The organism is Mesorhizobium sp. BHscii (genome assembly GCF_053848065.1).
This window is the reverse complement of sequence record NZ_JBSPKW010000021.1, coordinates 1-55,596: the sequence shown is the minus strand read 5'-3', so window position 1 is coordinate 55,596 and position 55,596 is coordinate 1. Positions and strand designations below refer to the sequence as shown.

Genomic DNA, 55,596 nt, shown 5'->3' with positions numbered 1-55,596 from the left:
GGAAGACCGCCCGGCGCCAGGCACTCCGCCCTCTGGCTGGGCGCTGGTCGGGGTTAGTCATGTCGGCATCTGCGGCACCGACTATCATATCTTCGAGGGCAAGCATCCGTTCCTCGCTTATCCCCGCATCATGGGCCACGAGGTTTCCGGCACTGTGATCGAGGCCGGCGAAGGCGTCGATCTGGCCGTTGGCGAACCGGTGATCATCAATCCCTATCTCGCTTGCGGCAAATGCATCGCCTGCCGGCAAGGCAAGCCTAATTGCTGCGTCAGGATCGAGGTGCTCGGCGTCCACCGCGACGGCGCCATGTGCGAACGGATCCTGGTGCCGGCGCAGAATCTCTACCCGGCCAACGGCCTGTCGCTGGCCGAGGCCGCCGCCGTCGAATTCCTGGCGATCGGGGCGCATGCCGTTCGGCGCTCGCTGGCGCAGCCCGGCGCGCGCACGCTGGTCATCGGCGCCGGGCCGATCGGGCTCGGCACGGCGCTGTTTGCCCGCATCGCCGGTCTCGACGTGACGCTGCTCGACATGAGTGCCGAGAGGCTGGGTTTCGCCGCAAGCGAACTCGACTTTGCCACCCTCGACGGCTCGAAGGGATCGGCAACCGATCTGGCGCGGGAGGCGACTGACGGCGAAGGCTTTGACGTGGTTTTCGACGCCACTGGCAACACCCAGTCAGTCCAGTCGGCTTTTGCCCATGTCGCGCATGGTGGGACGCTGGTCCTGGTCAGCGTCGTCAAGGACGACATCGTCTTTTCCGACCCCGAGTTCCACAAGCGCGAGATGACGCTGATCGGCAGCCGCAACGCGCTGCGCGCCGACTTCGACCATGTCGCCGCCTCGATCCGCGACGGCGCGGTGCCGCTGGCAAAGCTCGTCACCCATCGCACGACGCTTGGCGACACACCGCGCGACCTCGCCCGCTGGGCGCATGAGAAATCGGGCCTGATCAAGGCGGTCATTCAGGTCGGATGAGACCGGGATAGACGCGCACCTACCTACCGCGCCGACAATTTGAGCTCGACGCGCTCAGCCGGAAAGCGCGTTTCGGCGAACTGGATCGGCTGGCCGTCCGGCGTGACATTGACCGCGACCGTGACCAGCACGATGGCGCCGGACTGCAGATCGAGATCGGCGAGATCGGCGGCATCTGCGTGGCGCGCCGACAGCACTGTCGATTGCCTGAGATAGTCACTGATGCCGAAACGCTGGAGCGAGGCGGTCACCGATCCAGTTTCCGCGATAGCGGTCTCGATGCCTGCGAAGCGCTTCGCATCGAACCAGCCGGTGGCACGCGAGACCGGCTGTCCGTCGGCTTCGCCGCGCGTCTCAAGGCGTATGACATTCGAACCGTTGGCAAGACCCAAGCCATCTGCGACGCGCCGGCTGGCCGGCTCGACCGCCGATTCGAGCAGCACGCTGCGGCGCTCCGTCGCCTGCCCTTGCAAGCCCTCCGAAAAACGGGTGCGGGCGCCGATCGGATAGGACAGCCGCTTGCGCGAAAGCACGAAAGTGCCGCGCCCCTGTTCGGCCCTCAGCACGCCATCCTGCACCAGTGCTGCGATGGCGCTGCGCACCGTATGGCGGTTCACGCCATAACGCTCCGCCAGTGCAATCTCCGGTGGCAGCGCGGCATTCTCGGCAAAGTCGCCGATGGCGATCGAATGCAGGATCTGGTCGGCGATCTGCCGCCACAGCGAGACGCCGCTGCGCCGCTCTATGCTGCTGGCAATCTGCTGCCCGATCATCTCTTGCCCCGATCTTTTTCGCCCTGTCATCCATCCGTCATGGACACGCTTTAGAGAATAGGTATAATTTGTATAATTGTCTACATCATTATACAAATTCGGAACGAGAGGAATGGCTGCCATGCGAGGACAGGAAGCGCGCGATCAGGCTGAGCGCAAGGCCGTCATGGCGACGCTGGCGCAATCGACCGGCGACGATATCGTCCGCCTTTGGAACGCAGCCGGCCTGCCTTCGGAAGCAGAACTCCTGCGCGGTCCCGAAACCGGCCTGGTCACCGTGCGTGGCCGCATCGGCGGCGGCGGCGCACCATTCAATATCGGCGAGGCGACGGTCACCCGCGCCACCGTCCGGCTCGCATCCGGACAGCTCGGCCACTGCTACGCGCTCGGCCGTGACAAACAGAAAGCAAAACTGGCGGCGATCGCCGACGCGCTCTGGCAGCATCCTGCCCTGCGCCGCGAGGTCGAGACCAAACTCATTGCGCCGCTGCAGGCCGCACTGGCCGGCACACGTGAACGGCGGCGCGCCGAGACGGCGGCAACCAAGGTCGATTTCTTCACCATGGTACGCGGAGAGGACTGATGGACATCGCAACGCAAGCGATCGAGGGCGGCTTTGCCGATCCGGTGTTCGACGCCCAGACGGTGTTCCGCGCCGTGATGGATGCGATGGCGCGGCCGGGCACCCTGCGGCCCCTGCCGATCTTCGCCCGCCCACCGGCGCCACTGTCGGCCACCGCGGGCGCCATCGCGCTGGCGCTGTGCGACAACGACACGCCGCTCTGGCTCGACCCCGTTTTGCAGGCCCCAGCAGCGGTGAAATCATGGCTCGGCTTCCACACCGGCGCGCCGCTGGCCAATACGCCGGCCGACGCGCATTTCGCGCTGATCGCCACGCCGGCCGAGATGATGTCGCTCGATGGCTTTTCGCAAGGCACCCAGGACTATCCCGACCGCTCCACAACGCTGATCCTGCAGGTGAGCGATATCGTTTCAGGCGCCCCTCTGCTGCTCGAAGGTCCCGGCATCGAAATGACTGCAACCATCGCGCCGGCGCAGATGCCGCGCCATTTCGTCGAGCAATGGAAGCAGAACAACCAGCGCTTTCCGCGTGGCGTCGACATCATCCTTGCCACCCCCGACGGCGTTGCCTGCCTGCCGCGCACGACGCGCATCAAGACGATGGAGGCGTGATATGTATGTCGCGGTAAAAGGCGGCGAAGCGGCCATTGCCAACGCCCACTCCCTGCTCGCCGACCGCCGGCGCGGCGACCGTTCCGTGCCGGCGCTGCGCCTCGACCAGATCGTCGAGCAGCTGGCGCTCGGCGTCGACCGGGTGATGAGCGAGGGTTCGCTCTACGACCGCGAGCTGGCGGCCCTCGCCATCGTTCAGGCGCGCGGCGACATGATCGAGGCGATCTTCCTGGTTCGCGCCTATCGCACCACGCTGCCACGCTTCGGCTATACCAAGGCGATCGACACCGGCGCGATGCTGGTCGAGCGGCGCGTTTCGGCGACCTACAAGGATCTTCCTGGCGGCCAGCTGCTCGGCCCGACTTTCGACTACACTCACCGGCTGCTCGATCCCGAGCTCGCCGCGGGCGGCGATGTCGCCGAGCCGCTGCAGCGTGCCAGCGAGGCGGAAGCCATGCCGTGTGTCTCCGCGATCCTCGCCCGCGAAGGCCTGATCGAGCCTGACGGCGACATGCCGCAGGATCATGTCCCCGGCGACATCACCCGCGAGCCGCTGGAATTCCCGATGGCTCGCGACATCCGCCTGCAGGCGCTGTCACGCGGCGACGAGGGTTTTCTGCTGGCGCTCGGCTATTCCACCCAGCGCGGCTATGCCCGCAACCATCCCTTCGTCGGCGAGGTTCGCATCGGTGAGGTCGAGCTGGAACTCGATGTGCCGGAGCTGCCCTTCGCGGTACCGCTCGGCTCCGTGCGCGTCACCGAGTGCCAGATGGTCAACCAGTTCAAGGGCTCGGCCAAGGCGCCGCCGCAATTCACCCGCGGCTACGGCCTCGTCTTCGGTCAGAGCGAGCGCAAGGCGATGGCCATGGCACTGTGCGACCGGGCGTTACGCGCTTCGGAATTCGGCGAAGACGTCGTCGCCGCTGCCCAGGACGAGGAGTTCGTCATCTCGCATTCCGACAATGTCCAGGCGACCGGCTTCGTCGAGCATCTGAAGCTGCCGCACTATGTCGACTTCCAGGCCGAGCTCGACCTCGTGCGCCGCATGCGCGCCGAGCATGACGCCCGCGAAAACGCAGGCAAAGTCGAAGAGAAGAGGCAGGCTGCGGAATGACTTCAGTTAGCTCCACCACCATGATCTCGTGGGAATGGCCGCTACACCCCTCCGGATCCGCCGTAGCCGCTACTGCCGCCAACGGTTTCGCCATTCGCGCCTTCCTTCGGCGCAGGAAGAACCATTCTTCGAAGGACAAAGGCAACCACGCCGACAAACACCAGCAACAGGATTCCGATGTGCATCCATCCGGTTGGAGTCATCTGAGCCTGGCCCTTCTTCCGTGTCTTGGAAGTCAATTCGGTAGCACACAGCGGAAGCGATCGCCATGACCGACATCGCCACTTACAACTTCGCCTATCTCGACGAGCAGACCAAGCGGATGATCCGCCGCGCGATCCTCAAGGGCATAGCCGTTCCCGGCTATCAGGTGCCGTTCGCCTCGCGCGAAATGCCGATGCCTTATGGCTGGGGCACCGGCGGCGTCCAGGTCACGGCTTCGATCATCGGGCCGGAAGACGTGCTCAAGGTCATCGACCAGGGCGCCGACGACACCACCAACGCGGTTTCAATTCGTGCCTTCTTCAAGAAGGTCGCCAATGTCGCCGTCACCACCGAGACGGCCAAGGCGACCATCATACAGACCCGCCACCGCATTCCCGAACATCCACTGAGCGCGGGCCAGGTGCTGGTCTATCAGGTGCCAATTCCCGAACCGTTGCGCTTCCTCGAACCGCGCGAAACGGAAACGCGCAAGATGCATGCGCTGGAGGAATACGGCCTCATGCATGTGAAGCTCTACGAGGACATCGCCAGGCACGGCCGCATTGCCACTACCTATGCCTACCCGGTCAAGGTCGAGGGCCGCTATGTGATGGATCCCTCGCCAACGCCGAAATTCGACAACCCAAAGATGCACCGTTCGCCGGCTCTGCAACTGTTCGGCGCCGGCCGCGAAAAGCGCATCTATGCGCTGCCGCCCTTCACCGATGTGGTCAGCCTCGATTTCGAGGACCATCCGTTCGAGGTGCAGACCTTCGACCAGCCCTGCGCGCTGTGCGCGGCCGAGAACGTCTATCTCGACGAGGTCATCCTCGACGACCATGGCGGCCACATGTTCGTCTGCTCCGACACCGACCATTGCGAGAAACGGCGCGAAGGAGGCCATCGCGGCCGTCTTGCGCCCGAAACGATGGAGCCGGCGCAATGACCGACGAACCACTGCTGCGCGTTTCCGCGCTATCCAAATTCTACGGCTCGCGTGTCGGCTGCGAAAACGTCACATTCGACCTTTGGCCGGGCGAGGTGCTGGCGGTGGTCGGCGAATCCGGTTCCGGCAAGACGACGCTGCTCAACTGCCTCTCGACCAGATTGCTGCCGAGTTCCGGCACCGCCAGCTACCGCATGCGCGACGGTCAGTTCCGCGAACTCTACCGCATGAGCGAGGCCGAGCGCCGCTTCCTGATGCGCACCGACTGGGGCTTTGTCCACCAGAACCCCGCCGACGGGCTGCGCATGACGGTGTCCGCCGGCGCCAATGTCGGGGAGCGGCTGATGGCGGTCGGCGACCGCCACTATGGGAAAATCCGCGCCACTGCGGTCGACTGGCTGTCACGCGTCGAGATCGACGAGGACCGCATCGACGACGAGCCGCGCGCCTTCTCCGGCGGCATGCGCCAGCGCCTGCAGATCGCCCGCAATCTCGTCACCGGGCCGCGGCTGGTGTTCATGGACGAGCCGACCGGCGGCCTCGACGTTTCCGTGCAGGCGCGTCTGCTCGACCTGTTGCGCGGGCTGGTCACCGATCTCGGCCTTGCGGCAATCGTCGTCACCCACGACCTCGCAGTGGCACGTCTGCTGTCGCAACGCATGATGGTGATGAAGGACGGCCGCGTCGTCGAAAGCGGCCTCACCGACCGCGTGCTCGACGATCCGCGCGCGCCCTACACCCAGCTCCTTGTTTCTTCCATATTGCAGGTGTGATCATGGCAACCCCGCTTGTCGTTTCCGATGTCGCCAAGAGCTTCACCATGCATCTGCGCGACGGCATCAAACTGCCTGTCGTTACCGGCGTGTCGTTCTCGATCAGATCAGGCGAGTGCGCCGTGCTCGGCGGCCCTTCCGGCGCCGGCAAGAGCTCGATCCTGAAGATGCTCTACGGCAACTATGCGGTCGACGAAGGCCAGATCATCGTCCAGCACGGGGACGGGCTCATCGATCTCGCGACGGCGAGCCCGCGCACCGTGCTTGCCGTGCGCCGGCTCACGATCGGCTATGTCAGCCAGTTCCTGCGCACAGTGCCGCGCGTCTCCGCCCTCGATGTCGTCGCCGAACCGCTGGTCGAGCGCGGCGAGGACCGTGAAGTTGCGCGCGGCAAGGCGCGCGCCTTGCTGGGGCAGCTCAACCTGCCGGAAAAACTCTGGGCACTGCCGCCGGCGACCTTTTCCGGCGGCGAACAGCAGCGCGTCAACATCGCGCGCGGCTTCATCACCGAGCACCCGATCCTGCTGCTCGACGAGCCGACCGCTTCGCTCGATGCCAGGAACCTCGAAGTCGTGATTACGCTGATCGCGGCCAAGAAGGCGGCCGGCGTCGCCCTGCTTGGCATCTTCCATGACCGCGACGTGCGCGAGGCGGTAGCCGACCGCGTCATCGACGTGACCGCTTTTGCCGCCGGGAAAATCGCCGCATGACGCGAAAATTGTCGGAAACGCCGCTGGTCCACGAGACAGCGGAAGTCGAGAATTCGACGCTTGGCCGCTGGACCGAAATCGCCGAACGATGCCGGGTTTCGGAGAGCACGATCGGCGACTATTCCTACATGATGCAGGACTGCGGCGTCTGGTGCGCGACGATCGGCAAGTTCGCCAACATCGCCGCCAATGTGCGCATCAACGCCACCAACCACCCGACGTGGCGGCCGACGCTGCACCATTTCACCTATCGCGCCTCGGATTATTGGGACGACGCCGAGCACGAGAGCGAATTCTTCGCCCAGCGCCGCGCCAGACGCGTCACCATCGGCCACGACACCTGGCTTGGCCACGGCTCGACCGTCCTGCCCGGCGTCACCGTGGGCGACGGTGCGGCGGTCGGCGCCGGTGCGGTGGTGTCGAAGGACGTTGCGCCCTACACCATCGTCGGCGGCGTGCCGGCGAAACCAATCCGCGAACGCTTCGACCGCCACACGGCGGAACGTTATCAGGCACTCGCCTGGTGGGATTGGGACCATGCCCGCCTGCGCGCCGCGCTCTACGATTTCCGCGCCCTTTCGGCGGAAGCGTTTCTGGAAAAATACGGCAGCTGAAGGGGGTGAATGGTGAATAGAAAGGCCTTCACCAGCCTCTTCTGGCTGCCACCGTCACCATTCACCATTCACGGCGCGCCGCCCAAGCCTGTGGGCGGTAACAAAACTGACATCAATCCGACACCGCAGGTTCATGGCCTTGCGCTAGCGATGGTTAACAGACCTTCGAAACGCGACTGGACTGGAACTTGCCTATGTCAGCAACCTCAGCCACGCTCGAAATCCGCGGCGTCACCCGCCGGTTTGGCAAGAACACCGCCGTCAGCAATGTCGATATCTCGATCCCGCACGGTCAGATGGTCGGCATCATCGGCCGCTCCGGCGCCGGCAAGTCGACCCTTTTGCGCATGATCAACCGCCTCATCGATCCGAGCCAAGGGTCGATTTTCTTTGAAGGTGCCGAAGTCTCCAGCCTGCGCGGCTCGCTGCTCAGGCGCTGGCAGCGCGATTGCGCCATGATCTTTCAGCAATTCAACCTGGTGCCGCGTCTCGACGTGCTGACCAATGTGCTGCTCGGCCGGCTCAATCACCGCTCGACGATTGTCAATCTGCTCGGTGTCTTCTCTCGCGAGGAACGGGCCGAGGCGATAGCGGCGCTCGAGCGTCTCGACATTGCCCGCGCGGCGCTGCAGCCGGCCGGCACCTTGTCCGGCGGCCAGCAGCAGCGCGTCGCGATCGCCCGCGCCATGATGCAGCAGCCGAAAGTTATCCTCGCCGACGAGCCGATCGCCTCGCTCGACCCGCTCAATGCCAAGGTGGTGATGGATTCGCTGCAGGACATCAATCTGCGCGAAGGCATCACCGTCGTCACCAATCTGCACACGCTGGATACTGCGCGCACCTATTGCAACCGCATCATCGGCATGGCTGCCGGCAAGGTCGTGTTCGACGGCCCACCCGAAGATCTCAACCGTGAGGCGGTGCGCATGGTCTACGGTGCCGACAGCAATGGCTGTGAAATCTCCGAGGCCATCACCTCGACCAGCGTTACCATCAAGCAAAAAATCGCCGCATCCGCAGGACCGCTCGAGCCCGCATTTCCTGGCTACTAGTTCGATGATCCCGACAAGTGGATACCGGTATCCAGAAAGGATCATGGACAAACAAAAGAGCGCCTGGATCGCCAGCCCGCGTCAAGGGCGCTGTCAAAATTCGAACGCTGCCGGCGCGATGCCGGAATCAACAGGAGAGACGCGAAATGTTTAGAAAGATACTTTTCGGTGCCGTTTCCATCCTCGCCATGGCCATGGGCGCGGTCCAGGCACAGGACCTGAAGGAATTCCGCGTCGGCATTCTGGGCGGCGAGAACGAAGCCGATCGCCTGCGCAACTATCAGTGCTTTGCCGACCACATCAAGGAAGTACTGGGCGTCGAGAAAGTTTCGCTGTTCCCGGCCGCCGACTACGACGGCGTCATCCAGGGCCTGCTCGGCGGCACGCTTGACTATGCCGAGCTCGGCGCTTCCGCCTATGCCAAGATCTATCTCGAAAACAAGGACGCGGTTCAACCGATCCTGACGACGATCCAGACCGACGGTTCGACCGGCTACCATTCGGTCATGGTCGCCCGTGCCGATTCCGGCATCAAGACACTCGCCGACATGAAGGGCAAGAAACTCGGTTTCGCCGATCCCGATTCGACTTCTGGTTATCTGATCCCAGTCACGTCACTGCCCAAGGACATCGGCATGGATGTGAAGAGCTACTTCGCTTCGACTGGTTTCGGTGGCGGCCATGAACAGCTTGTCCTTGAAGTCCTGAAGGGCACCTTCGATGCCGGCACCACCTGGGCCTCCGGCGTCGGCGATTTCAAGGACGGCTACAGCTCGGGCAACCTCCGCAAGATGGTCGACAAGGGCGTGCTCAAGATGGACGACCTCGTCGAATTGTGGCAGTCGCCGATGATCCCGAACGGCCCGTTGGTCTTGCGTACGTCCATCGACGCCGGCGCCAAGCAGAAGATCACCGATTTCCTGACCAAGCTTCCGGAAACCGATCCGGCCTGTTTCTCCGCGATACAAGGCGGCGACTTCAAGGGCTATTCGCCGGTCACCCCGGAATTCTATCAGGCAATCATCGATGCCCGTAAGGCGAAGATCGGCTCGTAAGTAAACTGCCACAACGCCGCCGGGGCCATGTGCCGCCGGCGGCGTTGCCGCATCAGGGGCCGGGGATCTATCGATGAGTGCGACCGATGTTTACCGCGCGCCTGCGCTTTCACCGGAGGCAGCCACAGTCGAGCGGCACTGGCGCGACCTCGCCGCTCGCCGGCGCCTTTACACGGTCGGTGGCCTGGCTTTCCTGTTTCTTGCACTCTCTGGCTCGCTCTGGTTCGCCAACGAAACCAACGCCGGAAAGTTCTTCGACCGCCTTCCCTACATCGCCGACTTTTTCACCGAATTGAAGCCGCGCGACTGGTTCGACCCGGTGCGCGCGCTGTTCGACCTGCCTTCCCCCTATGACGATGGCAGCCTCAAGTTCGACTACCCCGAAGGTCGGGTCTACCTGACCCAAGGCATCTACATTCCCGAGTATTTCCACCGGATGATCGAGACGCTGAACATTGCCCTGTTTTCGACGCTGGTGGGCTCCACATTCGGTTTCCTGCTCTGCTTCCTGGCTGCAGGCAACATCACGGCCAGCCGCTGGCTCCGCTTCACCACGCGCCGCTTCCTTGAAATCGTCCGCGCCTTTCCGGAAATCGTCATCGCCGGCTTCTTTCTGGCGGTCTTCTCGCTCGGACCGATTCCGGCGATCCTCGCGGTCAGCATCCACACCGTCGGCGCGCTCGGAAAAATGTTCTTCGAAGTGGTCGAAAATGCCGACATGAAGCCTGAAGAAGGCTTGCGGGCTGTTGGCGCCAACTGGATCGAACGGGTGTGGTTCGGCATCGTGCCTCAGGTCCTGCCCAATTTCATGAGCTACTTCCTGCTCCGCTTCGAGATCAATGTGCGCGCTTCGACCATTCTCGGTGCCGTCGGCGCCGGCGGCATCGGCGAATCCCTGCGTCTTTCGATCGGCCGAGGCCATGAGGCCAAGACCATTGCCATCGTCTTTCTGCTGTTCTGCACGATAGTCGCTGTCGACCACTTTTCGGCATGGCTGAGGCATCGTCTTGTCGGCCGGCAAGCGTTCGCATACGGGCGCGGAGAGTAACACCATGGACGCCGACGCCATCGACGACATCGCCGCTCGCCACCCGGACGCCTTCCGGCGCTCCCTATGGAAGCGCTACGCCGTCCCGATCGGCATCCTTCTCTGCATTCTCTACACCTTCTATTGCGCGTGGTTCTTCTCGATCGCCACCGTGCTCGAAAAGGCGAACTGGAATCTTGCCGGCGCTTATCTCGCCGACTGGGTGTCTTACGAAATCCGGCCCGACATCGAGTTCAAAGATAGCTATCTGACGATCGACTACTCCCGCTTTTCCAAACTGGGATCCAATCCAGATCCCGACTGGGTGGTCAAGCAGATGGCCGTCATCGAGCGGCAGGTCGAGGCAGCACCGGCACCGGCGATCGCGACCAACAAGTCATCGCAGGATTCGTTTATGGCGCCCGGCGCGCCGACCGCCGAGAACCAGGCCGCCCCGTTGGGCCAATCCGCTCCGGCTGCACCTGAAACGGTGCGCGAAAACGCCGTTGTGGCGGCGACTGTCACCCTTGGCAATGGCCGGATCGCCATCACGCCAAACCTCGTCACCGTGACGCGCGGCGCCGAAAGCGTCATCTTCGATATTGCCAAGGACAGCTCTGTCACGCCACGCACACCGCTGCCCGACTGGATCGAGCAACGCGGGCCAGGCTCGACAGCCTACGTCTCGTTCGACTTTCTCGGTCGCGCCGAAGTGCAAAATGACGAAGTCGTCGCTTGGAGACGTTTCTTCGGCTGGGCCAATTTCATCTTTGACACGAACTCGCCATTCTGGGGAAAGCCGTTCGGCGAGTTCGCTTCACTGATCGTCTCCGGGGCCCGCATCGATCCGTCACGGTCAAACGCAGTGCTCGCCTGGGACAACATCCTCAACAACGCCGAGTGGCAGCATGGAGACGTCTGGCTGAAACTCTTGCAAACCATCGTCATGGCTTTTGTCGGCACGGTGCTGGCCTCGATCGTCGCCTTTCCGCTCGCCTTCCTGGCTGCACGCAACGTCACGCCGAGCCGGATCGCCAACCAGGTGACAAAACGCTTCTTCGATTTCCTGCGGTCAGTCGACATGCTGATCTGGGCGCTGTTCTTCACCCGCGGCTTCGGTCCGGGACCGCTGGCCGGCATGTCGGCCATCTTCTTCACCGACACCGGAACCCTCGGCAAACTCTACTCCGAGGCGCTGGAAAACATCGACGACAAGCAGCGCGAGGGCATCCGCTCGGTTGGCGCCACGCCGGCAATGGTGCAGCGCTACGGCGTGCTGCCCCAGGTTCTGCCGGTATTCCTTAGCCAATCGCTCTATTTCTGGGAATCGAACACCCGGTCAGCGACGATCATAGGGGCTGTCGGCGCCGGCGGCATCGGTCTGAAATTGTGGGAGGCCATGCGCACCAATACCAATTGGGCCAATGTTTTCTATATGGTTGTGCTGATCCTTGTTGTCGTCTTTATCTTCGACAACATTTCCAGTTTTCTTCGCCGCAAACTGATGGGGACAGTCGGAAACGGCAATGACGAGCGGCGCGAGCGCGCGCCCGCCGGCCTGCCGCCGGCGGCTCAGATCGCCTGAGAGGAAGCTCGGCTGCGTCCTAAGCACCAGCCTTTTTCCAGCCACTCCTGATATGCTTGTAGCCGTCGCGGTAGACGACTTCCGGGCTTTCCGAAAAATCGCGCCAGACCTTGGTTGCCGCCGCCAAATCCTTCAGCGAGCGGCCGAAGGCCTCGATCGTCAGCCAGTCGTCATAGCCACTCTTGCGGATGGCCGAAAACGTTTCCTTCCACGGAATGTGGCCGCGCCCAGGTACGCCGCGATCATTCTCCGAAATATGGATATGGACGACATTTTTGTGGTTGCGCGTATAGGCGCCGGTCGGGTCGGCCTCCTCGATATTGGCGTGGAACGTGTCGTACATCGCCTTGATATGCGGCCGGTCGATAGCGTCGATATGCTCGGACAGATCGTCCATCGTGTTCAGCAGGTAGCACTCGAAGCGGTTGAGCGCCTCCAGCCCGATGGTGACGTTCCTCTTGCCGGCATGGTCGCCGATGGCGCGTTGCGAGGCAACGGAGCGCTTCTTCTCCGCCGCCGTCGGCCCACTACCGGAGAAGGCGCCCAGTGTCGAATGCAACGGGCCGCTCAGCGTTTTGGCGCCGAGCGCAGCCGAGCAGTCGATCGCCCACTTCATATAGTCGATGCCGGCCTTGCGCGTTAAACCATCGGCCGAGATCAAGTTCAGCGCCGGATCGCCCATCGCTGAAACGGCGGTGCGCTCCAGCCCGATGCGGTCGAGCAGTTCGCCAAGTTTTGTGTAGTCGTCCGGCGTGCCGGCAAAGATCGGTATCTCGACGCCATCGAAGCCGGTCGCCTTGATATCCCTAAGCAGTGGCTCGTGTTTCTGCGACACGGCCGTCGTCCACAAAAACATGCACATGCCGATTTTCATCGACGCCCCTCCCATCATTGCGCAATCCACAGGGGTGTTGAGATTCAGGTTAGGCCGAGCCGAAAATGGTAGTTTCCGAGAACCGGAGCGGAGCGTACTTTTCGTGCGTGAGCACCGGAAGCGCATGAAACTGCCGTTTGCAGGCCGGCATCACCTGAAGATCAGCACCCCGATCAGAGCTTCGTCCAGGCCCCGTTCTTCCTCGACGACTTCACGCAGGCTTCGATGAAGGCCATGCCTTCGACGCCGTCCTGGATGGTCGGGAAGATAACATCCTTAGCCGGCTTGCCGCCTTTGCGGCGCGCCGCGCGGATGGCGCGGGCAGCCTCCTGGTAGATGTTGGCGAAGCCTTCGAGATAGCCTTCCGGATGGCCTGACGGAACCCGGCTGACGCGCCCGGCGACGGGAAGCGCGCCGGCGCCGTTCCGGGTGATCAACTGCTTCGGCTGGCCGAACGGCGTGTACCAGAGATAGTTCGGGTCGGCCTGCACCCATTCAAGTCCGCCCTTCGAGCCGTAGATGCGCAGCTTCAGCCCGTTCTCGTGGCCGGGCGCCACCTGGCTCGCCCAGATCATGCCCTTGGCCGGGTGCGATTTGCCGACCGGTTTGAAGCGCAGCATCACGTTGACATTGTCGTCGAGTTGCCGCCCCGGCACGAAGGCGTCGAGATCGGCGGAAAGTGAATCGAGCTCCAGCCCGCAGACGAAGCGCGCGAGATTGTAGGCATGCGTGCCGATGTCGCCCAGCGCACCGCCGGCACCCGCCTGCTTGGGGTCGGAGCGCCAGGCCGCCTGCTTCTGGCCGGTAGCGGCGAGGTCCTCGGTTAGCCAGTCCTGCGGATATTCAGACTGCACGACGCGGATGTCGCCGAGCTGCCCCTTGGCTACCATCTCGCGCGCCTGCCGTACCATCGGATAGGCGGTGTAATTATGCGTCAGCACGAACACTTTGCCGGTCTTTTCGACTAGTGCCGCCAGCTTCTTTGCCTCGGCCAGTGTCGTCGCCAGCGGCTTGTCGCAGATGACATGGATGCCGGCCTCGAGAAAAGCCTTCGCCGCCGGCACATGGACATTGTTGGGCGTGACGATGGCCACCGCCTCGATGCCGTCCGGCCGCTTGGCCTCGGCCTTGGCCATCTCGGCGAACGAGCTGTAGCTGCGCGCCGGATCGAGCCCGAGCTCCTCGGCCGATGCCTTGGCACGCGCCGGGTCGGACGACAGGGCACCTGCGACCAACACGAACTCATTGTCCATGCGCGCCGCGATCCGGTGCACGGCACCGATGAAGGCGCCTTGCCCGCCGCCGACCATGCCGTAGCGGATCGGGCCGCCTCCCGTTTCCGATTTCGATGCGCCGACCATGATTTTCTCCCTCGTCTGAAATACCCCTCCCCCTTGAGGGGAGGGTGGCCCGAAGGGCCGGGAGGGGTCGGCTCATGCCGAGCTCTACGCCCAGCGACCCCACCCCCCGATCCGCTGCGCGGATCGACCCTCCCTCGAGGGGGAGGGAAAGAAGCGCTAGATTCCCATCATGGCGCGCAGCACCTTTTTGTCGGTCGCGCCGCCGGCGAAATCGTCGAATGCTTTTTCCGTCACCCTGATGATGTGATGCTGGATGAAGGGAGCGCCTTCGGCCGCGCCATCCTCGGGGTGCTTCAGGCAGCATTCCCATTCCAGCACCGCCCATGAATCGTAGTCATATTGGGCGAGTTTGGAGAAGATGCCGCCGAAATCCACCTGTCCGTCGCCGAGCGAGCGGAAACGCCCGGCCCGGTTCGTCCAGCTCTGATAACCGGAATAGACGCCTTGCCGGCCGGTTGGATTGAACTCGGCATCCTTGGCGTGGAACGCCTTGATCCGCTCGTGATAGATGTCGATGAATTCGAGATAGTCGAGCTGCTGCAGCAGGAAATGCGACGGGTCGTAATTGATGTTGCAGCGCTTGTGGCCGCCCACCGCGTCGAGGAACATCTCGAAGGTCGCACCGTCGAAGACGTCCTCGCCCGGATGGATTTCGTAACCGACGTCGACGCCATTGTCCTCATAGACGTCGAGGATCGGCTTCCAGCGTTTTCCCAGTTCGGAAAATGCTTCCTCGATCAATCCCGCCGGCCGTTGCGGCCAAGGATAAAGGTAGGGGAAGGCCAACGCTCCGCAAAACGACACCGACGCCTTAAGCCCGAGATTCTTCGAAGCCTTGGCGCCGAACTTCATCTGTTCGACCGCCCATTGCTGCCTGGCTTTAGGATTATTGTGCAACGCAGGCGGCGCGAAGCCATCGAACTGCGCGTCATAGGCCGGATGCACCGCCACCAACTGTCCCTGCAGATGCGTCGACAGCTCGGTGATCTCAACGCCCGCCTCGGTGCAGATGCCCCTCACTTCGTCGCAATAGGCCTGGGAAGACGCCGCCTTCTCGAGGTCGAACAGCCGGCTGTCCCAGGTCGGGATCTGCACGCCCTTGTAGCCCAGCCCGGCCGCCCATTTGGTGATCGCCGGCAGCGAATTGAACGGTGCGGCATCGCCTGCGAACTGCGCCAGAAACAGCCCAGGACCCTTCATTGTCGACGGCATCGGCATCCTCCCTAATTATCCACGACCAAGCATAGCGCCGATTGAAAGCAGGGCCAGCCTCTTTGGTCTTTTCTCGACAGGCGCTAGTACGCACCGCCATTCTGGTATTACCAAATATGGTCATTTGGTCAAGCGGTGCCACTTGCAGCCAGCGTTGCGAAAATTGCCGGGCAGCGGCCTAATACGCCAGTTTTATCAATGAAATACTCAGGGGCCGGGGCTGCCTTGTAGGATTTCTTGCCGTCCAGATGAAATTGCTGTAGACCTCTTTTCACGCCCAATTGGTCGAACCAGTTTACGACAAATGCTGGAGCGCCTTGGGGAGGAATCATGCAACGCACTCTGGCGGAGTGCGTCGCAGGCGAACTGTTACAGGCGAATTCTGGGAAGGACAGACCATGCATCTTTCGACGCACAACTGGATGCGGGCGGAACCATTGGAGACGACGCTCAAACGCATCAAGAAATTCGGCTATGAGTCGATCGAAATTTCCGGCGAGCCCGAGCAATACAAGACCGATGAGACGCGCGCGCTCCTGAAGGAGCACGGCATCCGCTGCTGGGGGGCGGTGACGCTGATGCTGGGCGAGCGCAATCTCGCCGCCAAGGACCAGGGCCAGCGCGAGCGCTCCGTACAGTACGTCAAGGATGTGCTGACGATGGTGAGCGAGCTCGACGGCGAGATCATCACCCTGGTTCCCGCCACCGTCGGCAAGGTGGTGCCGGACGGCACCGAAGAAGAAGAATGGAAATGGGTGGTCGACGCCACCAGGGAATGCTTCACCCATGCCAAGAAGGTCGGTGTCAAGATCGCGGTCGAGCCGCTCAACCGTTTCGAGACCTATCTGTTCAACCGTGGCGCCCAGGCGCTGGCGCTGGCCGATGCAGTCAGCCCCGAATGCGGCGTCTGCCTCGACGCCTACCACATCCACATGGAAGAATTTAACGTCTATGATGCCATCCGGCAGGTCGGCAAGCGCCTGTTCGACTTTCATGTCGCCGACAACAACCGCTTCGCCGCCGGTCTCGGACAGATCGACTGGCCGAAGATCGTCGGTACGCTGAAGGAGGTCGGTTACGATGGCGCGCTGACCAACGAGTTCGTCGCCCCCGTCGACCGCACGCCGGCCGCTCCCTATCCCGACATGGTCGAGCGCAATCCGGTCGACATCTCGCCGGAGCAGCTCAAATTCATTCAGGACCATGGTTCCAGCGTGCTGACGGAAAAGTTCTACACCGATCAGATGCGCATCAACGCTGAAACGTTGCTGCCGTTGATCAAGTAGTCGGTCCGTTTGAGAATGAGCCTTCCGCCCTGACCGGCGGCAAGGCCGGGGATGAACATGCGCATCAAGACGGTCGAAGCCTGGTGGGTCCGCATACCGATCGAAGCCGCGAAGCAGCACCGCAGCGACTTCGGTCAAGTGACGACGTTTGATGCCGCCATCCTGCGCATCGAGACCGACGACGGGCTGGTCGGCTGGGGCGAAGGCAAGAATGCTGCCGGCAGCACCGGCAGCTATGGCGCCCTCGTCCACATGCTGAACCACGAGGTCGGCCCGCAGCTGATCGGCTGCGATCCGGCCGACATCGGGGTGATCTGGGAGATGCTCTACAATGGCGTGCGCCACGACAGTGCCGCGCAAAACGGCCACGCCATGCCGCAACTGGCGCGGCGCGGCATCAGCGTCGCTGCGATCAGCGCCGTCGACATCGCGTTGTGGGATATTCTGGGCAAGTCGCAGGGGGTTCCAGTCTGGCGGCTGCTCGGCGGCCGCAAGCTCGACCGCATGCCCGCCTATGCTTCCGGCGGCTGGGCTCCCACCGAGGCGATCGGCGACCAGTTAAAATCCTATATCGCCAAGGGCGGTTTCAAGGCGCTGAAGATGCGGATCGGTGCGATGGACGGCGCTCCGCATCTTTCCGCCGCCCGCGTGCGCGCCGCAAGACAGGCGCTCGGCCCCGAGGTTGACCTGATGGTCGATGCGCATGGCACCTATACGGTGGCGGAAGCCAAGCGCTTCATCCATCTCGCCGGCGATCTCGATCTGGCCTGGTTCGAGGAGCCGGTCATCGCCGACGACAAGCCCGGCATGGCCGAAGTGCGGGCGTCCGGCTCCATCCCGATCGCCACCGGCGAAAGCGAAGCGACGCGCTATGCTTTCCGCGACCTCGCCACGCTCAAGGCGGCCGATATCTTCCAGCCTGACCCGGCTTTTTGCGGCGGCATCAGCGAGGCGATAAAGATCGGCACCATCGCCAGCGCCTTCAATCTGCGCTTTGCGCCGCATCTGTGGGCTGGCGCGCCTTGCTTCTTTGCCGGGCTGCATGTCTGCGCTGCTTCGCCGGCTAGCTTTACCATCGAGTATTCGCTCGGCGCCAACCCGATGATCCACGATCTGATCGAGGAGACTGTCGAAGCAAAGGACGGTATGATGGCGATCCCCGAGAAGCCCGGACTGGGATTCACCCTTTCGGAACGGTTCCTGGAGGCGCACGCGCTACGCGGCTGATCATGAAAGAAAAGAACCTTCTCGCGGAACTCGCTGCCTATCTGTTCTCCCACTCCGACAAGGCCACGGGCCGAACGCCGTCGGAGCGTGAACTGGCGGAGCATTTCGTCGTCAGCCGCGGCCAGATCCGCGAGGCGCTGGCCATCCTCGAAGCCATGCGCATCGTCGAGCGCCGGGCCAAGTCCGGCATCTACATCGACACCAAGCAGGCCAGCGTCGAGGCGATGGCGCTTTTTGCCAGGGCCGGCCTGCCGCTTGATCCGATCCAGATCTACGAGACGGTCGAGTTGCGCAAGATCCACGAGATCAAGGCCGCCGAGCTTGCCTGTTCGCGCGCTACCGAGGAAAATTTCGAGCGGCTGCGCGAAATCCTGAAGGCGTCGGAGGAGCGCATTGCGGCAGGCGAGGGCCTCGCCAAGGAGGACCGCGAATTTCACCTTGAAATCGTGCGGGCAACCAAGAACAGCGTTTTTCACAACATATGCAGCGTCTATTACATGATGGGCGAGCAACGCCTGCCGATCTATTTCAACGATCCCGAACGCAGCGTGCGCTCGCATGCCGAGCACATCCAGATCTACGAGGCGCTGCTGCGCCGCGACGGCAATCTCGCCCAGGCGCTGATGAGTGCCCATCTGCAAGGCGCGGAAAGTTACTGGAAAGGCCTGATCGAAGGCGGCGGGGCAGAACCTTACAGCCCAGCACTCGAACAGGTCTGATATGCCCAAAATCCTGTCGACGCACACGCTGCACCCGCGCGCCTCCGCCATGTTGACTGGTGCCGGCGAACTCGTTGTCGCTTCCGCCCTCGATGCGGACACGCTGGCGACTGAGGCGAGGGACGCCGATATCATCATCGTTCGCGCCCCGCTGCCATCAGCGCTGTTCAAAGGTGCTACGAAGCTCCGGGCTGCAATCCGCCATGGCGCCGGGCTCGACATGGTTCCGATGGAAGCGGCCACTGCAGCCGGCGTGCTGGTGGCAAACGTGCCGGCGGTCAATGCACGGTCGGTCGCCGAATACGTGATGTTCGCGACCCTGGCGCTGCTTCGGCGTTTCCGCATGGTGGACCGCGACTTGCGGGCGAAGGGCTGGCTGGCCGGCCGCGACCACACCATTCTCGCCAGCGAGCTCGCCGGCAAGACGATCGGCATTGTCGGCTTCGGCGCCATCGGACAGGCAGTCGGCCATATCGCAGCACATGGTTTCGACCTGAACGTGGTAGCGACGACGCGCAGCATGAGGCCGGCGCCCGACAGGGTTGGCTTCCTGTCGATCGACGCACTGATCGAGCAGAGCGATATCATCGTTCTGTGCTGCCCGCTGACACCGGAGACGCGCGGCCTGATCAACCGCGAGCGCATCGGTCGAATGAAGCCGCATGCGCTGCTGATCAATATTTCGCGCGGGCCGGTGATCGACGACGACGCGCTGATCGAAGCGCTGCAAAAGGGCGGTATCGGCGGTGCCGCGCTCGATGTTTTTGTGACGCAGCCGCTGCCTTCAGATCATCCCTATTTCGGCTTCGACAATGTCATCGTCACGCCGCACATGGCCGGCATCACCGAGCAATCGATGATGCGCATGGGCGTCGGTTCGGCTGATGAAGCCTTGCTGGTGCTGGCCAACAAATTGCCGGTCAATCTGCGCAATCCCGAAGTGGTCGAGCACTACCGGCGGCGGTTTCCGGCCGATATCTGAGCACCTCAACGGCTAATGCATGTCGCGCAAAAGTGCGCAGCGGTTTTGCGATAACGACATGCATAGAAACAAGAACCTAAAGCGCGTCGCATGAACCCGTTCAGACGCGACGCGCTATAAGCAGTGCCTCGACTTCCGCCGCGATGCGCAGGAGACGGTGGTCGTGGCCGTGGCGCGCCACCAGCATCAGCCCGGCCGGGCGCGCCATTCCCGGCATCGGCAGCGAGATCGCGCAGAGGTCGAACTGGTTGGCGACCTGCGTGTTGCGCAACAGAAGGTCTTCGGTGCGCTCACATAGAGCTTCGTCGCTGGTCATAGACACGATGGTCGGCGCGGTGACCGGTGTGGTCGGCAGGGCCAGCACATCGACGGACGCCAGCCGCTCGTCCATGGCGGCGACAAGCGCCGTGCGGCGGCGGATTACCCTTATATAGGCCGTGGCCGGAACGGCGGCGGCGCGCGACAACGGCTCGCCCACCCGCGGATCGACCGGCGTCGTCGCACCTGTCGCCAGCCAATCTGCATGGACCGCGGCGCCCTCCATTGCCGCGATCGAGGCTCGCTTGGTTACCCCTCGCAAATCGGCAAGCAGGTCATCGATGGACAGATCGGCGAGGTATGCACCCGCAAGCTCTACCTTGCGAACACATCGCTCGAACGCCGCCGAGACCTCTTTTTCCGTATCCTCGAAGAGCGCGCCGCGCGGAATGCCGATGCGCAGTCCGGCAAACGGAAGCGGAACCAGAGCCACAGTCTCCTCGCCCGCCATCACCGCGTCGGCTGCGGCACATTCGGCGACGGTGCGGGCAAGCGGGCCAATAGAGTCCAGCGTGGCCGACAGCGGGAGAACGCCATCACGCGGCACCCGGCGTGCCGTCGGCTTGAACCCGACGACACCGTTCAGCGATGCCGGAATGCGCACCGAACCGCCGGTGTCAGAACCGATCGAGATCTCGCTCGTGCCTTCGGCAACGGAAACACCGGCGCCGGAGGATGAGCCACCCGCAATCCGGCTGGCGTCGGTCGCATTGCCGGGCGTGCCGTAATGCGGGTTGATGCCGATTGCGGTGAAGGCGAATTCGGTCATATTGGTCTTGCCGAAGATGACAGCGCCCGCCTGCCGCAATCGTTGCACGATGACGGCATCCCGCATCGCCGGAGCCGCGGTGCTGAGCAACAATGATCCGGCCGTGGTCGGCTCGCCGGCGACATCGAACAGGTCTTTGATCGACAGAATTGTTCCGTCGAGCGGCCCGAGCGTCACGCCGGTTCTGCGCCGACCATCGGCGGCATCGGCTGCTGTCCGTGCGGCTTCCGGATAGAGCTTTACGAATACGCTTTCATTGTCCGCGCGGACGGCGAGACGCGAAAGGACGACTTCGAGGCGGTCGCGGACGGATTGCATTTTCGGTGTCGGACTCCGGACGCCTGCAACGTCTTACAGGCGACAGCTGGTGCGTGGCCTGCAGAGACATAACCCGGCATAAGCACTTTTGCACCCCTGTCGAACCGAAGAAGGAGGCGACCTGATGCTCTACAAAGGCAACTGCCACTGCGGCAAGATCGCCTTCGAGGTCGAGGGCGATCTAACCGGAGCCGTGCGATGCAATTGCTCGATCTGCTCGCGCAAAGGCGCGCTGCTATGGGCCGTGCCGCACGGGGCATTGCGGGTGCTTGCTTGGGGCGACGATCTTGGCAGGTACACCTTCGGCAACCATGTCATCGCCCATCGGTTCTGCCGGACCTGCGGCATCCATCCCTTCGCCGAGGATGTCAGCGAAGGGAGCGAACGAAGCGCCTACGTCAACATCCACTGCATAGACGATCTCGATCTGGACGCTGTGCCGATTTTCGACTTCGACGGCCGCGCGGTTTGACGGACCCTCAACTGTCGGCTGCCTTTGGGCCAAGCCGGAACGCCGCCAGGGCCGCCAGCAGCGTCGCGATCCCGCAATAGGCGAACGCACTGGCGACGCCGGCATTGTCGACCAGCAGGCCGCCGAAAACGGCGCCGAGCGCAATGGCCACCTGGAACGTGGCGACCATCAGCCCGCCGGCGCTTTCGGCCTGGTCGGGAGCGGCTCTTACCAGCCAGGTTTGCAGCCCGACCGGCACCGCACCGAAGGCAAAGCCCCAGGCGGCAACCGCCATTGCCGCCACCACGGGTGAGACACCGAGAACGAGCAGCAGGAGCGCTGACAATGCAATCAGCAGAGGCGCCAGGCCGACGGCTGCCTTGAGATTGCGCTCGGCCATGAAGCCGCCGGCGAAATTGCCGAAGAACCCACCAATGCCGTAGGCGAGCAGCACCAGCGAGATCGTCTCGATATCCAGTGCCGGAACCTTCTCGAGAAATGGCCGGACATAGGTGAAGCCGGCAAAGTGTCCCGAGGCCACCAGCACGACTACCAGAAGTGCTGCCCTGATCGTCGACCGCTTCATCACCTCCAGCAAGGTGCGAAAACTGGCAATGCCCGCCGGCGGCAGCTTCGGAAGGGTGGCGACCTGCATCAGCAGCGCCAGGGCCCCGACAACAGCCGCGATCATGAAGGCCGTTCGCCATCCCCAGACGTCGCCGACATAGGCGCCGACCGGGGCGGCACAGACCGTCGCCACCGAAACGCCGGTGAGAATGATCGACATGGCGCGCGGCATCAGCCGCATCGGAACAAGCCGCATCGCCATCGCCGCCGACATCGACCAGAAGCCGCCGAGGCTGATCCCGAGCATGATGCGGGCGATCAGAAGAACGGGAAGCGAGGACGCAAACGCCGCCAGGAGGTTCGACAGGATCAGGAGGACCGTCAGCGCCCACATGACCAGTCTGCGATCGAGCCGTTTGGTGATGATAGCCATAGTCGGGGCGGCGATCGCGCCGACAACGGCCGTCGCTGTCACCGCTTGGCCGGCAGTGCCCTCCGTCACACCGAGGTCCTGCGCCAGCGGCGTCAGCAGGCTGGCAGGCAGGAATTCTGCGGTTACGAGCCCAAACACACCGAGCGCGAGGGATACGACCGCCCCCCACGCCGGCTCGGCTCGCTCGTCGCTTTCGGCGGGATCGAAAACGGCGTCCATGACGCCTGTCGCGGGTTCGGTCATGATGGGATCTCCGACTGGTTGCAGCGCAACATTTGGCTGCAGTGCAACATAGGGAGTGACCGTCTGGAGTTTCCATGCTAGAAACACCATCATGCTTGACCATTCGTCCAAAGTTCCGGTCACTGGCGATCCGCTGACGGACATATTGCGCGGGTTGCGTCTTGATGGCGTCGAGTATGGCCGGTGCGAAATGAAGGAGCCCTGGGGCATCCAGTTCCCGGCTCAGCCGGCGGCGCGATTTCATTTCATCGGCCGCAGAGGATGCTGGTTGCTGCAGCCGTCCGGCGAATGGGTGGAACTCAATGCAGGCGACGCGGTGCTGTTGCCGCGCGGTGCAGCACATGTCCTGGCCAGCGAACCGGGCACCGAGGCTTCGCCGATCCAGGGTTACGAGGTCGGAGAGGTCTGCAAGGGCGTTTACTGCCTGTCGAACGAAGGCTGCCGGCCGGGGACCCTGCTGTTTTTCGGCAGCATGTATTTCAATCTCGATGGTTTGCACCCTTTGCTGGGCATGATGCCGGATGTCATGCGTGCGCACGAACTGGAAGCCTATGAACCGGCCATTCCGCATCTGCTGGAGGCCATGGCGCGCGAGGTGACGATGGAGCGCGTCGGCTCCGGCGGCATTCTGGCACGGCTTGCCGATGTGATGGCCGCCACCGTCATCCGGTCATGGGTCGAGCGCGGCTGCGGCGACTCGTCCGGATGGATCGCGGCCGTGAGAGACCGCGAGATCGGTCGCGTGCTGGCGGCGATCCATCTCGAACCGGACCGCGATTGGACGGTGGAAACGCTCGCCAGGATGATGGGCGCCTCGCGATCGGGTTTCGCGGAACGCTTCGCGACGATCGTCGGCGAAACCCCGGCGAGATATGTCACCCAGGTGAGAATGCACCAGGCACGGCAATGGCTGGTCCGCGACCGGCTGAAGATTTCCGTCGTCGCCGCTCGCCTCGGTTATGAATCCGACGCCTCGTTCAGTCGGGCGTTCAAGCGCGTCATCGGATCGGCTCCCAGCCATTTTCGGGCCGAGGAACAGGCTGAGACCCGCCAAGCCGGCTAAACCTGGACAGAGGCTTCAAGCCGCTTAGCATCCTCCCGCCCAACGGGTGCGCTTAGCCCGCGTGGCGGAGACTAATCCCGCTTCCCTTGTCGAACAGCACCACCTTGTCCGGATCCCAGGCAAAGCGCACCGGCTGCTCGATCTCGACATCGGTTCTGGCCGGCACCGTGGCCCGCAGCATGGCGTCGCCGACCCGCAGGGTCAGGATCTTTTCGACGCCATGGTTCTCGACATCGTGGACGCGCGCTTCCACCGGCGCCCCGCTCTCGAGATAGACATCCTCGGGACGAATACCGAAGACGAGCGGGCGACCGTCGGTCGCACCGCTCGTCTTGGCACCCCCCGTAAAAGGCAGCTCGAAATTCAACGGTGCCATCACCGCGCGGCCGTCGACGAGCTTGCCGTCGATGAGGTTCATCGGCGGCGAGCCGACGAAGCTCGCCACATAGGTGTCGCGCGGATTGTTGTAGATCTCATACGGCGTGCCGGTCTGGACGATGCGGCCATGATTGAGCACGCCAATCTTGTCGCCCATCGACATCGCCTCGATCTGATCGTGCGTGACGAACAGGAAGGTCTGACCAAGGTTCATTTGGATGTTCTTCAGCTCGGTGCGCAGCGCCTCGCGCAGCTTGGCATCAAGGGCCGACAGCGGCTCATCCATCAGGAATACGCGGGGCTTCCTGACGATGGCGCGACCAATCGAGACGCGCTGCATCTCGCCGCCAGAAAGGCGATCCGTCTTGCGGTCGAGCAGATGCTCGATGCGCAAGGTCTTGGCAACGCGGTCGACGCGCGTCTTGATCTCGTCGGGCTCGATGCGGCGGATTTTTGGCTTCAGCGGAAATTCGAGGTTTTCGCGCACCGTGTAGCGCGGATAAAGCGAGTATTGCTGCAGAACCAGCGCCACGTCGCGCTCGGCCGCACCCCAGTCGGCGACATCAGCGCCGTCGATGAATATCTGCCCCTCGTCCGGCTCTTCCAGGCCCGCGATCATGCGCAGCGTCGTCGTCTTGCCGGCGCCGGTCTCGCCGAGCAGCACGAAGAACTCGCCGTCGGCAATGTCGAGATTGAGCCCGGTCAATGCGGTGTGATTGCCGAATGTCTTCGAGATGTTCTTGAGCTGGATATGGGCCATCAGAGTCTCACCCCCAGCGAATTGCCGCTTGTCGTGTCGAAGAAGTGCGCCTGCGCCGGGTCGAGCTTGGCGAAGACCTGGACCCCCGGCTTGCCGACGAAACCGGAACGGGTGCGGGCGCGCAACATCTGTGCCCCGACCTTGAGGTCGACGATATCGTAAGAGCCAAGCGGTTCGATGATGTGCGCCTCGACCGGCAGATAACCGTCCGCCGGCTCGCGCGAGACCATCACTCCTTCGGGGCGGATGCCGAGTGCAAGGCGATCCTGCTCGACGCTCGCGGCGTCGAGCTGGCCGACCAGTTCGGCCGGGAAAACGAACCCTTCCGCGGCACCGTCGACGGTGACCCTGGCGCCGGAGCCGTTCATCGTCACCGCCGCGTTGGCGACGTTCATCACAGGCGAGCCAACGAATTGCGCGACAAACAAATTGGCCGGGTGCGCATACACTTCCGATGGGCTGCCTACCTGTTGCAGAACGCCCTCATGCATGATGACGATGCGGTCGGCAAGGCTCATCGCTTCGATCTGGTCGTGGGTGACGTAGATGGTGGTCGAGCCCTGCTTGATGTGCAGCCGCTTGATCTCCGCACGCATCTCCTCGCGCAGCTTGGCGTCGAGCGCGCCGATCGGCTCGTCCATCAGCATCGCCTTCGGCCGCCGCACCAGCGCCCGGCCGATCGCCACGCGCTGCATGTCGCCACCCGACAGCGCCGACGGCTTCCTGCCGAGCAGGTCGGTGATCTGCAGCACTTTGGCGACCGAGCGCACCTCGCCGTCGATCTCGGCCTTGCTCTTGCGCATTGCGCGCAACGGAAAAGCGATGTTCTCGTAGACGCTCATATGCGGATAGAGCGAGAACGATTGGAAGACCATGGCAATGTCGCGGTCGGCAGCCTTGAGATGCTGGACCGGCTTGCCGTCGATGAGGACATCGCCGCCGTCGATCGTCTCCAGTCCGGCGATGGCGCGAAGCGTCGTCGTCTTGCCGCAGCCCGATTGGCCGAGCAGCACGATGAACTCGTTGTCGTCGATCTTGAGATTGAGGTCCTTGATGACCTGAACGGCGCCAAAGAATTTCTGGACGCCACGAAGCTCGATCTGGGTCATGGGTGACCTTCTTTTTCCGGCGCGCCGGTCGCCTGCGGCTTCTGCCTTGGACCGACCCAGCCGGTGATCATGAACGTCAGCAGCCCGACAATGATGATTGTCAGCCCGTAGCGGTGCAGGAAGAGGTTCCACGGCTGGCAGAGCGCGATGATGCCGCACACCATCACGATCTCGGCCGTGCGCTGGATTGTAGCATGGCGGATCATTTGCGGATCGCTCCGAAGGACATGCCGCGCAGGAGGTGGTTGCGCAACAGGAAGGTGAATATGGCGACGGGCAGCAGGAACAGGAAGGTGCCGGCCGCGATGACCGTCCAGTCGGGCAGGCCGGAACCGACCTGGCTTGGAATGAACGGCGGCGCCGTCTGGGCGCGGCGGTTGGTCATGATCAGCGCGAAGGCGTATTCGTTCCACGCCGTGATGAAGCAGAACACGGCGGTGGCGGCGATGCCGGTGGCCGCCTCCGGCAGCACGATCTTGAAGAAGGCCTCCATGCGCGTATAGCCGTCGACGAGGGCCGCCTCCTCGTACTCCTTCGGAATTTCGTCCATGAACCCCTTCATCAGCCATACAGAGAAGCTGAGGTTGAAGGCGGTGTAGAGGATGATCAGGCCCCAATGCGTGTCGTTGAGGCCGACCGCCCGGTACATCAGGAACATCGGGATGGCGACGACGACCGGCGGCAGCATGCGCGTCGACAGGATGAAGAAAAGCAGGTCCTGTTCCCCCTTTATCTTGAAGCGCGAGAACCCGTAAGCCGTGAAAGTGCCCATGCCGACGGCGAGGATCGTCGAGGTGATGGCAACGATCAGCGAATTCATGAAGCGGCTCGGATAGCCGGACCACTGCACCTCGCCCCTGCCCGAGCGCACCACCTTCTCGCCGCCGTCAAACACCAGGCGCTCCCACCACGGGGCGGCGGCGTATTGTTCCGGCGTCGGCGCAGTGCGCAACTGCGACCGCTTGGTGAAGAGTTTTACGAAAGGCGATATCTCCGGCTGGAACACCACCGTCGGCGGGATGGTGGTGGCGAGGTTGCGCGGCTTGAACGCCGTCGACGCTATCCAGTAGATCGGCGCCAGGAAGATAATCGTGACGATCAGCACACCGACGATGGCGAGCTTGTTGAACGAACGCTCGGTAGAGGTGGTGACGGCGGCCATTCTAGCGCTCCTTCACCTTGTTCAGGTATTTGACGTAGATGTTGGTGATGGCCAGGATCATGATCAGCACGATGTAGGCGAGCGCGCAGGAGCGCCCGGTCTGCCATTCCTGGAACGCCATCTTGTAGAGCCGGATCGAGATCACCTCGGTGGTCGGCTGGCTGGTCAAGATGTAGGCGAGATCGAAGGTCTTGAACGCCTCCATGGTGCGAAAGATGATCGCGATCATCAGGATCGGCGCGACCAAAGGCAGAGTAATGCGAAAGAACGTATAGAACGAACCGGCGCGGTCGATCGCGGCTGCTTCGTAGAGGTGCTTCGGCACTGCCGACAGGCCGGCGAGCGACAGCAGCATGACGAATGGCGACCACATCCAGATGTCGGTGATGGCAACCGCGTAGAGCGCCATGTCGGGGTTGGACAGCCACTCGAAGGAGCCCAGGCCGAGCGTAGAGTTGATGATGCCGAAGGACGGATCGTAGAGCAGTTTCCAGAACAGGCCGACGACGGCCATCGACAGCATCATTGGCAACAGCAGCAGCGTCGTCAGCAGGCCCTTCAACGGGATATCGCGGTTGAGCAGCAGCGCCACGCCGAAGCCGACGATGACCTGGCCGACTACGGAGACGATTACATATTTGGCGGTAATGGCGAAATTCGACCAGATGAACGGGTCGTTGAGCAGCTCGCGGTAATTCTGCAGTCCGACGAAATTGGCCGCCGCGGGGCTCGACGCGCGAAAGTCGGTGAAGGAATAGCCGAGCGAATAGATCAGTGGAAAGATGTTGAAGACGATCAGGAAAACGATCGTCGGAATGATGAAGAGATTGCGGATCGTGAGGTCGCTCATGCCGCGGGCGGCGGAGCGCGAGTTGGGATCCAGCGTGGTCATGACTGCAGTGGCCAAGGCCCCGTTCCTTCCTTGTCCGGAAAAGAAAACGGAAGGGACGGGCTCCGCCCCCTCCGAGCGTTAGTGCCGTTTACTTCACGCGGTTGTATTTCTTGAACGTCGCGTTCCAGTCCGCAGCAAGCGAATCGAGCACTTCCTTGGCCGTGCCCTGATTGCCGGTGATGTACGGATAGACGCGTTGGTTCATCTGGATGAGCAGCTCGGCATATTCCGGCGTCGCCCAGAAGTCCTTCACCTTGAACATGGTTTCGTAGAAGGCCTTGTTGTAAGGTGTGGCGTTCTGGAATTCAGGCGACTCGAGCACCTTGGCGCTCGCGGTGTAGCCGCCGAGCTCCGCCCATTTCTTCTGCGTCTCGTCTTTGATGAACCATTCCAGGAACTTCATCGCCTCTTCCTGATTCTGGGAATAGGAGATGACGGAGATGCCCTGGCCGCCGAGCGCGGCGAACTGGTCGCCGTTCGGTCCTGGCGGGTTGGCGAAGAAGCCGGTGGCCTTGGCATTCGGGTTCGAGGCTTCGTTGATGAGCGCCGGGAAGAAGGCGAAGTAGTTCATGCTCATCGCCGCCAGGTTCTCGGTGATCGCCTGGTTGTCCTCGATGAAGAACGCCTTGGCCCAGCCAGGAGGGGTGAAGGAATAGAGCTCCTTGTAGGCCTCGAGCGCCTTGACGTTCTGCTCAGAGTTGATGATGCCGTCGACCTTGTAAGTGGCGTAGTCGCCAAGTTCGCCGCCGAAGGAGAAGATGGCGTTCTCGACGCCCATCACCAGAGCGTCGTAGGAGTTGTCGGTGTAGATGGCGACACCGTAGCGCTTTTCGTCGGGACGGTGGAAGAATTCGGCGATGTCGCGCAGCTGCTTCCAGTCCTTCGGCACGCCGAGATCGTAGCCGTACTTGGCTTTAAAGGCTTCCATCTCCTTCGGGTCTTCGAACCAGTCCTTGCGATAGGACCAGCCGACCGCGTCGCCCTCGGCCGGGATCGACCAGTATTTGCCGGAGTTGGACGGATATTCGGCGTAGTATTTCACCGTCGCCGGCGCCATCACTTCCTTCAGGTTGTGCTTGTTGAAGAAGTCGGTGAGGTCGACATAGTGGCCCGCCTCGGAGGCGGCGCCGATCCACTGGGAATCGCCGACGACCATGTCGTAGGCGCTGCCCTTGGCGTTGAACTCGGTGAATGCCTTGGTCTGGAAGTCGGACCAAGGCGTGGTTTCGACCGTGACCTTCACGCCGCTCTCGGCCTCGTAAAGGTTGACGAGTTCCTGCAAATAGTTTGCCGGATCCCATTCAGCCCAGAATATGGTGAGTTCCTTGTCCTGCGCGTAGACGGACGTTCCGCAGGCGAGCACTAAGCCGATACCAGCAAGCATGCTGGTCATTGTCTTGCGCATAATGATTTCCTCCCTTGTGCGCATTCTACCGTATCATGCGAGCCGGCGGTGAGGCCGACCCTGGTAGTTCTCCCGTGTGGTGGCAGCGTTCCGGTTTCGAGCCTCCTCGCTCGGCCGGAATGGATCGCAGCCCTCACTTTTAATCCGCCATATTGTCCTGATCTGGTATTACCAATTTCGGCCACACGTCAAGCTCTTTCTTGGACGATGGCAGCCCCTCAGACAAGCGGACTCCAGCAACATCTGTCTGTTTTTCTTAAATTTTCCTACTCCTTGATACGCAAGCGCCTTGCTCGCGTTACGGCACGTCGACTATTGTCGGTAATCAGCATCCCAAACTGGTCGAACCAGATCGATACTATTCCGTGGCTGTCGCCGGCGCGCTTCTGCCTCCTTCGGTTACCGATTCCATCACTGCAGCGCGCACCAGGGCGCCGGCTGCCCATTGCGCTACCGACATCATCTTGCGGCTGTCCAGCCCCCATATGTCCTTCAGTATGATGAGCACTTCGACGCCGAAGATCAACGACAGGGCCTGCGCCAGGCGCTTGAATTCGCGTGGCGGCAGCCGGTGCTTGAGCGGTGCGATCGCGTCCTTGAGCAGATCGACGCGATGGCCGCGCGTGAAGGCCGGCTCGCCGCCCAGCGTGCCTGCCTGCCGCCGCGCCCACTGGTCGAGCGACAGTTTCAGCGCCGCCTTGAAGGTCGCCTCGAAGGCTTCGATGCGCGGCATGGCCGTGTCGAACAGTTCAACGACGCGGCGCTCGGGATCGGCCGAGGCTGATTTCCAGGTGAGGATCGGCCCGAGTCCTTCGTCGACCACCGCCTGCACCAGGGCCGCCTGGCTTGGAAAATATCGATAGGCGGTGGCGCGGGAGACTTCTGCTGCTTCGGCGACCTCGCTGACCGAAGGCGTGGCGCCCGCCTGCATCAGCCTTGTCGCCGTCTCCAGCATCAGCCGTCTTGTGCGCGCGCGCGGTCCGCGTGCGGCTCCAGAACCGGCATCGTCGGAAACCGCCGCTTGTTGACGTGAGACATTCATGTCAATATGATACGCGCGTCTCAAAAAATTGCAATGGCCTTCGCGATGCCGAACGGCCGGGCAAAGAGCGGCAGGCGGCAACGCCGAGCGCGCCTAGAACCGGGGAACGCAATGAAGCGCGTCTATGTGGTGGGCACCGCCGACACCAAGGGTGAGGAACTCGCCTTTCTGGCCGATGCGGTCGCTGCTACCGGTGCTGCTGTCGCCCGCATCGATGTTGGAACGCGCAACCCAACCGTGCCGGTCGATGTCTCGGCCGAAGAGGTCGCCGGCCACCATCCCGGCGGCAGCAGTGCCGTACTGAGCATCGACGACCGCGGCACCGCAGTGGCGGCAATGGCCATCGCTTTCACCCGGTTTGTTCAATCGCGCACCGATATAGCAGGTGTGATCGGCATTGGCGGTGGTGGCGGCACTTCGATCATCACATCAGGCATGCGCGCGCTGCCGCTCGGCCTGCCCAAGATCATGGTTTCGACGCTCGCCTCGGGCGACACCGCACCTTATGTCGATGTCTCCGACATCGTGATGATGCCGTCGGTGACCGACATGGCCGGCCTGAACCGGCTGTCTCGTGTCGTGCTGCACAACGCCGCCCAGGCGATATCAGGCATGGCGGCAATGCCGGCGGAGCCGCCCGACGGCAGACCGTCGATCGGCCTCACCATGTTCGGCGTGACCACGCCGTGCGTGACTTCCATCGCCGAACAGCTCCGATCGGCCTATGACTGCATGGTCTTCCACGCCACCGGCACCGGCGGCCGCACCATGGAGAAGCTTGCCGACAGCGGCTTGCTGTCCGGCGTCATCGACATCACGACGACAGAAGTCTGCGACCTCCTGTTCGGCGGCGTGCTGCCGGCGACCGAAGACCGCTTCGGCGCGATCGCCCGCACCAGGCTGCCCTATGTCGGTTCGGTCGGCGCGCTCGACATGGTGAATTTCTGGGCGCCGCCGACCATTCCGGGACGCTATAGCGGGCGGCTGTTTTACGAGCACAATCCTAACGTGACGCTTATGCGCACGACACCTGACGAAAGCCGCAAGATCGGCGAATGGATCGGCACCAAACTGAGCCTCTGCGATGGCCCAGTCCGGTTCCTCATTCCCGAAAAAGGCGTCTCGGCGCTCGACATCGAAGGCAGCGCTTTCTTCGACCCCGAGGCCGATGCAGCACTCTTCGAGGCCATCGAGCGCACGATCAAGCCTGGTGACACGCGAAGCGTGACGCGCCTCCCGATGCACATCAACGATCCCGAATTCGCCAAGGCTGCGGTTGCGGCTTTTCTCGACATCGCCAGACAGTGAGAGACGAAGCCATGGCCGCCATACCGCGCAAGAAGATCCTGGAAAAATTCCGCAAGATGATTGCCGGCGGCGTGCCGATCGTCGGCGGCGGCGCCGGCACCGGTCTGTCCGCCAAGGCCGAGGAGGCCGGCGGCATCGACCTGATCATCATCTACAATTCCGGCCGCTACCGCATGGCCGGGCGCGGCTCCGCCGCCGGCCTGCTCGCCTATGGCAACGCCAACGAGATCGTCAAGGAAATGGCTTATGAGGTGCTGCCGGTGGTGAAGAAGACGCCGGTGCTGGCCGGCGTCAACGGCACCGATCCCTTCGTCATCATGCCGCTGCTGCTGGCCGAGCTGAAGACGATGGGTTTTTCCGGCGTGCAGAACTTTCCGACCATCGGCCTGTTCGACGGCCAGATGCGGCAGAGTTTCGAAGAAACCGGTATGGGCTTCGGGCTCGAGGTCGACATGATCGCCGCGGCACACGAACTCGACCTGCTGACCACGCCCTATGTCTTCAATCCCGATGAGGCCCGCGCCATGACCAAGGCCGGCGCCGACATCATCGTCGCCCATATGGGGGTGACCACCGGCGGCTCGATCGGCGCGACGTCGGCCAAGTCGCTCGACGACTGCGTGACGGAGATCGACGCCATCGCTGAAGCGGCGCGTGTCGTGCGCAAGGACGTCATCCTGCTTTGCCATGGCGGGCCGATCTCGATGCCGGACGACGCCCGGTACATACTCGAACGCTGCAAGGGCCTGCACGGCTTTTACGGGGCAAGCTCGATGGAGCGGCTGCCGGCGGAAGCGGCGATCGCCAGGCAGACTGCGGATTTCAAGGCCGTCACGCTTGGCGGCACAATCGTTGCAAAGAAAAAGATGGGATGAGACGATGACCGACAAGAAAAAGGTGTTTGTCTATCCGAAGGAGGTCAGCGCCTTCGGCTTCGACTGGGGCAGACTGTCGTTGACGGTGGCGCCCGAGGTGAACGGCGCGACGCGCTTTTCCGGCGGCGTCGTCGACCTGCCGTCCGGCAAGGGCCACACGCGCCACAACCACCCGGGCGCCGAGGAAATCATCTTCGTCATATCAGGCAATGGCGAGCAGATGGTTGAGGACGACAAGGGCAATCCGGTCATTGCGAAGGTCGGCCCCGGCTGCACCATCTATGTGCCGGAAAGCCGCTTCCATTCGACGCTAAATACCGGCGATGGGCCGATGCAGCTCTTCGTCGTCTATTCGCCCGCCGGACCGGAACTGGCGCTGCGGGAGTTACCCGATTTCAGGCTGCTGCCGCCGGGCGGGAAGTGATCTTGCCGCCGCCTCAGTGTTGAGGCCCCCTCATCCGGCCGCTTCGCGGCCACCTTCTCCCCGCTGGGGAGAAGAGACAGGCGCCAGTGTTGGCGACCTCCTCTCCCCTCGGGGAGAGGTCGGATTGTCCCGAATGGCCCTTTGCAATTCGGTTGGCAATCCGGGTGAGGGGGCAGCGCCTTTCATTGCAAGGCTGTCAAACTCCACCTCTGTTCCAACCCCTGCCCCGATCGCCGAACATGACGTAGCCAGTCTCGGTGACCGCCACGGTGTCTTCCAGCTTGATGAAGCCGCGCGCCGGGTGGAGCATCGTGGTCTCGACCGAGAGCACCATGTTTTTCTCCAGCGGCTTTTCGGCATAGGTGCCTTCATATGTCACCGGATGGTTGGTCATCAGGAATGGCGCTTCATGCGTGATCAACCCCATGCCGTGGGCGAAGAAATCGGTATAGGGCGCAACCTTGGATTTCTTCAGCACGCCCTCCGCATAGGAAATCATATCACCGCCCAGTGTGCCGGCGCATACCTTGGAAAAGGCCGCCTGCTGCACCGTCTCGACCTCGGCTAAAAGGTCCTCGAGTTCGGCATCCGGCTCGCCCAGAATGCCCATGCGGCAGAGGTCGCCGATATAGCCGTGATAATTGCCGCCTGAGTCAATCGACATCACCTCGCCCTTCTTCCATGCCTGTGGCGAGCCGGCGCGGTTGTGGCTGGAACCCAGCGTCAGCAGGCAATATTCGAAATGCGCTCCGCGATTGGTCTCCTCGCGCCGCAATTGCTCGATGATCTCAGTCTTGGTCGTGCCTTCGCGTGCCCACGCAATGGTCGCCAGCATGGAATCGGTGATCAGTTCGGAGGCGATGCGCAACTTCTCCAACTCGGCTTCCGTCTTGATGGCACGCATCAGCTCCAGGATATCAGTCGCGTCGATCAGCTTGGCGTCGGGCAATGCCTTGCGGATCAGCGTGTAGGCATCCGACGGCAGGAAAGCCGGCTCGATGCCGATGCGGGCATCGCCCTTGCCGATTTTCGTCAGGTGTTCGACGGCAAGGTTGGCGGCGTCGAGCGTGCCCCAGCAGGCGGCATGCAAGGTCGGCGTCCAGAACGGCTTGTTCTGGTGCTCGCCGCCCTCCATGCGGTTGCCGATATAGGCGGCGTGGCCCGGCCCGCCCTTCTCATAGACAACGATCGGCAGATAGCGGCTGTGGCCGATCGCATCCATGGCGGCGAAGAAGATGAACTTGTAGCCGCCAAGCAGATATTGCGTGTTGTGCTTGGAGGTAGCGAGCAGCACATCGATGCCGGCCTCCTCCATCAGCCGATCGAGCCTGGCATGATCGAACGGGATGGTGCTGACGGCATTCTTGCCCGGGGCGACGTTCATCTCTCTCTCCCTGAATTTCCCTGGCCGAGGCTGTTTTGGTTCTGATGCTCTGGCTGTCGGTCAAATCTGCACTATTTTGTCCAGCCTGGTCCAGCCAGAAACAGGTGGAACGGCCGTTCCGGCACCCTCCGTCGTCGTACACTGCGGTGTCCAGCCTAATTTGGTCGTACCAGAAATGGTCGGATGGAACCGCTTCTTGTAACTGGTCCAGCGGAGGAAATTTTCAAAGCCACATGAGGATGCGCCAAATCCGTCTCTGGCGAAACCCTCGGCAAGGCTCATAATCACCCTTGCAAGGAGGCCGTCTGGCGTCCGAGGGTGATGGCCCACCCGGCCGGGTGGCTGAGAGGGACGGAGTTCAATCATGTCAGATTTCACGATTTCCAGACGCACCGTGCTTACCGGTTCGGCATTGCTTCTGACCTCGACGGCGCTGCCGACCATCGGTCTGGCACAGACGCCGAAGAAAGGCGGACGGCTGGTCGTCGCCGCCGATTCGGAGCCGCGCAACCTCAACCCGGCGATCGTGGCTTCCAACGGCGTGTTCTTCATTTCGAGCAAGATCGTGGAAACGCTGGCCGAGGCGTCCTTCGAGGGCAAGGACGGGCTCGACCCGCGCCTGGCGATAGGTTGGGAGGGCGCCGCCGATGGCCTGTCGGTAACGTTCAAATTGCGCGAGGGCGTCAAATGGCATGACGGCAAACCCTTCACCTCCGCCGACGTCGCGTTCTCGGCGCTGCAGATCTGGAAGCCGCTGCAGAATCTCGGCCGCACCGTGTTCAAGGATCTGGAGGCGGTCGACACGCCGGACGAACTGACGGCTGTGTTCAAATTCGCCAAGCCGACACCGTTCCAGCTGATCCGCAATGCCTTGCCGGCGCTGAGCAGCGTGGTGCCCAAGCACATCTACGAGACCGGAAAGATCGAAGAGAACCCGGCCAACAACGCGCCCGTCGGTACCGGCCCGTTCAAATTCGCCGAACACAAGTCAGGCGAATATTACCGGCTGGAGAAGAATGCCGATTATTGGGGCAAGGACCAGCCTTACCTTGACGAGATCATCTATCAGGTGCTGCCCGACCGCACCTCGGCCGCAAGCGCGCTCGAGGCGGAGGAGATCCAGCTCGCCGCCTTTTCCGCGGTGCCGCTGGCCGATCTCGACCGCATCTCCAAGGTGCCTGGTCTCAAGGTGATTACCAAGGGTTATGAGGGGCTGACTTATCAGCTTGTCGTCGAGATCAACCATCGCCGCAATGAACTGGCCGACCTGAAGGTGCGCCAGGCGATCGCCCACGCCATCGACAAGGATTTCGTCATCAAGACAGTGTTCCTCGGCTACGCCGCCACAGCCACCGGCCTGGTGCCGAAGAACGATCCGCAATTCTATACGGCCGATGTGCCGACCTATGACTTCGATGTGGCCAAGGCCAACGCCCTGCTCGACGAAGCCGGTTACAGCAAAGGCGACGACGGCAAGCGCTTTTCACTGAAGCTACTGCCGGCACCCTATTTCAACGAGACCAAGCAGTTCGGCGACTATTTGCGCCAGGCGCTCGCCGCCATCGGCATTGACGCGCAGCTGGTCAACAACGACTCGGCCGCGCATATCAAGGCTGTCTACACCGACCACGCTTTCGACCTCGCGGTCGGGCCGCCGGTGTTCCGCGGCGACCCTGCGATCTCGACCACCATCCTCGTGCAGAGCGGCATTCCCGACGGGGTGCCGTTCTCCAACCAGGGCGGCTACAAGAACGACGAACTCGACGCCCTGATCGCCAAGGCATCCGAGACACTCGACCCCGCCGCGCGGACGGAACTTTACAAGGAGTTTCAGAAAAAGGTCGCAGCCGACCTGCCGCTGATCAACGTCGCCGAATGGAGCTTCATCAGCGTTATCAGAGAGACGGTGGGGAATGTCGCCAACAACCCGCGCTGGGCGGTGTCGAACTGGGCGGACACCTATTTGGCGGGCTAGCGTTTTCTCCAGGCTTGCACATCGCGTAATCGGGTGCTCAGCTTCGGCGATGAGAGTTCCTTCGCGCCCCCCTCTGTCCTGCCGGACATCTCCCCCACGAGGGGGGCGCCGTAGAACGCGACGCCACTGGCTGGGGTCCCTCCCCAGCGCGATTGCCGCATGACCCGCAGCCTCACCCTCCTTCGCCGTCGCCTCGTCGGCAGCGTCTTCGTACTGCTGATTGTCGTCATCGGCACTTTCCTTTTGCTGGAAGCCGCCCCCGGCGACGCGGTCGACGCCTATATCGCCTCGACCGGCGGCGATGCCGGCATGATCGAACTGCTGCGCCATCGTTGGGGCCTTGACCAGTCGGCGCTGACGCGGCTGGCCAACTATCTCTGGGCGCTGCTGCATCTCGACCTCGGCCAATCGGTGAGCTTTTCGCGGCCGATCCGCGACGTCATCCTCGAACGCCTGCCCAACACGCTGCTTTTGATGGGCAGCGCCACCGCGCTCTCCTTCGGGCTCGGCTCGGCACTCGGCATCTATGCCGGCGCCAGGCCCGGCAGCTTTCGCGACCGTTTCCTGTCGATCGGTTCGCTGGCGCTCTATGCCGTTCCCGGCTTCTGGCTCGGGCTGGTGCTGATCATCGTCTTCGCCGTCGACCTGCGCTGGTTCCCGATCGGCGGCATCGAGAGCCTCGCGTCGGCCAAGACCGGCCTCGACCGCGCGGTTGATATCGCCAGCCATCTCGTCCTGCCGGTGTCCGCACTCGGCTTCATCTATCTCGCGCTCTACCTGCGCATGATGCGCGCCGGCATGGCCGAGGTCTGGCGACAGGATTTTGTCCTCGCCGCTCGCGCTAAAGGGCTGTCCCGCCGCCGCATCGTGCTCGCCCACGTTGCCCGCAACGCGCTGTTGCCGCTGGTCACCATGCTCGGCCTGCAATCGGCGCAGATGCTCGGCGGCAGCGTCGTCATCGAAAGCGTCTTTTCCGTGCCCGGCCTTGGCCGGCTGGCGCAGGAAGCAGTGGCGGCGCGAGACACGCCGCTGTTGCTCGGCATCATTCTCACCAGCGCCGTTCTGGTTGTCGTGATCAACCTTCTCGTCGACATCGCCTACGCCTTCCTCGATCCGCGCGTCGGCGCCAACGAGGCGAGCGCGTGAACCCGCTTCGCCGCTTTCTTCGGGCGCCGGAAGCGATCGCCGGCGCGATCATCCTGGTGGCGCTGTTTGCCATCGCGCTGTCGGCGTCGCTGTTCTTCCCCGGCGATCCGCAGGCCATTGCCGGGCCGGCATTGCTGCCGCCCTTTCAGGACTGGTCGCTGCCGCTCGGCACCGACCGGCTCGGCCGTGACGTGCTGGCCGAACTTTTCCACGGCGCCCGCACCTCGCTGGCAGTCGGGCTGGCGGCGGCAGCCGCAGCCATTGCCGTCGGCGCGATAGTCGGCACGCTGGCCGGCTTTACCGGCGGCCTCGTCGACGAAGTCCTTATGCGCATCACTGACGCCTTCCAGACCGTGCCGAGCTTCCTGCTGGCGCTGGCTTTCGTCAGCGTCGTCGGGCCATCGCTCGGCGTCGTCGTCGCGGCGATAGCGCTCGGCGCATGGACCGGTCCGGCGCGCGTAGCGCGAGCCGAAGTGCTGTCGATCCGCGAGCGCGATTTTGTCGCCGGCGCCCGCGTCATCGGCATGCATCCGCTGGAGATCGCCTTTCGCGAAGTGCTGCCCAACGCATTGCCGCCGGTGCTGGCATTGTCGTCGGTGATCGTCGCCGCGGCGATCCTTACTGAAGCGGCATTGTCCTTCCTCGGTCTCGGCGACCCGAACCGCATGACCTGGGGCGGCATGATCGCCGAAGGTCGCGCCGTGCTGCGCGCCGCGCCCTTCCTGTCGATCATTCCGGGCGTAGCGCTCGTGCTGACCGTGCTCGGCGTCTATCTCGCCGGCGAAGGCGTCGTCGAAACGACAGCGGTGAGGAGGAGCCTGTCGTGACGGCACTGCTTTCGATCCGCGATTTGACGGTGAGCTATCGCCGCGATGGCGCCGAGGTGGCGGCGCTGAAACATGTCAGCCTCGATGTCGCCGCCGGCGAGCGCCTCGCCATCATCGGCGAGAGCGGCTCGGGCAAGAGCACGCTGGCGCTGGCCATCGCCGGGCTGCTGCCGGCTTCCTCCAGGATTGACGGCTGCCTTGACTGGTTTTTGCCATCGTCGCCATCTGTTGGTGCCAAGGCACCCCCCTCTGAGGGGAGTGTGAAGGAACGCCAGCCATCCGAATTCATTACCCGGTCCACCCACACCCCCCTCGGCGGCCGCGACATTGGCTTCGTCTTCCAGGACCCCTCGGCCAGCCTCGATCCGGTGATGTCGGTCGGCGAGCAGATCGCGGAAGTTGCGCACACGCATCTCCGCCTTACTTGGCCGCAATCCTATGCTTGGGCAAAAACCCTGCTCGAACGCGTCCGCCTGTCCGATCCCGATGCCGCCTTGCGCGCCTATCCGCACCAGCTTTCCGGCGGCCAGAAGCAGCGCGTAGCGATCGCCGCCGCGATCGCGGCAGGTCCGAAACTGCTGATCGCCGATGAGGCGACCAGCGCGTTGGACACCATCGTGCAGGCCGAGATCGTCGCGCTGATCCGACAATTGGTGGCCGAGGACGGGATGACGCTGCTGTTCGTCAGCCACGACATCGCGCTGGCCACCGAGCTGGCCGAGCGCATCGCCGTGTTCCGGCACGGCGAGCTGGTCGAGCTCGGTGCGACGGCGCAGATCATTGCTAGCCCGCGCCACGCCTACACAAGAGCGCTGCTCGACGCTCGTCTCGGCCTCGACGCCGAACCAATGCTGCGGCCGGCAGGAGCATCGAGGTGAGCCGTCCATTGCTGGCTGTTTCCGGCCTGACCAAACGATATCGTCGCGGCGGCAAGACAATCGCCGCCGTCGATGATGTTTCCTTCGACATCGAGCCCGGCGAGACGCTGGCACTGGCCGGGCCTTCCGGCAGCGGCAAGTCGACCATCGCGCGGCTGCTGCTGCGGCTGATCGAATCGGACGCCGGCCGCATCGAGTTCGAAGGCGGCGATTTCCTGTCCCTGAGCGGCGCTGCCTTGCGCGCCCGGCGTGCTCGTCTGCAAATGGTATTTCAGGACCCGCTCGCCGCCTTCAACCCACGCGCCACCGTCGCGCGCGTGCTCGACGATCCGCTGCGGATCCATGGCATCGCAACTCGATCAGAACGCCCGCGCCGCATCGCCGCTCTGCTCGATCGCGTCGGCCTGAGCGCTGATCTCGCCGGCCGCGCCATCCACGAGATCTCGGGCGGCCAGCGCCAGCGCATCGCGATTGCTCGCGCCATCGCGACAAAGCCGTCGCTGATCGTGCTCGACGAAGCGGTGTCCGCGCTCGACGTATCGGTGCGCCGACAGATCCTGCAACTGCTGCTCGATCTGCAGCGCGAGGAACGGATCGCCTATCTGTTCATTTCGCATGATCTCGGCGTTATCAGCGCCATCGCCCATCGTGTCGTCATCCTCGACGCCGGCCGGGTCGCCGAGAGCGGCAACGCCCGTGCGGTCATCGGTGCCCCGCAATCGACGATCGGCAAGGCGCTGGTGACGGCAGCGCCAAAACTGAACAGGACCAGCACGCAAGGCGCGGCCGATCGTCAGTAACCCAGCGCGCAACCATCCTTGCGTGGATCGGACGCGCCGGTAAGCGTGCCCTTGTCCCAGTCGATCAGCACCAGTTGGCCGCCGCCATGCGGCTCGGTTGGGATGGACACGTCGTGGCCTCGCTCGCGCAGGCCGGCGATCGCCTCGGCCGGAACGCCACGCTCCGCCTCCACTGCGTCCTGGCGGTAAAACACCCTCGGCGCATCAAGCGCCTCCTGCGGGTCCATGCCGAAATCGATAATGTTGGTGAGCAGGTGGACATGGCCGAACGGCTGGTAGCCGCCGCCCATCACGCCGAACGGCATGATCGCCCGGCCCTTGGCTGTCACCATGCCCGGCATGATGGTGTGCATGGGGCGTTTTCCCGGTGCGATGCGGTTTGGGTGGTCCGCCGCCAGGCGGAAGCTGCTGCCGCGGTTCTGCAGGACGACGCCGGTGCTCGGGCCGACCACCCCGCTGCCGAACGAACCAAAGGTCGAGTTGATGAAGCTGACCGCATTACGATCGCGGTCGACCACGGAGATGTAAACGGTATCGCTCTGCTGAAGCTCAAGCCGAGGCAGATGCGTCATCGCACGCGCCGGATCGATCTCGGCGCGGAGCCGGTCCGCATGGGATCTGGACAACAACTGCTCAACCGGAACATGGACGTGGTTCTGGTCGCCGATGAAATTGTCGCGGTCCTGATAGGCAAGCCGCCCAGCCTCGATCTCGAGGTGAAAGCGCTCGGCGCCGTTCGGTTCCAGCGCGCCGAGCGAGAAGCCTGATAGCACATTCAGCATGATCAGTGCCGTCAGGCCCTGGTTGTTCGGCGGCATCTGATGGATGTCGTAGCCTCGGTAGGACGTACCGACGGGCCTGACATACTCACCCTTCGTGGCCGCAAAATCCTCGAGCGCATGCAGCCCGCCAAGCGCGCGCAGACGCGAGACCATGTCGTCCGCAACCTCGCCTTCGTAAAAGCCGGCGCGGCCACGGCGCGAGACGATGCGCAAGGTGTCGGCCAGTTGCGGCTGCCGGTGCAACTCGCCTGCCTGCGGCGCCTTTCCATCCGGCAGAAATATCCGCGCGGCATGTTCGTCAGCGGCAAGTAAGGCAGCACTCTCAGCCCAGTCGAAGGCGACGCGGTCTTGGACGACGTAGCCCTGTTCGGCGTAGCGTATGGCAGGTGCGAGCGCGGCGTCGATGCCCTTTCTGCCGTGCTTCTCGAGCAGCCGGCACCAAGCGTCAACGGCGCCCGGCACGGTGACCGCGTGCGGACCGGACTCAGGCAGTTCGACATGCCCCCTGTCCAGATACCATTCAGCCGTCGCTGACGCAGGTGCGCGGCCGGAGCCGTTGAAGGCCAGAACCTCGCCTTGGCCGTTGGGACAATAGAGGACAAAACAGTCGCCGCCGATACCGGTCGATTGCGGCTCGACGACCGCCTGAACCGCCGCCGCGCACACGGCTGCATCCATCGCGTTACCGCCGGACCGCAGCATCTCGAGCGCCGCCAGTGTCGCCAGAGGGTGCGATGTCGCGGCCATCGCTTCCGTCGCACGAACCGGCGACCGACCGGGGAGTTGAAAATCACGCATGCAGGATCAATAGCCTCCGACCAACCAGATGTGAACTGGCACCGGCAGCCAAAGGGCTGCGCCACCGAGCACCACGACCGACAGTATCATTGCCGTGGCAGCGCCCAACCCTGGAAAACTGACGGCCTCAGTCAGCGAATTTAAAAACATCCGTGGTGTAATCGGGGTAGGCATCCAGATCGTCGAAAAGCTCGGCCAGGTCAGCGGTGTCAGCCAATATTCCGGACAGGACCAGCGCAGTCGCCACGCCGGCGCCAATTCCGCCGGCGACATCGTGTTCGACGCTGTCGCCGACACAGACCACGCTGCTTCGGTCCGGGTTGCCCACCAGCGCCAGCGCGGCTTCGAAGATCGGGGTATAGGGCTTGCCGATACGGGTGACGCTGCCGCCGAGGCTCTCATAGAGATCCGCAAGCTGACCGGCGCCAAAGCGAGGCCCCACGGCGGTCAGCATGATCTTGTCGGGGTTGGTGCAGAAGCACGGCACCTGCCGCATTGCTGCCGGTGCAAAAAGTCTGCGATAGTGATCGATGTCATAGCGATCGCCCTCACTGGCGGCGATCAGCACCAGCTCGGCATCGTCGCCGTCACCGGTCAACGCGAAAGGCAGGCCTTCAATCGCCGAGCGATCGCCCTCGCGGCTGATCAGTAGGCACTTTGTGTTTGGGCGCAGCGTTCCAGATATCGCCATTTCGTGAAAGGACCGCCACGCGATCTCGCCGGAGGAGACAAATTGATCCCAGCTTCCTGGTTGGAAGCCGAGCTTCAGCAAGCGGGCTTCGTTGGGCGGCGCGCGCCTGCCCGAGTTTGAGACCAGCACAATCGTCCTGCCTGCGCGCTTCAGCGCCGACAATGCCTCCACGGCGCCCGGATAAGGGTTTGTACCATCGTGCAGCACGCCGAACTGATCGAGCAGGAACACCTGATAGCGCTCAACCAGCGCTCCGATGCCATCGACATGTTCAACTGTCTTCTTGATCACAAAAGCCCCGCTTCGATTGCGCCCATCAGCGCCAGCCGCGCCGTGCCGGCGGCCGCCTCGTCCGAAAGCGCCGGCAGAAAATCGACGCCCAGCTTGCGCTGCCGGATCGCGGTCCAGGCGGCGTTTGCCGCACCGCCGCCGACACTTCTGACCGAGTTCAGCCGAGGCGCGCCGAGCTCGGCAAGCCGGCGATAACCGAGCGCCTCGATCTCGGCAATGCCCTCCAACATTCCTTTCAGATAGTCGGCGTCGTCCGCCGGCCGCGGCGTCAGACGCGGCGGCAGGGCAGGATCGGCTACCGGGAAGCGTTCGCCGACCGCGGGAAGTGGATAATAGTCGAGGCCCGTCTCCGTCATAGGGTCGATCGCCGCACTCAACTCGATGATGCGCGCGAGGGGAAAATGCTGCGCCAGCACCTTGCCGCCCGAATTCGACGCACCACCCGCCAGATACGCATCTCCCAACCGGTGACTATAGATGCCGAACTGCGGCGCCGAGATCGGCCGGTCGGAGAGGATCTTGATGGTCAGCGAGGACCCCAGCGCGGTGACGCCGTCGCCAACTGCCGCAGCGCCCGTCGCCAGGAATGACGCGCAGCCATCCGTCGTCCCGGCGACCACGGCGACGTCGCGCGCCAGGCCGAACAAATCCGCGGCGCTCGCGGAGAGCGTTCCCGTGATGTCGCCCGGCTTGACGACGCGAGGCAGGAGTTCCATGCGCATGCCGGTCGCCGCGATCCAGTCCGGCCAGCGCCGGGCCTCGACGTCGTAACCGGTTTTCAGGGCATTGTTCTCGTCGCTGACATTGAAACGGCCGGAGAACTGTCCCGCGATCCAGTCGGCCTGATGCAGCACCGTGGCAACGCCGGGCCGTCGCTGGAACCAGAGCGCCTTGGCGAGACCGGACGTCGCCCCAAGTGCTGCGCTCGCTGCCGGCGCCTCGCGCGCGATCACGGCCAGAATAGCGTCGTCGTCGACCTTGTCATTGTACATCAACGGTTCGGCGAGCGGCCGCCCGGTGCCGTCGACCGGCAGCAGCGTGCCCGAAGTGCCGTCGACGGCAATCGACCGGACCGCGGCGCGATCGATGCCTGAAAGCAGTTCGGTCAGCGCCGCGCCGACCGCTGACCACCACACTGAGGGGTCGGGGGCGTTCTGGCCAAATCTGTCGAGTGGGACGGCGGAACGCGCGGCAATCGAAAAGTCCGGGCGCATGGCGACGGCGCGCGCACCTGATGTGCCGATGTCGATGCCGATCGAAAGGGGGCCGATCGAAAGCGGGCCCATCGAACGCGCCATGTCAGCTGCCGGCTGCATTGAGTTTCTGGCGGTACTGCTCGGCGTCCCAGTTGATCAGTTCGTCGTTCTCGGCGGCGGTCAGATAGTTCAGCTTCGCCGCGACATCGACCCGCGCCGTCACGTCGGCAAGGCAGCGTTGCATGGCGTCGGCGCCGCCACTCGCGTCGCCGCGCATCAGCACGCCAAGCCCGGGAAACAGGATTGCCACCGGTGCACTGTCGCACCGTTCGGTGACACGCTTCACGTCCTCGCCGGGTCTCGCCACGACCGAACCCTGGCCGAGAAAGATGACGTGATCGGGATAGAGGCTGCCCCCCGACGCCATGCGGCAGCTTTCCGGATCGATCGCGGCCGCATGCGCTTCGACATCCGCCGGCAACCTGTAACCGGTGCGTCCGATGAGCGCCGTCAGTGCAGCAAGGTTGGGCTCCGCCACCTCGCGGGGCGGCCGCGCCAGCAGCCCTGTGACGCGGCGCAGCAGCGCTTCGGCGCCGGCAACGGTCTCGGCTGCGACGACCAGGCCGTGATTGGCAAGGATCAGCATATCGACCCCTGGTCGAAGGCGCTCGGCAATGCCTTGGGCGAGCGGCAGGCCCGGCCGGCGATAGGGAACATACGCCCATTCGAGGCCATCGAGGCGCTTGGCGATTTGAGCCTCGCAGTCGGCCTGCACGGCAAGCGAAATAGTGTCGACGCAGTGGACATGCAGGACGACGCGCTGCGGCATCAGGGCATGAACCGTGGTCTCGATCGAGGGGCGCAGCCTGCGTGTGTTGAGCGCCTCGATGGCGAAGCCCTGCGGCTTATCGGCGGCCGGGTCGCGCTGTTCGACAGCCCTGAGCAGTGGGGCGATCGCCACGGGCACCATAATGTCTTCGGCGAGCGCATTCTTCAACCAAGTACCGGAAGCCTTGATCCAGAGCGTGTCGCCAGCCTTCAGCGAAGTGTTGCCGCCCGCGGCCTGGGTCAAATGCGGGTCGCGCCCGATGCTGGCCGAAAGCGACCGCAAAGCAGCCAATTCCTGCGCATCCGCATAGTTTGCCATCGAAATTCCTTCACAAACGGCCGCGTGGCCACGGCTTTGGATATCCCGCTGCCGGGATAACGAGTGATGCTGGTATCGCAGATGCGAGTAAGTTACGTCAATAGTGATCTTATCTAGTCAAATCGAGCTTGCAATCTGATCGGTGTTGAGTAAGTTGCACCAATTGCCGTGGCAAAATGGCATTCGGGAGGGTATCCGTTGAGCGACTCCGGCCGCCAGCGTCAGATTGTCGAGTTGTTGCGGGATCGCCCCTTCGCCTCAGTGCGCGAGCTGCAGGAGCGGCTCGGCGTGTCGGCAGCGACTGTGCGGCGCGACATCGACAAGATCGATGAGGCCGGTGAAGCACGAAAGGTCTATGGCGGCATCTCGGCGCTCGATGGCGCCTCGCAGGCGGGCGTCGCCTATGCCAGGCCCTATGACGAGAACCGCGATCTCGCAGTCGAAGCCAAGCGGCAGATCGCGGCTCTCGCCGCGACCATGGTGCGCGATGGCGACGCCGTCATCGTGCATGGCGGTTCGACCTGTTTCCATCTCGGTGCCAAGCTCGCCGACCGCAACATCCGGCTCTACACCAACTCGATGCCGCTCATCGCCTATTTGAGCGACCACGGGCATTGCAGCCTAACCATCGCCGGCGGTGAGCTTCATCGCGAGCCTGGCATCATCCATTCGCTCACCCAGGCCGTGCCGTTCTATGCGTCGAAATTCTTTCTTGGCGCGCAAGGCATCGGCCCGGAGGGCGTGCTGGAATCGCATCCGCTGCTGGTCCGCTCCATCGTCGAACTCAGCCTATGCGCCGACCAGATCGTGGTGCTGGCCGACAGCCGCAAACTGTCGATCCACGCGCGCAACGTCGCGCTGCCTCTGTCCCGCATCGGCACGCTGGTGACCGATGACGGCCTGTCCGATGCGGACACACGCATGCTCGAAGACGCCGGCGTCATGGTGCGGATCGCCTCTGTCTCTGGAGCCCTGCAGTGAAGGTGGCCGTCCTCGACTTCGGCAAGACCAACTCGAAGCTCTTCGTCTTTGGTCAGGACGGGCAGATTCTCGATGAGCGCCGGACTCAGCCGAACTGGACGCGCAAAGGCGACTTCAGTGTGCTCGACGAGACAGCGCTTCACGATTGGGCGGCTCGCGTCGTCGGCGAAGCGGTCGACAATCATGGTGTGGAAGGATTGATGGTTTCGGGCCATGGCTGCACCTTTGCCTTGGTCGACAATGCGGCGCTGACGCATCCTATTCTCGACTACGAGCAGGAGCCACCTGCTGAGATCGCCGCGCAGATCGATCGCCGCATTCCGGATTTTCCCGAGACTTTCTCGCCGCTCCTGCCGCTCGGCTTCAACTATGGTCGCCACATGCTGTGGCTGAAGGCGGTGCAACCCAGCGCGTTCGATGCCGCGAAATCGATCCTCGGCTATCCGCAATACTGGAGCTGGCGCTTTGGCGGCCGGGCGGTCTCGGAAGTGTCCTATCTCGGCTGTCACTCGCATCTGTGGGCGCCGCGCAAGCGCGATTTCAGTCCGCTGGTCGACGCCGAGGGCTGGCGCGGCCAGATGCCCGCCTTTGAGCGTGCCGGAGCTGTCATCGGCGAGCGGCGCTTCGGCGGGGCAACACAGCCGATTGCCATCCACAACGGTGTCCATGACAGCAATGCGGCGCTCCATGCCTATCGCCGGCAGGAGCTTGGGCCGGTCACTGTCGTCTCGACCGGCACCTGGGTCGTCGTGCTCAACCCGGACTGCCCGCTCGACGCGCTCGACCGCGACCGCGACATGCTGGTCAATGTCGATGTCGATGCTGGCCCGGTGCCGACCATCCGTTTCATGGGCGGCCGTGAATTCGCGACAATCAGCGCCGGCTGGCAAGGCGCAATCGCCCGCTCCTCGGTACAGCAGGTGATCGACGCCGGCATCATGGCGCTGCCTAGTTTCGCCCCGGGCGGGCCGATGCCTGGCCATCCCGGCGAATTGGTCGGGCGCACACCCAACGCGGAGGAGCGCGCGGCTGTGGCACTGCTCTATGTCGCACTGATGATCGATCTGGGTCTCGACCTGATCCATTCGAACGATACCGTGATCGTCGATGGCGGGCTGAACAGTGGCGGCGTGCTCGCCGCCCTGCTGGCGCAACTGCGCCCCGGCCAGCCCTTCATGCAGGGCGCCACGCTGGAGGGCAGCGCCACCGGAGCGGCGGCTCTTGCCTTCGAGAGTGTTGGACGCGAATTTGCCGCCGAGGCGCCGGAGCCGGTGTGCGCCTCCGGCTTCGCTGGTCTTGCTGGATACCGCGACAGCTGGCGCGGCCTCTCCGGCGATCGAGGCATCGTTGAAACTGCAGCGCGAGGTGCACGATGACCGCCGCTGCCCAAATCGAGACGGCGCGCCAGCCGATGCTGGAGATGCGGCACATCTCCAAGACGTTCGGCCCGATCCGCGCCTTGCAGGACGTGTCGCTGACCGTCCACGCCGGCGAACTGCACGCGCTGATGGGCGAAAACGGCGCCGGCAAGTCGACGCTGATGAAGGTGCTGTCCGGCGCCTATCGGCCGGATCCAGGCGGCGATATCCTGATCGACGGCACACCGGTTGCGACCGGCGACCCGATCAAGGCGCGCGCCAACGGCATTGCGGTCATCTATCAGGAGCTGTCGCTGGCGCCCAACCTGACGGTTGCGCAGAACATCTTCCTCGGCAACGAGCCGAGACGGTTCGGCATCGTCGACCGCGATCAGTGCAATCGGCGCGCTAACGAGATCATCGCACGGCTCGGCGTCTCTTTCTCGGCGCGGGACTCGGTCTCCAGCCTGTCGCTCGGCGAACGCCAGCTGGTCGAGATCGCTCGCGCGCTGTCGACCAGCGCGCGCATCATCGTCATGGACGAGCCGACCACCTCGCTGACCTCGCGCGAGACGGACAGGTTGTTCGAGGTCATTGCGACGCTGAAGTCGCAGGGCATCGCCATCATCTACATCAGCCACCGGATGGAAGAGGTCTACCAACTTGCTGACCGTGTCAGCGTGCTGCGCGACAGCGGCTTTGTCGGCACGCTCGACCGCGCCGATCTGAACGCCTCGCGCCTCGTTTCGATGATGGTTGGCCGTGATCTGTCCGCCTTCTACAAGAAGGATCACCGCCCGCCGGACAGCAAGCGCGCGATCGCGCTATCGGTGCAGGGCATGTCGGACGGCAATCTTTTGAAGGACTGTTCCTTCGACCTGCACAAGGGCGAAGTCTTGGCGCTGGCGGGCCTGGTCGGCTCGGGCCGCACCGAGCTCGCACGGCTGATCTTCGGTGCCGACAGGCACACATCAGGCACGCTGGAACTCGACGGCAAGCCGATAGCCATCGGCTCGCCGCGCGAGGCGCTGGACGCCGGCATCGCCTATCTCACCGAAGACCGCAAGGAACTCGGTCTGTTCCTCGACATGTCGATTTCCGACAATATCAGCATGGGCGTGCTCGCAAGGGACGCGCAGGCCGGCGGCCTGCGCGACTTCGCCACGGCCGAAAGGCGCGCCGCCAAGGCCGTTTCCGACCTCTCCATCCGCACCAGGTCGGTGCAGGCCAATGCCGGCTCGCTGTCGGGCGGCAACCAGCAGAAGGTGCTGCTCGCCCGTCTGCTCGAAACCGAGCCGCGGGTCCTCATCCTCGACGAGCCGACTCGCGGCGTCGATGTCGGGGCGAAGTCCGAAATCTACCGGCTGATCGACGATCTCGCCAAGAAGGGCATCGCCATCCTGATGATCTCCAGCGAACTGCCGGAGGTGATCGGCGTCGCCGATCGCGTGCTGGTGATGCGCGACGGCACTATCGCTGGCGAAGTTATGGCATCCGCCGGCCAGCCGCTCAGTCAGGAAGCAATCATGGAACTTGCAACGGGAGCGGCCAAGGGATGACCGACAAGGCAACCGAGATCAGCGCGGGTGACCAGGCGGTCGGCAGGAGCCGGCGGCTGCGCACCGCCTTCGCCGCGCTTGGCATGCTGCCGGTCCTGATCCTGCTGGCGGCCGGCTTCCAGTTCATGAACCCGCGCTTTCTCACCGAGACCAACCTGTTGATCGTCACGCAGCAGTCGTCGATCAACATCGTGCTCGCGGCCGGCATGACCTTCGTCATCCTGACCGGCGGCATCGACCTGTCCGTCGGCTCCATTCTTGCCGCCTCGGCGATGGTGGCGGTGATGGTGTCGCTGGTGCCGGAGTGGGGCATGCTCGGCGTGCCGGCGGCCATTCTGGTCGGCCTCGGCTTCGGCGTCATCAACGGGCTGCTCGTCGCCTATATCAAGCTGCCGCCCTTCATCGTCACGCTGGGTTCGCTGACAGCCGTGCGCGGCGTCGCCCGCCTGCTCGGCCAGGACACCACGGTGTTCAACTCGGACCTGCCGTTCGACTTCATCGGCAACGGTTCGCTGTTCGGCATTCCCTGGCTGGTCATCATCGCTCTGTCGGTCGTGGTGCTGTCCTGGCTGGTACTCAAGCGCACCGTGCTCGGCACCTGGATCTATGCCGTCGGCGGCAATGCCGAAGCCGCGCGCCTCACCGGCATCAAGGTGCCGCTGGTGCTGCTCTTCGTCTATGGCGTTTCCGGCCTTCTGGCCGGCCTTGGCGGCGCCATGTCGGCGGCCCGGCTCTATGCGGCCAATGGGCTGCAGCTTGGGCAGTCCTATGAGCTCGACGCAATTGCCGCGGTCATTCTCGGCGGTACCAGCTTTGTCGGCGGCGTCGGTTCGATCTGGGGCACGCTGATCGGCGGCCTGATCATCGCGGTGCTCTCCAACGGGCTCATCTTGGCCGGTGTTTCGGACATCTGGCAGTACATCATCAAGGGATTGGTCATCATCGTGGCGGTCGCCCTCGATCGCTACAGGCTCCAGGCAGGAGCAAGAACGTGATTGACCTTAGTCGCCGGCGTCAACGACCCGGTTTCATGTAAACGCACCGTGAGAGGCGCGGGGCATCAGGAGGAAAACAATGAAGACTATCGCTAAACTGCTCTGCGGCGTTGCCCTTGCGGCCGTCGTCATCGCACCGGCTTCGGCCAAGGATCTGAACAAGGTCGGCATCTCGGTCGGCCTGCTCGGCAACCCGTTCTTCGTCGCCACCATCAAGGGCATCGAGGACGCCGCCAAGAAGATCAACCCTAATGTCGAGGTGACGTCGGTGTCGGCCGACTACGACCTCAACAAGCAGGTCTCGCAGGTCGACTCCTTCATCGCCGCCGGCGTCGACGTGATCATGCTCAACGCCGTCGATGCCAAGGCGATCGCACCGGCGGTGAAGAAGGCGCAGGCGGCGGGCATCGTGGTTGCCGCTTTCGATGTTTCGGCGCCGGGCGCCGACGTCACCGTAATGACCAACAACGTCAAGGCCGGTGAAGCGGCCTGCCAGTATCTGGTCGACCATACCGGCGGCAAGGGTGACTATGTCATCCTGAACGGCCCGGCATCGTCGTCGATCCTGGAGCGGGTCAAGGGCTGCAAGGACGTGCTGGCGAAACACCCGGATATCAAGATCCTCTCCGACGACCAGAATGCCGAAGGCTCGCGCGACGGCGGCCTGAAGGTGTTCCAATCGCTGCTGACCCGTTTCGACAAGATCGACGCGGTGTTCGCCATCAATGATCCGACGGCGATCGGCGCCCAGCTTGCGGCCAAGCAGCTCAACCGCTCGGAGTTCATCTTCACCGCGGTCGACGGCGCGCCCGATATCGAGAAGGAACTCTCTTCCGGCACCTCGATGATCAAGGCCTCGGCCTCGCAAGATCCTTACGTCATGGCTGGCCAGTCGCTGCAGATGGCGGCTGAGGTGCTCGCCGGCAAAAAGCCGGCCGAGGCGACGGTACTACTCGACCCGCAGCTGATCACAGCCGAGAACTTGAAGGACTACAAGGGCTGGACCGCAGCCCGCTAAGGCCTCCCAAGGCTGGTGCGGCCGGGATGACCGGCCGCACCTTTTTTTGTCTGAGCATCGGATTTTCCCAAAACCGGTTTCCACTTTTGGGTCCGATGCTCTCGACCAGCAGGAGACGATCATGTCGCGCATTGGAATCCATTCTTTCGTCTGGTCGGCAAGCTCGGCGCAAGGCGACCTCGAACGGACGCTGGCCAACACCAAAGAGGCCGGCTTTGACCTGATCGAATTCTCCTATCTCGACCCTGCCAATGTTGACATTGGCGGGCTGGCCAGGCGCATCGCCGACCTCGATCTCGGCGTGGCGATCAGCATCGGACTGCCGGCCGACGGCGACATTTCAAGCGCCGACAAGGCGATTGCGGCGCACGGCGTCGAAATCCTGAAACGTACGATCGCGCTCACCCGCGATCTCGGCGGCCGGAAGGTCGCCGGCATCCTCAGCACCAGCCACGGATTGCAGACTGAGGCGCCGACGCGCGATCAATGGAACCGCAGTGCTGCCACGCTCGCCAAGGTCGCGGAAACCGCCAAGGCCGCCGGCGTCACGCTCAACCTCGAGATCGTCAACCGCTTCGAGAGCAATCTGCTCAACACCGCCGCACAAGGGCTAGCCTTCATCGAGGACACCGGCTCCGACAACATCTTCCTGCATCTCGACACTTTCCACATGAATATCGAGGAGGCCGATGTCGGACTGGCCATCCGCCACGCCGCGAAGAAGATCGGCTATGTCCATATCGGCGAGAGCCATCGCGGCTTCCTCGGCACCGGCAACATCGACTTCGCCGCGATCTTCGATGCGCTGGCCGCGATCGGCTATAGCGACGACCTCAGCTTCGAATCCTTCTCATCGGAGATCGTCGACGAGAACCTGTCGAAGAAAACCGCCATCTGGCGCAATCTGTGGACCGACAATATGGAACTGGCCCGGCATGCGCGCCGCTTCATAGCCATCGGGCTGGAGACGGCACGGCGCAAGGCCGAGCTTGTTTCATCAAGCCATCGACCTTAGCACCATTTCCCGTTTGCGATCCTCAGGCCAGATCAAAACGTTCCACGGCGCGCATGATGCCGCGCAGTTCGGCGAGGCCCTTCAGCCGGCCGATCAATGAGTAGCCGGGGTTGATCCTGGTCTTGCCGATATCGTCGGCGAGCAGATGGCCATGATCAGGACGCATGGGAATCCGCCAGTCGGCGCGACCTTCCCTACTGCGGCGCGTCTCTTCCTGCATCAAAGCGAGGATGACATGCGCCATGTCAGTGCCGCCCTCCAGATGCTCGGCTTCATAGAAGGAGCCGTCATCCTCGATGGTTACATTGCGCAGATGGACGAAATGGATCCGGTCGGCGAATTCCTTGACCATGCCGACAATGTCGTTGTCTGCGCGCGTACCGTAGGAACCGGTGCAGAATGTCAGGCCGTTTGCCGGACTGCCGACTGCGCTGAGGATGAAACGCGCGTCCTCGGCGGTCGAGACGATCCGTGGCAAGCCATAGAGTGAGAATGGTGGATCGTCGGGATGGATGCACATGCGCACCCCCTCCTCCTCGGCCACGGGAATGATCTCGTGCAAAAACCAGGCAAGATTGTTGCGCAGCTCCTTCGGCCCGATCGAATCGTATTCCGCCAATGCCTCGCGAAAGCTTTCACGGTTGTAGCTGCGCTCGGTTGCTGGCAGGCCAGCGATGAGATTGCGCTCGATCCTGTCGATCTGCTCGTCGTTCAGCGCCTTGAAGCGTAATTCCGCCTCTGCGATACGTGCCGCGCTGTAGCTGGCCTCGGCATTCCTGCGCTTCAGGACGAACAGGTCGTATGCGGCAAAATCGATCGCGTCGAAACGCAGGGCGTAGCCCGTCGTTGGAAGCCGATAGGCAAGGTCGGTGCGGGTCCAGTCGACCACAGGCATGAAGTTGTAGCAAATGGTCTTTATGCCGGCTTTCGCCAGCGCACGGATCGTGTCCTTGTACCAGCCAACATAGCGAACCCGTTCCGCCGAGCCGATCTTGATCGAATTGTGGACGGGAATGCTCTCCACGACAGACCAGGTCAGCCCTTCGGCCTCGATGATCCGTTTGCGCTCCAGGATATCCGCCAAAGGCCAGGCGCGGCCGTCATAGATATTATGCAGGGCGGATACGACGCCCGTGGCTCCGGCCTGCTTGACATGATCGAGCGTCACCGGGTCGTCAGGGCCATACCAGCGCCAGCATTGTTCCATCGAGGCTTTCCTTTGCGATAAAACAGAACCGTATTGTTGGGCCACAATGGAAGTCAAATTAAAGGAGTCTGCGCAATGAAGGATTTCGACGGCAAGATCGCTCTGGTCACGGGGACGACCGGGATCGGCCTGGCAACCGCCAGACGTCTTGCGGCGGGCGGCGCGGCGATCATCGCCTGCGGCATCGACCGCGCGGCCAACGCGGCGATGACAGCGGAACTGGACAGCTCCGCCGCCGGGGCGCTGGTCATGGCCGTCGACGTCTCCGTGCCGGATCAGGTTCGCGATGCGGTCGCGGCCGGTGTCGAGCGGTTCGGCGGCCTCGATATCATCGTCAATTCCGCGGCGGTGCATCCATATGGAACCGCTGTTAGCACCGATTTCGACACCTGGAACCAGGCGATGTCCGTCAATGTCGGCTCGATCTACCTGACCGCGCATTTCGGTATTCCCGAGATGATGAAGAGAGGCGGCGGCGCCGTCGTCAACGTGGCGTCGGTGCAGGGCTTCGCCTGCCAGCAGAACGTCGCCGCCTATGCTACGACCAAGGGCGCCATCCACACCCTGACGCGCTCTCTGGCGCTTGACTACGCGCGCTCCGGCATTCGCGTCAATTCCGTCAGCCCGGGCTCGATCCGCACCCCGATCCTTGAAAAGGCGGCGCGCGGCGAGAATGGCACCGACGCTGATGTCGAGGCCGCCTACAGGCGCTTCGGCGAAGCCCACCCCATCGGGCGCATCGGCGAGCCGGAGGAAGTGGCGGAACTCATCGCCTTTCTGTGTTCGTCGAAAGCCGGGTTCTGCACCGGTGCGGACTACAGGATCGATGGCGGCCTGACGGCCGGCATCGGCGTGAAGTAGAAACAAGAAGATCGGTCTCGGCCGGCAAACCAATGGCGCTTAACATGCGCGAGTTTGCATACTGCACTTGCAGCCGGTTCAACCGTCTGATTCCCTTGGTTACGCTGGGCTGTCCTGATTCGCTCACTGTCCAAAGTCTTTGCAGTGCGCCAGGGGCAAGCCTTCCACCGACCGCTGCGCTGGCGCATTCAATGGGAGAGACGGCAAATGAACACTGCAACGAGGCCGGCAATCTCGGAGATGAGGCCCAAAATATCCGTCATCGGGGTTGGCGGCGGTGGCGGCAACGCCATTAACAACATGATCGCTGAAGGCTTGCAGGGCACCGAATTTATCGTCGCCAACACCGATGCTCAGGCGCTCACCATGTCGAAGGCAACGCGGCTGATCCAATTGGGAGCGCACGTCACGGAAGGCCTTGGTGCAGGATCCCTGCCCGAGGTCGGCCATGCCGCGGCCGTGGAATCGATCGACGAAATCATGGACCATCTTGCGGGAACGCATATGTGTTTCGTGACCGCGGGCATGGGAGGCGGAACCGGAACTGGTGCAGCACCGGTCATAGCGCAGGCCGCGCGCAACGCGGGAATACTGACCGTGGCCGTCGTGACCAAGCCGTTCGTCTTCGAAGGGAACCGTCGAATGCATGCCGCCAATGAGGGCATCGAGCGGCTCCGCGAAAGCGCCGATACCGTCATCGTCATCCCGAACCAGAACCTCTTCAGGATCGCCGATGCCAGGACGACCTTCGCGGACGCGTTCGCCATGGCGGATCGCGTCCTCTACGCCGGCGTCGGCTGTATCACCGATCTCATCGTCAAGGAAGGGCTGATCAATCTCGACTTTGCCGATGTGAAGTCGGTGATGCGCGATATGGGTCGCGCGATGATGGGAACCGGCGAAGCCACCGGGGAGGACCGCGCCAGGAAGGCGGCCGAAGCAGCGATCGCAAACCCGCTTCTCGACGAAGCGTCGATGATGGGCGCCAAGGGCGTCCTTGTCTCGATATCGGGTGGCACTGACATGACGCTGTTCGAAGTCGACGAAGCTGCCACCCGCATCCGCGAGGAGGTCGACGCCGACGCCGATATCATCGTCGGCGCCATTTTCGACAAGGCGCTCGCCGGAAAATTCAGGGTGTCGGTCGTCGCGACGGGATTGCGTCGCGGGCTCGAGATACCGCTGACGGCGGGGTTGGAAAACCGTGTGAATTGATCGCCAAAAGAAATTCATGGCCTGGCAGCGCCGATTGGAATGTCCGGCGAACAAGTGACGCCGGCATCAAAGAAAACCCCAGCAACCATTCGAGATTGCTGGGGGTTTATGCCGAAACTGGTTGCCGGGACAGGACTTGACTTTCTTTCTCTGTCCAGCTGTGTCGGCTCGCCTCCCTTGCAGGCCCTGATGAGGATCAAAAACCGAGCGCGGCAGGCCGCAAACGCAAAACGGCCCGCACTGAGGCGGGCCGTTTTGGTATTTGGTTGCG

Annotated in this window: 54 protein-coding genes (1 of these 54 only partly in view); 34 read left to right on the top strand and 20 right to left on the bottom strand. The window is 63.3% G+C overall.

Annotated elements, in window-relative coordinates; all coding sequences use genetic code 11:
- Positions 1-976 carry the 3' portion of a zinc-binding alcohol dehydrogenase family protein gene (locus ACWTU7_RS24660; protein WP_455840683.1) on the top strand. The gene continues 41 nt to the left of window position 1, outside the view, so the window shows 976 of its 1,017 coding nt (coding positions 42-1,017); its start codon lies off the left edge, out of view; the stop codon is at positions 974-976.
- A 23-nt stretch (positions 977-999) separates the two neighbouring features.
- Here the strand turns inward: ACWTU7_RS24660 and phnF are convergent, their stop codons facing one another.
- Positions 1,000-1,749 (bottom strand): phosphonate metabolism transcriptional regulator PhnF, encoded by a 750-nt coding sequence (gene phnF / locus ACWTU7_RS24655; protein WP_455840684.1) that lies wholly within the window; start codon positions 1,747-1,749, stop codon positions 1,000-1,002.
- A gap of 121 nt (positions 1,750-1,870) precedes the next feature.
- Here phnF and phnG point away from each other — a divergent pair, with 121 nt between their 5' ends.
- The 11 genes from phnG (at position 1,871) to phnE (ACWTU7_RS24600) (ending at position 12,023) form a co-directional block, all read left to right on the top strand.
- Positions 1,871-2,332, top strand: coding sequence for a phosphonate C-P lyase system protein PhnG (gene phnG / locus ACWTU7_RS24650; RefSeq protein ID WP_455840721.1), 462 nt, complete (start codon positions 1,871-1,873; stop codon positions 2,330-2,332).
- Positions 2,332-2,943, top strand: coding sequence for a phosphonate C-P lyase system protein PhnH (gene phnH, locus ACWTU7_RS24645; RefSeq protein ID WP_455840685.1), 612 nt, complete (start codon positions 2,332-2,334; stop codon positions 2,941-2,943). The genes phnG and phnH overlap by 1 nt, the downstream gene beginning before the upstream one ends.
- A gap of 1 nt (position 2,944) precedes the next feature.
- A complete protein-coding gene (locus ACWTU7_RS24640) occupies positions 2,945-4,057 on the top strand; it encodes a carbon-phosphorus lyase complex subunit PhnI (RefSeq protein ID WP_455840686.1) in 1,113 nt (370 codons plus the stop codon).
- A 268-nt stretch (positions 4,058-4,325) separates the two neighbouring features.
- A complete protein-coding gene (locus tag ACWTU7_RS24635) occupies positions 4,326-5,207 on the top strand; it encodes an alpha-D-ribose 1-methylphosphonate 5-phosphate C-P-lyase PhnJ (RefSeq protein WP_128343832.1) in 882 nt (293 codons plus the stop codon).
- Positions 5,204-5,980, top strand: a complete 777-nt coding sequence (gene phnK / locus ACWTU7_RS24630) for a phosphonate C-P lyase system protein PhnK (protein ID WP_065009749.1) — start codon at positions 5,204-5,206, stop codon at positions 5,978-5,980. The genes ACWTU7_RS24635 and phnK overlap by 4 nt, the downstream gene beginning before the upstream one ends.
- Before the next feature lie 2 nt (positions 5,981-5,982).
- The gene (phnL, locus tag ACWTU7_RS24625) at positions 5,983-6,690 is read left to right on the top strand and encodes a phosphonate C-P lyase system protein PhnL (RefSeq protein ID WP_455840687.1); all 708 of its coding nucleotides are present in this window, start codon (positions 5,983-5,985) and stop codon (positions 6,688-6,690) included.
- Positions 6,687-7,304, top strand: a complete 618-nt coding sequence (locus ACWTU7_RS24620) for a DapH/DapD/GlmU-related protein (RefSeq protein ID WP_455840688.1) — start codon at positions 6,687-6,689, stop codon at positions 7,302-7,304. The genes phnL and ACWTU7_RS24620 overlap by 4 nt, the downstream gene beginning before the upstream one ends.
- 194 nt (positions 7,305-7,498) lie before the next feature.
- Entirely contained in the window at positions 7,499-8,356 is an 858-nt protein-coding gene (gene phnC, locus ACWTU7_RS24615; RefSeq protein ID WP_455840689.1) for a phosphonate ABC transporter ATP-binding protein, read from the top strand.
- Positions 8,357-8,502: 146 nt separating this feature from the next.
- Complete coding sequence (gene phnD, locus ACWTU7_RS24610; protein WP_455840690.1) at positions 8,503-9,411, top strand: phosphonate ABC transporter substrate-binding protein; 909 nt, start codon at positions 8,503-8,505, stop codon at positions 9,409-9,411.
- Between the two features lie 73 nt (positions 9,412-9,484).
- Positions 9,485-10,459, top strand: a complete 975-nt coding sequence (gene phnE, locus ACWTU7_RS24605; protein WP_455840691.1) for a phosphonate ABC transporter, permease protein PhnE — start codon at positions 9,485-9,487, stop codon at positions 10,457-10,459.
- Between the two features lie 4 nt (positions 10,460-10,463).
- On the top strand, positions 10,464-12,023 hold the full coding sequence (gene phnE / locus ACWTU7_RS24600; RefSeq protein ID WP_455840692.1) for a phosphonate ABC transporter, permease protein PhnE: 1,560 nt from the start codon (positions 10,464-10,466) through the stop codon (positions 12,021-12,023).
- A gap of 19 nt (positions 12,024-12,042) precedes the next feature.
- Here phnE (ACWTU7_RS24600) and ACWTU7_RS24595 read toward each other — a convergent pair whose 3' ends face one another.
- From ACWTU7_RS24595 to ACWTU7_RS24580, 4 genes are all read right to left on the bottom strand, one after another.
- On the bottom strand, positions 12,043-12,897 hold the full coding sequence (locus ACWTU7_RS24595; RefSeq protein WP_455840693.1) for a sugar phosphate isomerase/epimerase family protein: 855 nt from the start codon (positions 12,895-12,897) through the stop codon (positions 12,043-12,045).
- Positions 12,898-13,070: 173 nt separating this feature from the next.
- Positions 13,071-14,258, bottom strand: a complete 1,188-nt coding sequence (locus ACWTU7_RS24590; RefSeq protein ID WP_455840694.1) for a Gfo/Idh/MocA family protein — start codon at positions 14,256-14,258, stop codon at positions 13,071-13,073.
- Positions 14,259-14,414: 156 nt separating this feature from the next.
- Positions 14,415-15,470 (bottom strand): sugar phosphate isomerase/epimerase family protein, encoded by a 1,056-nt coding sequence (locus ACWTU7_RS24585; RefSeq protein WP_455840695.1) that lies wholly within the window; start codon positions 15,468-15,470, stop codon positions 14,415-14,417.
- Between the two features lie 128 nt (positions 15,471-15,598).
- Positions 15,599-15,802 (bottom strand): hypothetical protein, encoded by a 204-nt coding sequence (locus ACWTU7_RS24580; RefSeq protein WP_455840696.1) that lies wholly within the window; start codon positions 15,800-15,802, stop codon positions 15,599-15,601.
- A gap of 66 nt (positions 15,803-15,868) precedes the next feature.
- Between ACWTU7_RS24580 and ACWTU7_RS24575 the strand changes: the two genes are divergently transcribed.
- The 4 genes from ACWTU7_RS24575 to ACWTU7_RS24560 are packed head-to-tail and all read left to right on the top strand — an operon-like array spanning position 15,869 to position 19,684.
- A complete protein-coding gene (locus ACWTU7_RS24575) occupies positions 15,869-16,756 on the top strand; it encodes a sugar phosphate isomerase/epimerase family protein (RefSeq protein WP_029348293.1) in 888 nt (295 codons plus the stop codon).
- Between the two features lie 57 nt (positions 16,757-16,813).
- On the top strand, positions 16,814-17,983 hold the full coding sequence (locus ACWTU7_RS24570; protein ID WP_455840697.1) for a mandelate racemase/muconate lactonizing enzyme family protein: 1,170 nt from the start codon (positions 16,814-16,816) through the stop codon (positions 17,981-17,983).
- 2 nt (positions 17,984-17,985) lie between these two features.
- A complete protein-coding gene (locus ACWTU7_RS24565; RefSeq protein WP_128342496.1) occupies positions 17,986-18,702 on the top strand; it encodes a FadR/GntR family transcriptional regulator in 717 nt (238 codons plus the stop codon).
- A gap of 1 nt (position 18,703) precedes the next feature.
- On the top strand, positions 18,704-19,684 hold the full coding sequence (locus tag ACWTU7_RS24560; protein ID WP_455840698.1) for a hydroxyacid dehydrogenase: 981 nt from the start codon (positions 18,704-18,706) through the stop codon (positions 19,682-19,684).
- Between the two features lie 100 nt (positions 19,685-19,784).
- On the opposite strand, the gene ACWTU7_RS24555 is transcribed toward ACWTU7_RS24560, so the two are convergent.
- On the bottom strand, positions 19,785-21,089 hold the full coding sequence (locus tag ACWTU7_RS24555) for an amidase (RefSeq protein ID WP_455840699.1): 1,305 nt from the start codon (positions 21,087-21,089) through the stop codon (positions 19,785-19,787).
- Positions 21,090-21,213: 124 nt separating this feature from the next.
- Between ACWTU7_RS24555 and ACWTU7_RS24550 the strand changes: the two genes are divergently transcribed.
- Positions 21,214-21,561: a GFA family protein gene (locus ACWTU7_RS24550; RefSeq protein WP_455840700.1), complete on the top strand. Its 348-nt coding sequence runs from the start codon at positions 21,214-21,216 to the stop codon at positions 21,559-21,561.
- 7 nt (positions 21,562-21,568) lie between these two features.
- Here the strand turns inward: ACWTU7_RS24550 and ACWTU7_RS24545 are convergent, their stop codons facing one another.
- Complete coding sequence (locus ACWTU7_RS24545) at positions 21,569-22,783, bottom strand: MFS transporter (RefSeq protein WP_455840701.1); 1,215 nt, start codon at positions 22,781-22,783, stop codon at positions 21,569-21,571.
- A 91-nt stretch (positions 22,784-22,874) separates the two neighbouring features.
- Between ACWTU7_RS24545 and ACWTU7_RS24540 the strand changes: the two genes are divergently transcribed.
- Positions 22,875-23,846, top strand: coding sequence for an AraC family transcriptional regulator (locus tag ACWTU7_RS24540; RefSeq protein ID WP_287337973.1), 972 nt, complete (start codon positions 22,875-22,877; stop codon positions 23,844-23,846).
- 52 nt (positions 23,847-23,898) lie between these two features.
- Here ACWTU7_RS24540 and ACWTU7_RS24535 read toward each other — a convergent pair whose 3' ends face one another.
- The 7 genes from ACWTU7_RS24535 to ACWTU7_RS24505 form a co-directional block, all read right to left on the bottom strand.
- Positions 23,899-24,984 (bottom strand): ABC transporter ATP-binding protein, encoded by a 1,086-nt coding sequence (locus ACWTU7_RS24535; protein ID WP_455840702.1) that lies wholly within the window; start codon positions 24,982-24,984, stop codon positions 23,899-23,901.
- A complete protein-coding gene (locus tag ACWTU7_RS24530) occupies positions 24,984-26,093 on the bottom strand; it encodes an ABC transporter ATP-binding protein (RefSeq protein ID WP_455840703.1) in 1,110 nt (369 codons plus the stop codon). Before ACWTU7_RS24530 ends, ACWTU7_RS24535 begins: the two co-directional genes overlap by 1 nt.
- On the bottom strand, positions 26,090-26,299 hold the full coding sequence (locus tag ACWTU7_RS24525; RefSeq protein WP_065009763.1) for a hypothetical protein: 210 nt from the start codon (positions 26,297-26,299) through the stop codon (positions 26,090-26,092). The genes ACWTU7_RS24530 and ACWTU7_RS24525 overlap by 4 nt, the downstream gene beginning before the upstream one ends.
- Entirely contained in the window at positions 26,296-27,255 is a 960-nt protein-coding gene (locus tag ACWTU7_RS24520; RefSeq protein WP_029348306.1) for a carbohydrate ABC transporter permease, read from the bottom strand. The genes ACWTU7_RS24525 and ACWTU7_RS24520 overlap by 4 nt, the downstream gene beginning before the upstream one ends.
- 1 nt (position 27,256) lies before the next feature.
- On the bottom strand, positions 27,257-28,162 hold the full coding sequence (locus tag ACWTU7_RS24515) for a carbohydrate ABC transporter permease (protein ID WP_455840704.1): 906 nt from the start codon (positions 28,160-28,162) through the stop codon (positions 27,257-27,259).
- Positions 28,163-28,235: 73 nt separating this feature from the next.
- A complete protein-coding gene (locus ACWTU7_RS24510) occupies positions 28,236-29,552 on the bottom strand; it encodes an ABC transporter substrate-binding protein (protein ID WP_128341179.1) in 1,317 nt (438 codons plus the stop codon).
- A 358-nt stretch (positions 29,553-29,910) separates the two neighbouring features.
- Positions 29,911-30,594 (bottom strand): TetR/AcrR family transcriptional regulator, encoded by a 684-nt coding sequence (locus tag ACWTU7_RS24505; RefSeq protein ID WP_065009766.1) that lies wholly within the window; start codon positions 30,592-30,594, stop codon positions 29,911-29,913.
- A 111-nt stretch (positions 30,595-30,705) separates the two neighbouring features.
- Between ACWTU7_RS24505 and ACWTU7_RS24500 the strand changes: the two genes are divergently transcribed.
- The 3 genes from ACWTU7_RS24500 to ACWTU7_RS24490 are packed head-to-tail and all read left to right on the top strand — an operon-like array spanning position 30,706 to position 33,201.
- Complete coding sequence (locus ACWTU7_RS24500) at positions 30,706-31,902, top strand: Tm-1-like ATP-binding domain-containing protein (protein ID WP_455840705.1); 1,197 nt, start codon at positions 30,706-30,708, stop codon at positions 31,900-31,902.
- 11 nt (positions 31,903-31,913) lie between these two features.
- Positions 31,914-32,777, top strand: a complete 864-nt coding sequence (locus tag ACWTU7_RS24495) for a phosphoenolpyruvate hydrolase family protein (protein WP_287095716.1) — start codon at positions 31,914-31,916, stop codon at positions 32,775-32,777.
- Positions 32,778-32,781: 4 nt separating this feature from the next.
- The gene (locus ACWTU7_RS24490) at positions 32,782-33,201 is read left to right on the top strand and encodes a cupin domain-containing protein (protein WP_455840706.1); all 420 of its coding nucleotides are present in this window, start codon (positions 32,782-32,784) and stop codon (positions 33,199-33,201) included.
- A gap of 196 nt (positions 33,202-33,397) precedes the next feature.
- Here the strand turns inward: ACWTU7_RS24490 and ACWTU7_RS24485 are convergent, their stop codons facing one another.
- Positions 33,398-34,585 carry a M24 family metallopeptidase gene (locus ACWTU7_RS24485; protein WP_455840707.1) on the bottom strand — a complete coding sequence of 396 codons (1,188 nt, stop codon included), beginning with the start codon at positions 34,583-34,585 and terminating at the stop codon, positions 33,398-33,400.
- Between the two features lie 364 nt (positions 34,586-34,949).
- Between ACWTU7_RS24485 and ACWTU7_RS24480 the strand changes: the two genes are divergently transcribed.
- The 5 genes from ACWTU7_RS24480 (at position 34,950) to ACWTU7_RS24460 (ending at position 40,211) form a co-directional block, all read left to right on the top strand.
- Complete coding sequence (locus ACWTU7_RS24480) at positions 34,950-36,560, top strand: ABC transporter substrate-binding protein (RefSeq protein WP_455840708.1); 1,611 nt, start codon at positions 34,950-34,952, stop codon at positions 36,558-36,560.
- A 159-nt stretch (positions 36,561-36,719) separates the two neighbouring features.
- A complete protein-coding gene (locus ACWTU7_RS24475; RefSeq protein ID WP_287113182.1) occupies positions 36,720-37,706 on the top strand; it encodes an ABC transporter permease in 987 nt (328 codons plus the stop codon).
- Positions 37,703-38,533 (top strand): ABC transporter permease, encoded by an 831-nt coding sequence (locus ACWTU7_RS24470; RefSeq protein WP_029348320.1) that lies wholly within the window; start codon positions 37,703-37,705, stop codon positions 38,531-38,533. Before ACWTU7_RS24475 ends, ACWTU7_RS24470 begins: the two co-directional genes overlap by 4 nt.
- Positions 38,530-39,411, top strand: a complete 882-nt coding sequence (locus ACWTU7_RS24465; RefSeq protein WP_455840709.1) for an ABC transporter ATP-binding protein — start codon at positions 38,530-38,532, stop codon at positions 39,409-39,411. Before ACWTU7_RS24470 ends, ACWTU7_RS24465 begins: the two co-directional genes overlap by 4 nt.
- Complete coding sequence (locus ACWTU7_RS24460; protein WP_287151302.1) at positions 39,408-40,211, top strand: ABC transporter ATP-binding protein; 804 nt, start codon at positions 39,408-39,410, stop codon at positions 40,209-40,211. Before ACWTU7_RS24465 ends, ACWTU7_RS24460 begins: the two co-directional genes overlap by 4 nt.
- Here ACWTU7_RS24460 and ggt read toward each other — a convergent pair.
- The 4 genes from ggt to ACWTU7_RS24440 form a co-directional block, all read right to left on the bottom strand.
- Positions 40,205-41,791 carry a gamma-glutamyltransferase gene (ggt, locus tag ACWTU7_RS24455; protein WP_455840710.1) on the bottom strand — a complete coding sequence of 529 codons (1,587 nt, stop codon included), beginning with the start codon at positions 41,789-41,791 and terminating at the stop codon, positions 40,205-40,207. The genes ACWTU7_RS24460 and ggt overlap by 7 nt on opposite strands.
- A 127-nt stretch (positions 41,792-41,918) precedes the next feature.
- Positions 41,919-42,773 (bottom strand): TIGR01459 family HAD-type hydrolase, encoded by an 855-nt coding sequence (locus ACWTU7_RS24450; RefSeq protein WP_455840711.1) that lies wholly within the window; start codon positions 42,771-42,773, stop codon positions 41,919-41,921.
- Complete coding sequence (locus ACWTU7_RS24445; protein ID WP_455840712.1) at positions 42,770-44,071, bottom strand: FGGY-family carbohydrate kinase; 1,302 nt, start codon at positions 44,069-44,071, stop codon at positions 42,770-42,772. Before ACWTU7_RS24445 ends, ACWTU7_RS24450 begins: the two co-directional genes overlap by 4 nt.
- A 1-nt stretch (position 44,072) precedes the next feature.
- Positions 44,073-45,116: a class II aldolase/adducin family protein gene (locus tag ACWTU7_RS24440; protein ID WP_095520315.1), complete on the bottom strand. Its 1,044-nt coding sequence runs from the start codon at positions 45,114-45,116 to the stop codon at positions 44,073-44,075.
- Positions 45,117-45,314: 198 nt separating this feature from the next.
- On the opposite strand from ACWTU7_RS24440, the gene ACWTU7_RS24435 reads away from it, so the two are divergent.
- From ACWTU7_RS24435 to ACWTU7_RS24410, 6 genes are all read left to right on the top strand, one after another.
- Complete coding sequence (locus tag ACWTU7_RS24435) at positions 45,315-46,097, top strand: DeoR/GlpR family DNA-binding transcription regulator (protein ID WP_455840713.1); 783 nt, start codon at positions 45,315-45,317, stop codon at positions 46,095-46,097.
- Positions 46,094-47,473 (top strand): FGGY-family carbohydrate kinase, encoded by a 1,380-nt coding sequence (locus tag ACWTU7_RS24430; RefSeq protein WP_455840714.1) that lies wholly within the window; start codon positions 46,094-46,096, stop codon positions 47,471-47,473. The genes ACWTU7_RS24435 and ACWTU7_RS24430 overlap by 4 nt, the downstream gene beginning before the upstream one ends.
- Positions 47,470-49,014, top strand: coding sequence for a sugar ABC transporter ATP-binding protein (locus ACWTU7_RS24425; RefSeq protein ID WP_128344886.1), 1,545 nt, complete (start codon positions 47,470-47,472; stop codon positions 49,012-49,014). The genes ACWTU7_RS24430 and ACWTU7_RS24425 overlap by 4 nt, the downstream gene beginning before the upstream one ends.
- A complete protein-coding gene (locus ACWTU7_RS24420) occupies positions 49,011-50,009 on the top strand; it encodes an ABC transporter permease subunit (RefSeq protein ID WP_065009780.1) in 999 nt (332 codons plus the stop codon). Before ACWTU7_RS24425 ends, ACWTU7_RS24420 begins: the two co-directional genes overlap by 4 nt.
- Before the next feature lie 79 nt (positions 50,010-50,088).
- Positions 50,089-51,027, top strand: coding sequence for an ABC transporter substrate-binding protein (locus tag ACWTU7_RS24415; protein ID WP_029348335.1), 939 nt, complete (start codon positions 50,089-50,091; stop codon positions 51,025-51,027).
- A gap of 121 nt (positions 51,028-51,148) precedes the next feature.
- Positions 51,149-52,042, top strand: a complete 894-nt coding sequence (locus ACWTU7_RS24410; RefSeq protein WP_455840715.1) for a sugar phosphate isomerase/epimerase family protein — start codon at positions 51,149-51,151, stop codon at positions 52,040-52,042.
- A gap of 22 nt (positions 52,043-52,064) precedes the next feature.
- Here ACWTU7_RS24410 and uxuA read toward each other — a convergent pair whose 3' ends face one another.
- Positions 52,065-53,249 carry a mannonate dehydratase gene (gene uxuA, locus ACWTU7_RS24405; RefSeq protein WP_455840716.1) on the bottom strand — a complete coding sequence of 395 codons (1,185 nt, stop codon included), beginning with the start codon at positions 53,247-53,249 and terminating at the stop codon, positions 52,065-52,067.
- Between the two features lie 75 nt (positions 53,250-53,324).
- Here uxuA and ACWTU7_RS24400 point away from each other — a divergent pair, with 75 nt between their 5' ends.
- Positions 53,325-54,110, top strand: coding sequence for an SDR family NAD(P)-dependent oxidoreductase (locus ACWTU7_RS24400; protein WP_455840717.1), 786 nt, complete (start codon positions 53,325-53,327; stop codon positions 54,108-54,110).
- A gap of 207 nt (positions 54,111-54,317) precedes the next feature.
- Positions 54,318-55,325 carry a cell division protein FtsZ gene (gene ftsZ / locus ACWTU7_RS24395; protein WP_029348340.1) on the top strand — a complete coding sequence of 336 codons (1,008 nt, stop codon included), beginning with the start codon at positions 54,318-54,320 and terminating at the stop codon, positions 55,323-55,325.
- Positions 55,326-55,596: the final 271 nt, after the last annotated feature.

What these genes read in the sequence shown, in the direction of transcription:
- phnF (WP_455840684.1), bottom strand. Translation starts at nt 1,749, where the DNA reads ATGATCGGGCAGCAGATTGCCAGCAGCATAGAGCGGCGCAGCGGCGTC.
- phnG (WP_455840721.1), top strand. Translation starts at nt 1,871, where the DNA reads ATGCGAGGACAGGAAGCGCGCGATCAGGCTGAGCGCAAGGCCGTCATG.
- phnH (WP_455840685.1), top strand. Translation starts at nt 2,332, where the DNA reads ATGGACATCGCAACGCAAGCGATCGAGGGCGGCTTTGCCGATCCGGTG.
- ACWTU7_RS24640 (WP_455840686.1), top strand. Translation starts at nt 2,945, where the DNA reads ATGTATGTCGCGGTAAAAGGCGGCGAAGCGGCCATTGCCAACGCCCAC.
- ACWTU7_RS24635 (WP_128343832.1), top strand. Translation starts at nt 4,326, where the DNA reads ATGACCGACATCGCCACTTACAACTTCGCCTATCTCGACGAGCAGACC.
- phnK (WP_065009749.1), top strand. Translation starts at nt 5,204, where the DNA reads ATGACCGACGAACCACTGCTGCGCGTTTCCGCGCTATCCAAATTCTAC.
- phnL (WP_455840687.1), top strand. Translation starts at nt 5,983, where the DNA reads ATGGCAACCCCGCTTGTCGTTTCCGATGTCGCCAAGAGCTTCACCATG.
- ACWTU7_RS24620 (WP_455840688.1), top strand. Translation starts at nt 6,687, where the DNA reads ATGACGCGAAAATTGTCGGAAACGCCGCTGGTCCACGAGACAGCGGAA.
- phnC (WP_455840689.1), top strand. Translation starts at nt 7,499, where the DNA reads ATGTCAGCAACCTCAGCCACGCTCGAAATCCGCGGCGTCACCCGCCGG.
- phnD (WP_455840690.1), top strand. Translation starts at nt 8,503, where the DNA reads ATGTTTAGAAAGATACTTTTCGGTGCCGTTTCCATCCTCGCCATGGCC.
- phnE (WP_455840691.1), top strand. Translation starts at nt 9,485, where the DNA reads ATGAGTGCGACCGATGTTTACCGCGCGCCTGCGCTTTCACCGGAGGCA.
- phnE (WP_455840692.1), top strand. Translation starts at nt 10,464, where the DNA reads ATGGACGCCGACGCCATCGACGACATCGCCGCTCGCCACCCGGACGCC.
- ACWTU7_RS24595 (WP_455840693.1), bottom strand. Translation starts at nt 12,897, where the DNA reads ATGAAAATCGGCATGTGCATGTTTTTGTGGACGACGGCCGTGTCGCAG.
- ACWTU7_RS24590 (WP_455840694.1), bottom strand. Translation starts at nt 14,258, where the DNA reads ATGGTCGGCGCATCGAAATCGGAAACGGGAGGCGGCCCGATCCGCTAC.
- ACWTU7_RS24585 (WP_455840695.1), bottom strand. Translation starts at nt 15,470, where the DNA reads ATGCCGTCGACAATGAAGGGTCCTGGGCTGTTTCTGGCGCAGTTCGCA.
- ACWTU7_RS24580 (WP_455840696.1), bottom strand. Translation starts at nt 15,802, where the DNA reads ATGATTCCTCCCCAAGGCGCTCCAGCATTTGTCGTAAACTGGTTCGAC.
- ACWTU7_RS24575 (WP_029348293.1), top strand. Translation starts at nt 15,869, where the DNA reads ATGCATCTTTCGACGCACAACTGGATGCGGGCGGAACCATTGGAGACG.
- ACWTU7_RS24570 (WP_455840697.1), top strand. Translation starts at nt 16,814, where the DNA reads ATGCGCATCAAGACGGTCGAAGCCTGGTGGGTCCGCATACCGATCGAA.
- ACWTU7_RS24565 (WP_128342496.1), top strand. Translation starts at nt 17,986, where the DNA reads ATGAAAGAAAAGAACCTTCTCGCGGAACTCGCTGCCTATCTGTTCTCC.
- ACWTU7_RS24560 (WP_455840698.1), top strand. Translation starts at nt 18,704, where the DNA reads ATGCCCAAAATCCTGTCGACGCACACGCTGCACCCGCGCGCCTCCGCC.
- ACWTU7_RS24555 (WP_455840699.1), bottom strand. Translation starts at nt 21,089, where the DNA reads ATGCAATCCGTCCGCGACCGCCTCGAAGTCGTCCTTTCGCGTCTCGCC.
- ACWTU7_RS24550 (WP_455840700.1), top strand. Translation starts at nt 21,214, where the DNA reads ATGCTCTACAAAGGCAACTGCCACTGCGGCAAGATCGCCTTCGAGGTC.
- ACWTU7_RS24545 (WP_455840701.1), bottom strand. Translation starts at nt 22,783, where the DNA reads ATGACCGAACCCGCGACAGGCGTCATGGACGCCGTTTTCGATCCCGCC.
- ACWTU7_RS24540 (WP_287337973.1), top strand. Translation starts at nt 22,875, where the DNA reads ATGCTTGACCATTCGTCCAAAGTTCCGGTCACTGGCGATCCGCTGACG.
- ACWTU7_RS24535 (WP_455840702.1), bottom strand. Translation starts at nt 24,984, where the DNA reads ATGGCCCATATCCAGCTCAAGAACATCTCGAAGACATTCGGCAATCAC.
- ACWTU7_RS24530 (WP_455840703.1), bottom strand. Translation starts at nt 26,093, where the DNA reads ATGACCCAGATCGAGCTTCGTGGCGTCCAGAAATTCTTTGGCGCCGTT.
- ACWTU7_RS24525 (WP_065009763.1), bottom strand. Translation starts at nt 26,299, where the DNA reads ATGATCCGCCATGCTACAATCCAGCGCACGGCCGAGATCGTGATGGTG.
- ACWTU7_RS24520 (WP_029348306.1), bottom strand. Translation starts at nt 27,255, where the DNA reads ATGGCCGCCGTCACCACCTCTACCGAGCGTTCGTTCAACAAGCTCGCC.
- ACWTU7_RS24510 (WP_128341179.1), bottom strand. Translation starts at nt 29,552, where the DNA reads ATGCGCAAGACAATGACCAGCATGCTTGCTGGTATCGGCTTAGTGCTC.
- ACWTU7_RS24505 (WP_065009766.1), bottom strand. Translation starts at nt 30,594, where the DNA reads ATGAATGTCTCACGTCAACAAGCGGCGGTTTCCGACGATGCCGGTTCT.
- ACWTU7_RS24500 (WP_455840705.1), top strand. Translation starts at nt 30,706, where the DNA reads ATGAAGCGCGTCTATGTGGTGGGCACCGCCGACACCAAGGGTGAGGAA.
- ACWTU7_RS24495 (WP_287095716.1), top strand. Translation starts at nt 31,914, where the DNA reads ATGGCCGCCATACCGCGCAAGAAGATCCTGGAAAAATTCCGCAAGATG.
- ACWTU7_RS24490 (WP_455840706.1), top strand. Translation starts at nt 32,782, where the DNA reads ATGACCGACAAGAAAAAGGTGTTTGTCTATCCGAAGGAGGTCAGCGCC.
- ACWTU7_RS24485 (WP_455840707.1), bottom strand. Translation starts at nt 34,585, where the DNA reads ATGAACGTCGCCCCGGGCAAGAATGCCGTCAGCACCATCCCGTTCGAT.
- ACWTU7_RS24480 (WP_455840708.1), top strand. Translation starts at nt 34,950, where the DNA reads ATGTCAGATTTCACGATTTCCAGACGCACCGTGCTTACCGGTTCGGCA.
- ACWTU7_RS24475 (WP_287113182.1), top strand. Translation starts at nt 36,720, where the DNA reads ATGACCCGCAGCCTCACCCTCCTTCGCCGTCGCCTCGTCGGCAGCGTC.
- ggt (WP_455840710.1), bottom strand. Translation starts at nt 41,791, where the DNA reads ATGCGTGATTTTCAACTCCCCGGTCGGTCGCCGGTTCGTGCGACGGAA.
- ACWTU7_RS24445 (WP_455840712.1), bottom strand. Translation starts at nt 44,071, where the DNA reads ATGGCGCGTTCGATGGGCCCGCTTTCGATCGGCCCCCTTTCGATCGGC.
- ACWTU7_RS24440 (WP_095520315.1), bottom strand. Translation starts at nt 45,116, where the DNA reads ATGGCAAACTATGCGGATGCGCAGGAATTGGCTGCTTTGCGGTCGCTT.
- ACWTU7_RS24425 (WP_128344886.1), top strand. Translation starts at nt 47,470, where the DNA reads ATGACCGCCGCTGCCCAAATCGAGACGGCGCGCCAGCCGATGCTGGAG.
- ACWTU7_RS24420 (WP_065009780.1), top strand. Translation starts at nt 49,011, where the DNA reads ATGACCGACAAGGCAACCGAGATCAGCGCGGGTGACCAGGCGGTCGGC.
- ACWTU7_RS24415 (WP_029348335.1), top strand. Translation starts at nt 50,089, where the DNA reads ATGAAGACTATCGCTAAACTGCTCTGCGGCGTTGCCCTTGCGGCCGTC.
- ACWTU7_RS24410 (WP_455840715.1), top strand. Translation starts at nt 51,149, where the DNA reads ATGTCGCGCATTGGAATCCATTCTTTCGTCTGGTCGGCAAGCTCGGCG.
- uxuA (WP_455840716.1), bottom strand. Translation starts at nt 53,249, where the DNA reads ATGGAACAATGCTGGCGCTGGTATGGCCCTGACGACCCGGTGACGCTC.
- ACWTU7_RS24400 (WP_455840717.1), top strand. Translation starts at nt 53,325, where the DNA reads ATGAAGGATTTCGACGGCAAGATCGCTCTGGTCACGGGGACGACCGGG.
- ftsZ (WP_029348340.1), top strand. Translation starts at nt 54,318, where the DNA reads ATGAACACTGCAACGAGGCCGGCAATCTCGGAGATGAGGCCCAAAATA.